Raw genomic sequence first — 57,065 nt, forward strand, 5'->3', positions numbered from 1 at the left:
GAGCCGGAGAGCCGCAGGGCCCACCGGGCCGGCCTCAAGGTGATCGTCGGCTACCGGGGTTCGGCGGCCCCGTCCGCGCGCGCCGAGGTGCGGTCCGCCGACGGCACCACCGTCCGCCGGACCCTGTCGGCCCTCGACGCCGATGCCGTCACCAGTGCCGCCACCGCCGACGGCACGGGCGCGCTGTGGAACGCCCTGACGCGTCAGCAGCGCGACGGTTCGGCCGCCACCTCCTCCGGCATCGCGCGGATCTGGCTGGACGGGGTGCGCAAGGCGTCGCTCGACCGCAGCACCGGCCGGATCGGCGCCCCGGCGGCCTGGGCCCGCTCGTTCGACGGCACCGGTGTGAAGATCGCCGTCGTGGACACGGGCATCGACGCCACCCATCCGGACCTGGCGGGCCGGGTGGCGGCCGAGCGCAACTTCAGCGGCTCCCCGGATGCCCGGGACCGTGACGGGCACGGCACCCATGTGGCCTCCACGGCGGCCGGTACGGGGGCCAAGGACGCCCGGTTCAAGGGCGTCGCCCCCGGGGCGCGGCTGATCAACGCCAAGGTGCTGGACGACCGGGGCGTCGGTGACGACTCCGGCATCATCGCCGGAGTCGACTGGGCGGTCGCCCAGGGCGCCGACGTCATCAACATGAGCCTGGGCAGCCTCGACGCCCCCGGGATCGACCCGTTGGAAGCCCAGGTCAACAAGGTCTCCGCGGAGACGGGCGTCCTGTTCGCGATCGCCGCGGGCAACAACGGGCCGGCACGGGGCACGGTCGCCTCACCGGGCAGCGCCGACGCGGCCCTGACCGTCGGCGCCGTCGACGACGACGACCTGATCGCCGACTTCTCCAGCGTCGGCCCCCGCACCGGCGACAAGGCCGTCAAGCCCGACCTCACCGCACCGGGCATGTCGATCACGGCGGCCGCGGCGGCGGGCGTGGAGGGGCAGGAACCGCCCGGCTACCACAGCCTGAGCGGCACGTCGATGGCGACCCCGCACGTCGCGGGCGCCGCGGCCATCCTCAAGCAGAAGAACCCCTCCTGGTCGGGCGCGCAGATCAAGGCCGCCCTGACGGGTTCGGCCGAGGACGGCTCCCACTCGGTCTTCCAGCAGGGCGCGGGGCGGCTCGCCGTCGACGAGGCGATCGACCAGACGATCGTCGCCGAGCCGGTCTCGGTCTCCCTCGGCGCCCAGCCGTGGCCCCACACCGACGACGTGCCGGTCACCGAGCAGGTGACCTACCGGAACAACGGCAGCGCCGACGTGACGCTGGACCTGTCGCTGACGGCGTCCACCGGCGGGGACGGGCAGCCCGCCCCGGCCGGGTTCTTCACCCTCGGGGCAGAGCGCGTCACGGTTCCGGCGGGCGGCACCGCCGCCGTGGACCTGACGGCCGACACCCGCCTCGGCGGTACGGTCGACGGCTCCTACTCGGCGACGGTCGTCGCGTCGGGGGGCGGCCGGAGCGTGCGCACCGCGACGGCGGTGGAGCGCGAGGCCGAGTCGTACGAGGTCACCTTCAACGCCACCGGCCGGGACGGTGCGCCGAGCACCGGCTGGCAGGCGGACCTGAAGGGCTACGAGGGCAACGGCTCGGGTCAGCGGTTCTTCCCGGACCTGTCGTCCGGTTCGGCCACGATCCGGCTGCCGCGCGGCACCTACAACCTGTCGGCCGACCTGTTGGCCGACCCCGCGGCCCCGGACAAGGGCGCCGACCTCATCAACAACCCCCAGTTCTCGGTGACCGGCCCGACCACCGTCCAGCTCGACGCCCGGACCACCCGTCCGGTGGCGTTCAAGGTGCCGGACGGCACGGCCACGCCGACGCGTGCGGGAATGATGTACGCCCTGAACACGCCCGAGACGGGCATCACCCTGTGGAGCGACTTCCAGAGTTTCGACAACGTCCGTACCGCGCACCAGGGCCCCCGGGCCGCCGAGGGCACCCTCTACCAGCAGTGGTCCGCCCACTGGAAGCGCGGCGGCACCGAGTACAACGCCCTCGCGGGCAGTCTGGTCCCGGAGCTGGCCACCGGCTACAGCAAGACCTACACGACCGGCGACATGGCGCTGGTGAACGTGCGGATCGGTTCGTCGGTTCCCGGTCTCGACGGCATCGCCAAGGCGTACGGCGAACTGGCCAACGGCGGTGTCGCCCCGCTCTACTCGGTGCACCCCCTGCCGGGGACCCGCAGGATATATCTGTCCACGGACGACGAAGCCGTCTGGAACATCGCGGCGGGCGTGCTGGGCGAGAAGGATGCGACGGGCGACCGGCAGGTCGAAGCGGCCTACTCCTTCGAGCGGGCACGGCGGTTCGAGCCGGGGACGACGCACACCGAGACCTTCCACGCCGGAGTGATGGGACCGCAGATCAAGGCGGGTGACGGGATCGTGCGCGACGGCGACGACATCTTCGGCTCGCTGGCGCTGGTCAGTGACGGTGCGGGCCATCCCGGATTCGCCCGCTACTCCGGCGCCCGCACGACCATCCACCGTGACGGCGTGCTGTACGCGAAGGAGGACGCGGCCATCGACGAGGGGGCCTTCGCGCTGCCTCCGGAGTCCGCCACGTACAAGGTGGCGACGACGATCCACCGGAATCCGGCGGTCACCCGTGCGGGGACCCGGATCGACGCCTCGTGGACCTTCACCTCGGCCCGCACCGAGACCCCTGAGATCCTGCCGGTCTCCACGGTCCGTTTCCTGCCGCGGCTCGCGCTGGACTCCACCGTGCCGGCGGGCGGCGTGCAGACGATCCCCGTCGAGGTGCAGGGTGCGGCGGCCGGATCCGGTCTGAAGGCGCTGCGGGTGCTGGTGTCCTACGGCAAGGGGACGTGGCTGCCCGCCAAGGTCGTCGCGGGCGGGATCACCGTACGCGCCCCGCGGGAGGGCAAGGCGATATCGCTGAAGGCCGTCGTCACCGACAAGAAGGGCAACAAGTCGACGGTCACGATCCACAACGCCTTCTTCGGCAGGTGAGGCGCCACTCGGCCGGACCCGTGCGCGGTGCGCGACCGGGCGGGACACGGTCCGGGTGAGATGAGCGGGACGGCCCGCCGGAACGGAGGTTCCGGCGGGCCGTTTGGCTGTGCCGTACGGGCCGGGCGCGCACGGCGGCCCGGCGGCCGGACGCCGCGACCCGGCCCGGCTTCGTACGCCGCCTCCCGGCCGTAGGTACGCCCCTGCCTCCTCAGCGGGCCGGAGCCGGGGCCGGGCGGAGGGAGCAGTCGGCCGGGGCCAGGCGCCCGTCCTGCCCGACCAGGCTGACGGGCAGGGCCCCCTGAGCGTGTGCCGCGTACGCGGCCGTGCAGACGAGCTGGTCGCGGGCGGGGGCGGTCAGGCTCCTCACCCGCAGGTTCAGCCCGACCTCGACGGTGGAGCCACCGGCCGAGACCCGGTCCACGGCGGACGTCGCACGCGGCAGCGAAGGGGCGTTGCGGAGCCCGGCCCGCTGTTCGGCCTTGTTCGGTCCGGTGAGCAGTGCGTTGACGGCCATGAGGGGCGAGAGGGGCCCGCTCGCCTCGGCGCCCGGGGAGGGCGAGCCGCCGGGGCGGTCCTCGCCGGTCGCCCCGTCCGGGCGTGCGGGAGAGCCGTCCGGCCCGACGACGCCCGGGTCGCCGGTGTGCCACGGGGCGTCGACGGTCCTGGGCACGGGCAGCAGTTCGTCGTCGGCGGTGAGGAGGAACAACAGCACCCGTGCCTCACGCGGGGGCAGCAGGTCGCCGACGGCGGGGCGCCCCGCCTGGACCACGCCCGTCTCCTGGATGCCGCAGGCGGTGAGCGACGCCCCGGCGAGCACCAGCGGCACGGCGAGGCGGGCCGCACGCGACGCCCGGTTCACGCGGTGGCCTCCGTCCGGTCGAGGCCGTCTCCCGGCGCTCCGCCGTGCGCGGCCGCCGGACCGTCCGGTGCGCCCGCGGACGCGGGCCCGTCGAAGGGCAGTTCCACGGTGAACAGCGCGCCGCCGCCGGGCGCGTTCCGTGCGCGGACCGTGCCGCCGTGGAGCCCCACGTTCTCCTGGGTGATCGCGAGGCCGAGGCCGCTGCCCGATGAGCGGGAACGTGCGGCGTCCGCCTTGTAGAAGCGGTCGAAGATGTGCGGCAGCGCCGCCGCGGTGATCCCGGGGCCGCGGTCGCGCACCTCGATGATCAGCGCATCCGCGCGGGACGACAGCCGTACGGTGACCGGTTCGGCACCGTGGCGCAGGGCGTTGCCGACGAGGTTGGCCACGATGACGTCGAAGCGGCGCGGGTCCAGGCGGATGCGGATGCCCTCGGGCAGCTCCGCGTCGACCCGGTCGTGCCACTGTCTGCTGGACAGGGTTCTGCGCACCGCTTCCGCCGCGTCCACCTCGTCGGTGGTGAGTTCGGCCACGCGGGCGTCGAAGCGGGACATCTCCATCAGGTCCTCCACCAGCGTGGCCAGCTTGCCGGTTTCCGCGCTGATCAGGCGCACGGCCCGGGCGGTGTCCGGGTCGAGCGTCCCGGCGTCCTCGTCCAGCACGTCCGTGACGGCGAGCATCCCCGCGAGCGGGGTCCGCAATTCGTGCGAGACGTCCGAGGCGAAGCGCCGGGCCCGGGCTCCGGCGTCGCGCAGTTCCCGTACGGAGTGTTCGAGGCGGGCCGCCGAGTCGTTGAACGTCCGGGCGAGGCCGGCCATCTCGTCCCTGCCGCGTACGGGGATACGGGTGTCGAGCTGTCCGCCGCCCATGGACTGCGCGGCGCGCCGCAGTTCGCGGACCGGACGCAGCACGCTGCGCGCCGCGAACAGGGCGGGCACCAGGGCCACGGCCAGCCCCGGCAGCGCACCGTCGCGGGCGGCGGTCACGAGTGCGTCGATGTCCGCCTCCTCGTTCGTCATGGGCATCACGGCGTAGAGCACCAGGCCGCTGGGCACCGCGCCGCCGCCCGCGACGACCCGCGTCATCGCGGGCATCCCGATCGTCAGGTACGCCCTCCCGTCCTTGACGACCCGCTGGAAGCTGCCGTGCGGCGAGGTGTGCGCCGAGCGGCGCAGCTCCGCGGTCAGTACACCGGAGACCGGCCGGTCGCCGGAGGAGACGCGCACCGAGCCGTACTCGGCGAAGACGATCCACGGGTGGGGCTGGGAGCGCGCCGCGATGTCGTAGAGGTTCCAGCGGAGGGATTCCGGGTCCAGGGGCAGGCTGGGGACGAACCGTTCGGCCTCCTCGCGGAAGGAGGCGACGGCCGTGTCCTGCGCGCGTTCGAGGACCGCGTTGCGCGCCTCCCGGTAGGTCAACGCGGCGGTCGTGACCGCGCTGACCGCGGCCACCAGCAGGAAGGCGAGCACCAAGCGGGGGCGCACCCCGAAGGCGGCGGCCGCTCCGGGCATCCTCACAGCGGGCCGAAGCGGTAGCCGAATCCCCGGAGGGTCTGAATGTAACGAGGGCTGTCGGAGCCGTCCTCGATCTTGAGGCGCAGCCGGCGCACGCAGGCGTCCACCAGGCGTACATCGCTGTGGTAGCCGTGGTCCCAGACCTCTTCCAGGAGCCGCTGCCGGCTGAAGACCCGGCCCGGAGCCGCGGACAGGAACAGCAACAGCTTCAGCTCGGACGGCGCGAGGGGGACCGGTTCGCCTGATTTGAGGACGGTGTGACCGGCACGGTCGACATCGAGTTCGCCGTGGTACTCGACGGCGGGCCGCGCACCCGCCGGGGCTTCGATACGGCGCAGCACCGCGCGTACCCGGGCTTCGATGACCTCGGTACGGGCCGGCTTGACGACGTAGTCGTCCGCACCCGCCTCCAGGCCGACGACGATGTCCACGTCGTCGCCGCGCGCGGTGAGCATGATGATCGGCAACTGGCTCGTCCGGCGTACCCGGCGGCACACTTCGACGCCGTCCATCACGGGCAGCATCAGATCGAGCAGCAGGAGGTCGGGGCGGAACGCGTCCAGTGCCTCCAGGCCGGCCTCGCCGGTCGCGGTGGCGAGGACGTCGTGCCCGCGGCGCCGCAGCCCCATCTCGACGCCTTCGCGTACCGACGGGTCGTCTTCGACGAGGACGAGGCGTGGCATACCGGTTTCTCCAGGTGCTGGGGGCGGAAGGATGCGGTCCCCTGCGGCACGTGCGGCCCCGGTGGCTCCGGTGGGGGCAGGTTCCGGCCGAGCGGGTCCCGGGGCAGGTCCGCTCCCGTCACGGTCGCGGCAGCACCGGACGGCCCGGCGGGGTCCGGGTCCTCGCCGGGCAGCACGCCCGGTTCACGTGGCGGGACGGGTGTGCACACTGACGGCGTAGCCGCCGCCGTCGACGAAGGGGTCGCCGTTCCAGGTCGCGCAGCGCTGCCGCAGGACCAGTCCGGCCCGGGTGCACCAGTGGTCGAACTCGCTGAGAGTCACCGGCGCTTCCGTCAGTGGGAGGTGTGCCGCGTCCAGTCCCATGCCCGTGATGAGCAGACCGCCGGGGCGCAGCACGGCGGCCAGTTGAGCGACGACGGTCGCTCCGGTGCCGGGGGCCAGCAGGGGGATGACGTTTCCGGCGGCGAGCACCAGGTCGAAGTCCGTATCCAGGCCGAGGGCGTCCAGCCGGGCCAGGTCGCCGAGGAGCCAGTCCTGGGCGGGCGCCTCGCGGCGTGCGACGGCGAGCATGGAGGAGTCGACGTCCACACCGGTGCAGTGGTGGCCCAGTTCGGCAAGCCGGATCGCGATCCGGCCGGTGCCGCAGCCCGCGTCGAGCACCCGGGCGGCAGGCTCCAGCAAGGCGGCGCAGAAGGCGGCCTCGCCGTGGATGTCGTGGCCCGATTCGGCGAGCCGTGCGAATCGCCGGGCGTACTCCTCCCCGGCCTGGCCGCCGGTCAGCTCTGCCCAACGGTCGCGTTGCCCAGTCATGTTCTGCATGCCCTCCGGTCGGCCTCCCCCCCCCAGCGGGAGCATAAACGAATCCGGCGCGCGCATCGCGGTTCGGGTGCCCCGAGGGCTGAGGCAGGCCGGGAAAAGCGCTCGCTGAGGATCGTCTCCACTCCCGGCGGGACAACCCTCAGGCCGGGCGGGTCAACGCGGCCGCTCCGAAGGAGACGTCGAACCGGTCACACCAGATGGCCAGACTCGTGAAGCGGGCAGGATCGACATGCGGGGGCAGGCGATAGTTCTGGTCCCCCTTGTTGCCCTTGAGCTTGCCGAGGCTCTCATGCACGCCGTCGTCGAAGACATGCCAGCCGGCTCGCCCCTCCTTCACCGGGGCGTCGGTCAGCCACACCCGCAGGTCGGGACCGTTGCTGGTGTCCAGGCCCTCCAGCCGTACGACGTGTGAGCCGTCGGCGAGCCGGAGCAGCCTCACCGTGCCGGACGTGGCGTGCTCATGGCTGATCAACTTCCCCGAGGCCACGGTCACCTGCTCGGGGGCCGCAGGGGTCCGCGACGGCGTCGGCCGACTGTCCGAGCCGCCCGCGGGCAGGGCGGTCGGCCCCGGCAACGCCTCCTGGACGGTCTCGTCCTGCCACAGCGTCCACGGCTGGAACCAGTAGAGCCCCCCACCTGTCAGCACCACGGCCGCCAGCAGCAGTCCCGCGGCAACCGGTCGGGTCGATTTCCTGCGTACGCGTCCCATCGCGCATCCCCCTCGTCCTCGGGTGAGCCTGCTCGACCGGACTCGGCCGGCTCGGGAAGATCCATTCAAGCCGCCGGCCGCGCCGGTGACCATCGTTCCCGGGTGACGGAAGTCTTACGGCGGTCACGTCGTCGGCCGGGCCGCTGGCCGCTGGCCGCCGCTGGCCGCTGGACAAGATCTTGGTCCTCGCATCTGAGCCGGGAGGGTCTGTCCACGGCCCGGCGGACGTCCCGGTCGAAAGCAGGGCGCGCAACAGGCGGGCCGTACGGTGAAGTGAGCTTCAGATCCGCTTCGGCCGGGGCTGTTAGAGTGCAGCCCTGCGGCGACAATCCGCCGAGCGGCTTTGGCACTTCGTTCTTCGGCCGAGACAACCGGGACAGGGAGCGTAGGAATGCGCTGCAAGGAGATGCTGGTCTTCTACACCGGTATCGCCGTGCTCCTGATCGCTTCCGCGTTCGCCCTCGGCACCCCCGCTCAGACTCTGCAGACCCTCGACACGGCTGCGCCTTCGCACGCCGCCTCCGTATTCGACGGGTCGGGGCTGGATACGCCGCTGGAGGGCGTGGACGGTGACGTCACCCTCCAGCAGCGTCACAAGGCGGGAAGCATGACGGCCCTGCCTCCCGTTCAGGCGGGCATTCCGTCGTCATCGCCGGATCTTCACGACTGTGCGGCGGACGTCGCCCGGCAGCATGCGTCGCACGCGGGCTCGCGAAGCCCGGCCCGGTTCCTGATCCTTCGCTGCTGAGCGAACCTCCGGTCTTCCCGCGGCAGTCCGACGGGGGCCGGGCCGGCCGACGTCGTTCGGCGACACGCCCTTCGGCCGGGCGCGCTGCGCACCGAACGGTGAACGGCCCCTGATGCCCAGGCGCTGACCGTCCGCTCGTGCGTACGGGTGCCGTCATTTCCGTGTTCCCGCAGGAATCCGCCACGATTCGACCGAAACGCGACTCGGCCTCTCTGGATTTCCGAGCGCATTCCGTGGCATTTCCGTCAAGCATCTCTGTCCTTGAAAAACAACGCCGAGTTCGTCCACACCCCGGCTCGGCCCCGACGCAGTCCTGGAGCAGACGCACATGCAACATTTCCCCCTCGCCTCGGAGCCGGCGGGCGGCATCGCCGGATGGGCGACCGGCCTCGTCGAAACCATGGGCGGCCCCGGGGCCGGGCTGGCGATCGCCTTGGAGAACCTCTTCCCCCCGTTGCCGAGCGAAGTCATTCTTCCGCTGACGGGCTTCGCTGCGGGGCAGGGTGTGATCAGCCTGTTCTCCGCCCTGTTCTGGACGACGCTGGGGTCGGTGGTGGGAGCTGTGGCCCTCTACCGGATCGGCGCTCTCTTCGGCCGGGACCGCATGTACGCCCTGTGGGAGCGGCTTCCCCTGGTGAAGGTGTCCGACCTGAGGAAAACCGAACAGTGGTTCCTCAAGCACGGCATGAAGGCCGTCTTCTTCGGGCGGATGATCCCGATCTTTCGCAGCCTGGTCAGCGTCCCGGCAGGCGTCGAGCGGATGCCCATGCCGACCTTCGTCCTCCTCACCGCTCTGGGCAGCTGCATCTGGAACTCGATCCTCGTCATGGCCGGATACCTCTTGGGGGATCAGTGGCATCTGGTGGAGCGTTACGTCGGTGTGCTCTCCAAGGCCGTGCTGGTTCTGGTGGTCGCGGCTCTGGTCGTGACGATCGCCCGCAGGGTGCGTGCGCGCCGGGGCGAGCGGCAGAAGGACCCCGTGTGACCTGTTCGGTGAGCCTCCTGGAGCCCTCGGCCGCGGGCGGCTCACCGGTCACCGGGCGACAGCCGCCCATGGAGTGCGCACGAGGAAGGTTGTAATCGGCCCGCGCTTCGCGCGGACCATCGATCCGATCGACAAGGTGGCACGGATGGCTATGTGGGACCGCATCAAGGACCAGGCCAAGGGGCTGCAGCAGCAGTCTCAGGGAGCGAGGGGCCCCGGCGGTCAGCGGCAGGCGGGGCAAGGAGCCGCGGGGGGCTCGAAGGAGAAGCTGGTCGGACTGCTCAAGTCGCAGCTCGGCTCGCTCAAGACGGAGCTCAAGAGCGGAGCCTACCGGGACGCCAGTATGGCGATGTGCGCTCTGGTCGCGGCCGCCGACGGCACGGTCGATCCCGCTGAGCGCCAGCACGTGGAGACGCTGATCCTGCAGAACGACGTCCTGCAGAACTTCCCGCCCGAGCAGCTGCGGCAGAGGTTCAACAAGCATGTCGACCAGTTGATCTTCAATGTGCAGCAGGGCAGGGCCGAGGCCATGCAGGAGATCGCCAAGGCCGCGAAGAAGCCCGTGGAGGCCAAGGCGGTCGTCCAGACCGGCTTCGTGATCGCGGGCGCGGACGGGTACATCGCCCCGGCGGAGGCGCAGGTGCTGCGGGAGGCGTGCGTCGCGCTCGGGGTGTCCCCGCAGGAGTTCGGCCTCTGAGCGGGCCGTCCGCCGGCCTGGGCTCCGCTAGCGGTTCTAGGCCGCGACGTCATCCGCCGGCCCTCGAAGGCTGACGGCGGAGGGGCAGCCGCGGGAGCGGGCCGGCCGGCTCGGCGAGCAGCCGCGGAGCCGGCCGGGCCGACTCGCGCTCGGGGCGGGCCCGCGCTCGGGGCCGGCCCGCGCCGCTGGCGTCAGAACCGGCGGGGCACGGCCCCTGCCGCCCCGCCGGGCAACGCCAAGCCTTGCCCGTCAGCCGTCGACGGTCAGCGGTCAGCGGTCAGCGGTCAGCGGTCAGCCAAGGACACCGCCCCCACCGGGCAGGCGCGTACGGCTTCCCGCACCAAGGAGTGGTCCCCGGCCTCGGTCGGACGGCCGGGGAGCAGCTCGCTGAACCCGTCGTCGTCCTGCGTGAACACGTCCGGCGCGGTCAGCGCGCACATACCGGCCCCCACACAGCGTTCCTTGTCGACCCGGATGTCCATGCCCCTCACCAGGCCACGGGGAGTTCGATCAGCCCCTGGATCGTGTCACCCGGTTTGTGCTCGATCTCGTGCTCGGGCACGGCGAGCCTGAGGGTGGGCAGCCGTCCGAAGAGCGCGCGCAGGGCGATGTCCAGCTCCGCGCGGGCCAGGTTCTGGCCCAGGCACTGGTGGACGCCGAAACCGAAGGCCAGGTGGTGGCGGGCCGACCGGTCCCAGTCGAGTGTCTCCGGATGCTCGAACACCTCGGTGTCACGATTGATGAGCGAGGTCGAGAAGACCACGCCCTCGCCCGCGCGGATCGTCGTGCCGGCCACGTCGATGTCCTCGGTCGCCAGCCGCTGCAGACCGTCGGCGATGGACAGGAATCGCAGCAGCTCCTCGACCACCGCGGTCGTCGTCGTCCCTCCGCTCCGCAGTGCCGCCAGTTGCCCGGGGTGCCTCAGCAGCGTGAACGTACCGAGCGAGATCATGTTCGCCGTCGTCTCGTGCCCCGCGATGAGCAGGATCACGGCGAACGCGATGAGCTCCTCGCGGTCGACGGGCCCCTCGGGGTGGTCCCGGTGGATCAGCTCGTCCAGCAGCCCCTCCCCCGGCTCCGCGCGCTTGCGGTCGATCAACGCGCCGAGGTAGTCCTCCAGTTCGGTCCGGGCCCCGTCCACGTCGGCGGCGGCCGGGCCACGCAGGAGCCGCCGCGAGCAGCCCTCGAAGAACTCGTGGTCGGCGTACGGCACGCCGAGGAGCGCGCAGATCACCATCGAGGGCACCGGAAGCGCGAAGTCGGCGACCAGCTCGGATGGCGGCCCCTGCCGCTCCATCACGTCCAGCAGGCGGTCCACCGTCTCCTGGATGCGGGGGCGCATCGCGGCGATCCGCTTCACGGAGAAGCTCGGGATGAGCAGCCTGCGCTGGGCGTTGTGCTCGGGATCGTCGACGCCGAGCAGCGCCACGCGCTTTTGCCGCACGTTCGCGAACCGCTCGGCCGGGACGGGAAAGCCGGGGCGGGTGCGGTCGGTGGACAGCCGCGGGTCTGCCAGCAGCCGACGGGCCAGGGCGTGCCCGGTGACGGCCCAGACCGGACGTCCGTCGAAAAGGGTGACCCGGCTCAGCGGCCGGTCCGCGAGCAGCGGAGCGTACCCGGTGGGCGGGTGGTAGGGGCATTCCCGGTCCTGCGGGAAGGGTGTCGACGAGGTCGGTCCGGCGGCGGGGCCGGTGGGGGCGGGGTTCTGGCGGGCCGGTTCCGTCGTGGATTCCGTCATGGGAGCGGTCGCCTCGCAGTGCTCGGTGATGAGGTGCGGAGCGGGTCGCTCCGCACCTCACCCAATTGGATGCCCTAGGCACCTATTGGGTCGACGCCCGGACCGGCCACTTCGCGGGAACGGCAAATCTGGCCGGTGTCATTCGCACACGGCCGAACGGTTCCCCGTCCACTCAGGTCCAGCGCGTGCGCCGGACCTGCCCCGGGCCGAGTTCCGGCCGGTTCCGCGGCCGGAACCCCTCACCGCGACGTCCGGAACCATGCCTGCCGGGAGACCCAGGCCGAGCTGAAGGCCAGTCCTGAAAGTCCACGCAATATGCCTAATGCCATTAGGCTTATCTATAGTCGATTAGGCAATCAAGGAGAAGTGTTCGGAGAGTGACATGACACGAGCAGGACTCACCGCGGAGCGGGTGGTGCGGGCGGGGGCCGAGCTGGCGGACGAGGTCGGCTTCGAGCATGCGACCCCTTCGGAGCTCGCCCGGAAGCTGGACATCAAAACCGCGAGCCTGTACTCGCACATCAAGAACGCCCACGACCTGAAGTCGAAGATCGCCCTGCTGGCCCTGGAGGAGCTGGCCGACCAGGCGTCGGCAGCTCTCGCGGGGCGAGCGGGCCGGGACGCGCTCGTCGCCTTCGCCGACGCCTACCGCGACTACGCCCTCCGGCACCCGGGCCGCTTCACCGCGGCCCGGTTCCCGCTCGACGCGGACGCGGCCGCCGCGAGCGCGGGCGTCCGGCACTCCCGGATGATGCGGGCCATCCTGCGCGGCTACGACCTGACCGAGCTCCAGCAGACGCACGCGGTACGGCTGCTGGGCAGCTTCTTCAGCGGTTACGTGGAGCTGGAGTCGGCCGGCGGCTTCCGTCACAGCTCCCCCGGCTCCCAGGAGAGCTGGACGGAGATCCTCGACGCACTCGATTCCCTGCTGCGCAACTGGCCGACCGCTCCCTGACCCGGCCACCCCTCCCTCGACACGACGAACGAAGAGACCGAGAAGATGACTACCCGGCACGACTGGACGACGACCCCCATCAGCGCCGACATCCTGCGGGGCGCGCTCGACCTGGAGCAGACCGAGCGGGGCGTGCTGCCGCACCGGTTGCCCGCGCGGGCGCGACAGCAGATCCCCGACGACCAGCTGGCCATGGCCGAGTCGCAGCCTTCCGGTGTCCGGCTCGCGTTCCGCAGCCGGGCCACCGCCGTCGAGCTGGACGTGGTGGCGACCAAGCGGGTCTACCCCGGAGCCCCGCCGCGGCCCGACGGCGTGTACGAACTTCTCGTGGACGGCCGCCCGACAGCCCGGGCCAGCGCCCCCGACGGTGACACGCTCATCGTCGATCTGGCCTCCATGACCACAGAGACCCGGCCCGGCCCCGTGGAAACGCTCCGGTTCACCGGCCTGCCGACGGGCGAGAAGGACGTCGAGATCTGGCTGCCCCACGACGAAACGACTCGACTGGTCGCCCTGCGCACCGACGCACCCCTCCAGAGCCCCCGGCCGAGTGGCCGGCCGGTCTGGCTGCACCACGGCAGTTCCATCAGTCACGGCTCCAACGCCACCACCCCGGCCGGCACCTGGCCCGCGGTGGCCGCGGCACTCGGCGGGGCCGAACTGATCAACCTGGGGTTCGGCGGCGGCGCCCTGCTGGACCCCTTCACCGCCCGCGCGATGCGCGACACCCCCGCCGATCTGATCAGCGTCAAGATCGGCATCAACCTGGTCAACACCGACCTGATGCGGCTGCGCGCGTTCGGCCCGGCCGTCCACGGCTTCCTCGACACCATCCGCGAGGGCCATCCCACCGCACCGCTGCTGGTGCTCTCACCGATCCATTGCCCCATCCACGAGACCACGCCGGGTCCCAGCGCTCCGGACTACCGCGAGATGAGTGAGGGGCGGCTGCGGTTCATGGCCATGGGCGACCCCGCGGAGAGCGCCGCGGGGAAGCTGACCCTCACCGTCATCCGCGACGAGCTGGCCCGGCTCGTCGCACAACGCGCCGCCGCCGACCCTCACCTGCACTACCTCGACGGCCTCGACCTCTACAACGAGAGCGACCACGCCGAACTCCCCCTGCCGGACGATCTGCACCCGGACCCCGCCACCCACCGGCGCATCGCCGAACGCTTCGCCGGTCTCGCCTTCGGCCACGGGGGGCCGTTCACGCCGAAGAACCGCTGAAGCCGGCGGGGACCCGGCGCGCGCACGGCGCCGGTGAAGCGGTGAGCCCCGTACGCTCCCCCGTCCGCCAGCCGGCCCCACTCCCGGCTACGGCAGCCGGGAGCGGGGGCGCTGAGCGTCGGCTCAGGGAAAGAGCCGGCGCCTCCGTGCCGCCGTAGGACCGGCTACGGGGCGTCCACCAGGACGCGCCCGTCGGCCGGGACGCGCGGGGCGAGACCGCCGGCGTAGGCGGCCTCGACACGGAACCGCTCGGCCGCGTTCGGAACCGCGTTGCCACAGCTGGTACCGGCGCTGGACCCCGACATCAGCTGGGAGCAGGGGCCTGGCTTGGTGTCCGGCAGGCCGAGACTGTGGCCGAGCTCGTGAGCGGCGATACGGGTCTTGTCGTGGCCCTGGGCGACCGCCTGGCTGCCCAGCTCCACGCGGACCTGGCCGCCGGGCCGGACCGGACCGAGTGTGGCCTGAGGCCAGCCGCTGGTGGCCACGATCCGTATCTCGGCACGCGTACCGGGCGCCGCCTCGACCAGCTTGACGTTGTCCACGTTCGCGTTCCACGAGGCGACCCCTGCGGTGATCGCCGCCTCCCAGCCGCCTGCCCTGCTGTCGTCGTACCGGAGCGTCACGGCCGCCGTCACGCCCTCCGCCGCCGGGTCGGGCGCGGGTGCGGCCTGCGCCGCCGTGGTCGCGGCCAGGGTGATCGCCGCGGCGGCACCGGCCGCCTTGAACCATCGGGAATTCAGCATGGCTGTCCCTTTCACTCATGGGGGGGACCGGCTCCGCGTGGAGCCGGGGAGGCGAGGACGAACGTTGCGAACCCCTGGGACGCGAACCTGGGTTGCCAGTCCTCCGGGGCCGCAGAACCTATGCCGCGATGAACCCTTGGTCATGCCCCTGCCATGAAAGTAGGCCGGAAAAGCACCCCGCCCGCTCCGGACGGCAGCCCCTCCCCGTGCGGCACGCGCGGCCCCCCGGCCGCCCGGCGCCATCCGCACCGAAGCTCTCTTCCGTACGCTGGGGACATGCGCATGCGACCCACCCTGAGCTGGATCTCCACCGAGGAAGCGTTGCCGGGCACCACCGATCCGGCACCGGTCGCCGACGCGCTGAGCCGTGGTGGCGTGCTGGTCCTCAGCGGGGCGGGCATCTCCACGGAGTCGGGCATCCCCGACTACCGGGGCGAAGGCGGAAGCCTGAGCCGCCACACCCCGATGACCTACCAGGACTTCACGGCCGACGCGGGAGCCCGTCGCCGGTACTGGGCGCGCAGCCATCTCGGCTGGCGGACGTTCGGACACGCCCGCCCCAACGCCGGGCACCGGGCGGTGGCCGCGTTCGGGCGGCGGGGCCTCCTCTCGGGGCTGATCACCCAGAACGTCGACGGTCTGCACCAGGCCGCCGGCAGCGAAGGCGTCGTGGACCTCCATGGACGCCTGGACCGGGTCGTCTGCCTCTCCTGCGGTGACGTCAGCCCGCGCCGCGAGCTCGCCCGCCGGCTGGAGGAGGCCAACGAGGGTTTCGCGCCGGTGGCCGCCTCGATGAACCCGGACGGTGACGCCGACCTCACGGACGAGCAGGTCGGAGACTTCCACGTGGCGCCCTGCGCCGTCTGCGGGGGCGTCCTCAAACCGGACGTGGTGTTCTTCGGTGAGGCCGTGCCCCCGCAGCGGGTCGAGCACTGCCGCGAACTGGTCCGAGAGGCGACCACCCTGCTGGTCCTGGGCTCCTCGCTGACGGTGATGTCCGGCCTCCGGCTCGTCCGGCAGGCCGCTCGGGCCGGAACGCCGGTGCTGATCGTCAACCGGGACCCGACCCGGGGCGACCGGCACGCCCTCACCCGCATCGCCCTCCCGCTGGGACCGGCCCTGGCCACCGTGGCCGGCCGGCTGGGCGTTCCGCTCGACGACGCGACACGAGGCCCGGACGAGGTGAGGTGACGGAGGGCGGCGCGCTCCGCGCACGACGGTGCGTGCGCTCGTCTCCCGCTCCGCCCCGCGACCCTGGAGCGGCACGGTCCGGACGCCGTACGGCAGGATGGACCCATGAGCGTAGTCAAGATCAATGTGCTGACCGTCCCCCAGGAGCAACGCGAGACGCTGGAGAAGCGCTTCGCTTCCCGGGCCCATGCCGTGGAGGGCTCCGACGGATTCGAGTGGTTCGAGCTGCTCCGGCCCGTGGAGGGCACGGACGACTACCTCGTCTACACGCGCTGGCGTGACGAGGCGTCCTTCCAGGCATGGATGGAGGGGCCGATGAAGGCGGCCCATCAGGGCGGTGACACGGCGAGCGGCGAGCGTCCCAAGCCGGCCGCCGGCGGGTCGACCGTGTGGTCCTTCGAGGTCGTGCAGCAGGCAGCGCCGACCGGCTCGTAAGCGAGCACGCACAGAGGCGGACACCGCCCGGGCCCGGTCCTGTGTCCGGCCTCGCCACCACCCGGCCGGGCAGGCAGACCGGACGGATCGGCCGGGCGGGACGCTTCCTCGTGGGCCGTGCCGGGCACGTCAGCGGTCGACCGGCGGCAGCCCGGCCAGGCCGGTATCGCGCATGACGCGGTCCAGAATCGCCTCCAGCGCGCTGTCGGCGCCGATCACCGCCTCGACGCCGGCGGGCAGCAGGTCGCGGTGCCGGTACCAGTCGCGCAGCTGGTTCTCGTCGACCTCGTCGGCGATCGGCTTGGTGGCATGCCGGGCCACGGTCTCGGCGAACGGGACGTCGAGGTAGTAGCCGTGGGTCGGGCCCCGGTGGTCGGCGCGCAGCCGGGCGAGCATGTCGCCGTAGTGCTGGGCGCAGAGGATGCCTTCGACGACCACGTGGTAGCCGGCGTCCAGCGCGTAGCGGGCCGTCAGGTCGATCAGGCCGATGTTCGCCGCGCCCGGCCGGTCGCGTTCGCGCAGTACGGTGCGGCGGAGATTGTCCTGACCGACCACCGCCAGGCCGCGGCCGAATCTGTCGCAAAGTCCGGCCGCGACGCTCGACTTCCCCGACGCGCTGTTGCCGCGCAGGACGATCAGCCGGGTTTCTTCCGTGCCCACCATCACGGCGGCCACACTATCGGCCGACGGAGCCGGTCCCGGACTGAACGCCGTCCATCGGCCCCGCCCCGTCCGATCACGTCACTCTCTGGGGGCATGCGGTCTCCTCCCGGCGGCTGATTCCCCGCCGCCCACGCGTTTTTAAGATCATCTTCGAAGAGAAGAACGGACCGACGGACCGGTGGAGCACGACATGACCTTGCTGGATGTTCTGCTGGACGCGGTCCGTGAGGCTCCCGGGCAGGTCGTCGTCCATGTGCGCGGCGACGGGAGCGAACTCACCGTCACGCTGCGGGAACTCCTCGACGACGCCCTGCGGGTGGCCGGCGGATTCCGGGAAGCGGGCGTCGCGCCCGGGACCTGTGTGCCGTTGCTCGCCGACCGCGGCGAGGACTTCCAGCCGATGTTCTGGGGAGCGGTGGCGGCCGGCCTCGTCCCGGTTCCACTGGCTCCGGACGCACGCCGGGTGCGGCCGGTCTGGGAGCACCTGGGACGTCCGCCCGTCGTCGTGGACGCCTCCACCGCGCCGACGGCGGGCGAACTTCCGGACGGTGTGCGCGTGCTGTCCCTCGACGTCCTGCGGCAGGGACCGGTCCTGCGGGAGCCGGCCGTCGCCGGACGGAACGACGTCGCGTTCGTGCAGTTCTCCTCGGGCAGCACCGGCGCACCCAAGGGGGTGGAGGTGACCCATGCCGCGGTGCTGGCCAACCTGGAGCAGATACGGACCGCCTCCGCGCTGGGCGCCGACGACGTGGTGGTCAGCTGGATGCCGTACTTCCACGACATGGGACTCATCGGCACCCATCTCGCTCCGCTGGCCGCCCGGGCCAGGCAGGTCAAGATCGGGCCGCTGTCGTTCGCCAAGCGGCCCCGCATGTGGTTCGAGGTGGCGGCCCGGCACCGCGCCACCGTGCTGTCCGGGGCCAACTTCGCCCTGGCGCTGGCCGTGCGCCGTGTTCCCGACGGCGTCCTGGCCGCACTGGACCTCTCGGCCGTACGGCTGGTCCTGGTCGGGGCTGAGCCGATCGCGCCCGCCGTATGGCGTGCGTTCGCCCGCAAGACGGCGCCGGCGGGACTGGACCCGGCGGCCGCCCAGCCGGTCTACGGTCTGGCGGAAGCGACGCTGGCGGTGACCTTCCCGCCACTGGGGGAAGTGGCCCGGCCGCTGGTCCTGGACCGGGCGTCGTTGAGCGACGGCGTGGCGGTGGACGCCGAACCGGGCGAGAGCGCCGTCGAGTTGATGGACGTCGGGCGACCGGTGGCCGGCTGCGCCGTGCGCATCGTCGACGACGAGGGCACGGCCCTCGGGGACCGGCGGGTCGGACACATCATGGTGAGCGGCCCCCAACTGGCCCGTGGCTACCACGGCCTTCCCGACGTGAGCGCACAGGTGTTCTCCGAGGGCTGGCTCCGCACCGGTGATCTCGGGTTCCTGCGGGACGGCCGGCTGTGCGTCACGGGCCGGCACAAGGACGTCCTGTTCCTCAACGGCCGCACCTTCCACGCCACGGACATGGAGGAGGTCGCGGCGGCGACACCCGGGCTGCCGTCCGGCGCTCCGGCGGTGGTCGGTTCGACCGACCCGGTGACCGGTGCCGAGCGTGTCGTGGTGTTCGTCCCCTGGGCGCGGCCTCCGCGCGACGCGGCGGAGGTGCTCGGGCGCGTCGCGGCCCGGGTCCGCGAGGCCCTGCTCCATGACGATGTGCGGGTGCTGGCTCTGCCGCCCGGGGCGTTCCCCCGTACGACGAGTGGCAAGCTGCAGCGTCGGCTGCTGCGGGAGCGCTTCGAGTCGGGCGCGTCCCGGACGAGTGTCTTCCAGGCCGGTGCGTTCACGGCGGGCGAGCGGCGGACGGACGAGTTCGCCGAGGGCGGCGCCGATCGTCCCTCCTCTCCGGCTCCCGCCCGGGCGGGAGCACCGTGGCTTGCGGCGAAGTCCCGTGCTGGGGCGCCGCCCCGGGCTCGCGCCGAGACCGTCGAGGCCGTTCGGGAGGTGTGGGCTCGGGCGCTGGACCGGCCCGCCGAGTCGATCGGGGCGCACGAGCCGTTCGGGAGCCTCGGAGGGACGTCGCTCAAGGCCATGGAGGTGCTGGTGGCACTGGAGGACGCCTTCGGGGTGACGCTGCCGCCGGCGGTCATCCGTGACCACGACACCCTTGCCGCACTCGCCGGGCACCTCCTGACGATCGCGCCCGTTCCGCGGGCGTCCGTCCCCGTGGCCGGGGAAAGCGCCGCGCCGGCGGCAGGAGACGCGGCCGGGGAGGGAGCGGCCGGCCCCGCCGCTGACTCCGACTTTGTGTCCGACCCCGGCTCCCGTTCCGGCTCCGGCTCTGGTCCTGGCCCCGGCTCCGGCTCCGGCTGTGGTTCTGACGCCGGCTCCGGCTCCCGCTCCGGATCTCCCGCCGGCGCCGCCGCCGGCGGTGCCACCACTGCGGCCGCCGTCATCGCGATGGCGTGCCGGTTCCCAGGCGCCGACACTCCCGAAGCCTTCTGGGACCTGCTCATCGACGGGCACGACGCCGTCACGCCCGTACCGCACGGGCGGTGGGACGAGGACCACGAGCGTGCGGGGCTTCGGCCGACGGCTCCCCGGAGACGCTGGGCGGCACTGCTGGAGGACCCGGCCGCCTTCGACGCCGACTACTTCGGCATCGGCGCGGACGAGGCACGCGCGCTCGACCCGCAGGCACGGATCTTCCTCGAACTGGCGCACGAGGCACTGGAGCGTGCCGGATACGCGGGGCCCCGCCGGCACGGGCGGCGTATCGGGGTGTTCGCGGCGGTCGGGGACAGCGGCTACCGGGAGGTCCTGGACCGGGCCTCGGCCGACGGCTCGTCGCCGCCCACCGCGCTCACCGGCAACCTCCCCGCCCTCATCGCCGCCCGGGTCTCCCAGTGCCTCGACCTCGACGGACCCGCACTCGGCGTGGACACGGCCTGCTCGTCGGGCCTGGTCGCTCTGCACCTCGCCCGGCGCAGCCTCCTGGACGGCGAGTGCGACCTCGCCGTCGTCGGCGGGGTCAACCTCCACCTGACCTCGGCCCCGCACCGGCTGCTGGAAGAAGCGGGGGCCCTGTCCCCCACCGGTCGTGGCCGCGCCTTCAGCACCGAGGCCGACGGCTTCGTGCCCGGTGAGGGAGGGGCGGCCATCGTCCTCACGCGCCTCGACGCGGCCGGGCGCGCGGACGACCCGGTGCTCGCGGTGGTCCGGGGCACGGCCGTCAACAACGACGGCCGGTCGATGAGCCTCATGGCGCCCAATCCGTTGCGGCAGCGCCAGGTCATCACCCGGGCGTACGAGGGGACGGGCGTCGATCCCGCCTCGGTGTCGTACGTGGAGGCCCACGGGACGGGCACGGCCGTGGGGGACCCGATCGAGCTGCGGTCGCTGGCCCACGCGTTTCCCGTACGGTCCGACGGCGAGCCTCGGCTGCTCGGTTCGGTCAAGACGAACATCGGGCATCTGCTGAACGCGGCCGCGCTGCCGGCGCTGGTGAAGGTCGTGCTGGCCCTCGGCCACCGCAGGCTGCCGCCGTCGCTGCACCACACCCCCGCCTCGCCCGGCCTCGCCCCCGCCGGTTTCTCCGTGGTGGCCGAGACCCGGGACTGGACGTCCGCCGGGCCCCTCGTCGCGGGGATCAACGCGTTCGGTTTCGGCGGCACCAACGCCCATGCCGTTCTCGAACAGGCTCCGCTCCCGGAGGCCGGGCCGCGCCGGGAGCCCCCGGAGGTCACGCATTCCCCGGGCTCTCCGGGTCCGGGCTCCCTTGACTCCCCTGGTTCCCCGGGTTCCCTTGATTCGCCGGGTCCCCTTGATTCGCCCGAGTCGTCGCCGCCCTCGTCGGCCTTGTCGTCGTCACGGTCCTCGGCTTTCCCGACCGCCCCGGGCGCCCAGGGCTCGCCCTCGTGGGGCTGCGCGCGCCGAGCTGCGGACGACGGGCCTCATCTGCTCACCCTGTCCGCGCGCGGAGCGGACGCGTTGCGGGACGCGGTGGCCCGGCTCGCCGCGGAGCTGGAGAGCCGTCCGCGACTGAGCGAGGGGGACGTCTGCCGGACCGCGAGCACGGCCCGGGACGAGGGGCCCCACCGGCTCGCCGTCATCGCGGACGGTGACCTGCGGGAACGGCTCGCCGCGATCGCCGCCGGGACGGGCGGAGCGGGCGGGCGCATCGGGAGCGTCGTCCGGTCCCGACCGCGTGTGGTCTTCCTGTTCCCCGGGCAGGGGGCGCAATTCCCGGGCCGGGACCGGGCGCTGTACGGGACGGCGCCGGTGTTCCGGGACACCTTCGACGAAGCGTCGGCGCTCCTCGGCCCGGTGTGCGGGCGGCCGCTGCTGGACTGGGCTCTGGATCCGGAGGCGGACCCGGCCGCGCAGGCCGCGACGGAGGTGGCGCAGCCGCTCCTCGTCGCCTCCGGGGTGGCGCTCGCCCGCCAGTTGCGTACCTGGGGCGTGGCGCCCGACGCGGTGGCCGGGCACAGCGTCGGTGAGATCACCGCCGCCTGTGCGAGCGGCGTGCTGACCCTCCGGGAAGCGGTGCGGTTCGCGGCCGAACGAGGCCGTCTCATGGCCGCGTACACCGAGCCCGGCGCCATGATCGCCGTCCACGGAGGCGAGGAGGCCGTCGCCTCGGCGGTGGCGGAGTCCGGCGGAGCGCTCGCCGTGGCCGCGTACAACGGTCCCGGGCTCCAGGTCCTCTCCGGGGGCGTCGCCGCCGTGGAGCGCGCCGCCCTCCGCCTCGACGCCCAGGGCGTTCCCGTCCGCCGGCTGCGGGTCTCCCGGGCGTTCCACTCCCCGCTGATGCGGCCGGTCGCCGGCCGGCTCGCCGAAGCGGCCCGTGCGCTCACCCCGCAGTCGCCGTCCATTCCCCTCATGAGCACCGTGACGGCCGAGTGGCAGCCGGTCCTCGGCCCGGCGTACCTGCGCGACCACGCCGAGCGCCCGGTGCTGTTCGGGGCGGCCTTGGAGCGCCTGGCCCGGGAGGGGTACGACACCTTCGTGGAGGTCGGCCACGGCGCGACCCTGTCGGGTGCGGTCCGCGCCGCGACGGGGGCCTACGCTGCCGGTGCGCCGGTGGCGCGCGGCGACGGGGCCCGTACGTCCGCCGGCCCGGGCCGGGCGGCACCGCCCGGGCACGGAGCGTCCCCGGTCCCCGGCGGCTCCGACCTCACCGGCTTGTCCGCTCCGCCCGCAACATCCGACGTGGCCGGAGTGTCCGAGCCCTCCAGCGGCGGAACGACCGTGGTGTGCGCGCTGCCGGGACGTTCCGGCGGCCCGGCGGACACGGAACGGCTGCCCGATGACGGGCGCGGGGCCCTTTTGGAGACCATCGGCCGTCTGTGGACGCTCGGCGTGCCGCTGGACCGGACCGCGCTCGACGCGGGACACCGCATGATCACTCTGCCCACCTATCCCTTCCAGCGCGTCCGCCACTGGGCGGACCGGCGCACGAGCCCTCTTCTGCACCGGGTCCGGTGGCAGGATTCCGCCCTGCCCGGAACGGCGGCGGGGTCCGTGCGTTCGGTGCTGCTGACCGGACCCGACTCCGCGTGCGTCGACCGGCTCGCCTCGCGGCTCTCCGCCGAGGGCGTCCGCGTGCACGCGGCGGGCGACGGGCCGCCGGACGCCGTGGTCCTGGTGGCCGGCCCCGCTCCCGGCCAGGACACCGGTGACGCCCTCGGCCGGGCCCAGGACAGCGCGATGGCCGCCTTCGGCGACGCCCTCGCGCGGTTCGACGAGACGCGCGCCGCACGGCTGCTGGTGCTGACCGAGGACGTGCACGCCACGGGGGCGGGGCGGGAAAGGCCACGGCCGGCCCACGCCGTCCTCGGCGGGCTCGTGCTGGCTCTGCCGCAGGAGACCCCGGGCACGTCGGCCACCGCCGTCGATCTCTGCTCGCTGGACAGCCCGTCCCAGCGGCTGGCGGCCGTACTGGCCGAGCTGCGTGCGGGCGCCGCCCCGGGCGGGCCAGCCTGTGTCGCCTGGCGTGCGGGGCGGCGGCTCACCCGCGGCTTCGCACCGCTGACGAGCGACGCCCCGGCACCGGCCGGGGCGACGGGGTCAGCGCTGCCGCCCGACGGCACCTTCCTCATCACCGGGGGCGGCGGCGGGATCGGCGCCGCGCTCGCCCGGGACCTCGCCGGCCGGGGCCGTCCGACCCTCGTGCTCACCGGGCGCTCCCCCCGGCCCCCGCACGGGCTGGCCGATGAACTCCGTGCGCTGGGCGCCACCGTCCACTACCGCGCGGCCGACGTCTCGGTCGAACGGGACGTCGAAGCGCTCCTGGCCGGGCTGCCCCGCCTCGACGCCCTCTTCCACGCCGCGGGGGTGGTGCGGCCCGGCACCCTGCGGAACAGGCGCGCAGAGGAGACGGCGGACGTCCTGGCCGCGAAGACCCGGGGCAGTCTGCTGCTCTCGCTGGGCCTGCGCCGGCACGGTCTCGACCCGGCGGTCCGCGTGGCGTTCTCCTCCGTCAGCGCCGTACTGCCCGGCCTGGCGGGCGCGCTGGGCGACTACGCCGGCGCCAACGCCTTCCTCGACGCGTTCGCCGCGTCGGAGCGACACGCGGGAAGGCCCTGGCTGTCGGTGAACCTCGCCGCGGTGGCGGGGACGGGCATGGCAGCGTCCCCGCGCACCGAGGGGAGGCCGAACGTCGCGACCCCGTCGGCCGCGGGAGGCCGGCCCGTGGCCACCGCTCCCGCGCTGGCGGCTCTCCGTGCGGCGTGCGGCGCGGCCCCGGCGCAGTTGCTGCTGGCCGATCTGACGCCGTCCCCGCCACCCGCCGCCGTGGCGCACCCGAACGCGACGCCGACCCTCCCGGAGGTGGAGCCGGGTACGGAACCGCCGCCCTCGGGCCCAGCGCCCGGCGCCGGAAGTCGCGGCTGTGACTGCGGCCGTGCGGAGGGCAGCGGCGGCTGTGGCACGAGCGCCGACCCCGGTGCGCGCCCGGGGGCCCGGTGCGAGGCCGGCACCGCCGCGTTGCTCCGCCGGCTGCTGGCCTCCGCGCTGGGTCTGCCTGCCGCCGGAATTCCCGACGACGAGCCGTTCCTGGCGCTCGGCCTCGACTCACTCGCCGCCGTCGACCTCGTCAGGCGGCTCGAACGGGAGCTGGACAGGGCCCTGCCCGCCACGCTCTTCTTCGAGTACCGGACCGTCGGCGAACTGGCGGCGCACCTGGACGCCACGCTCCCCCTCTCGCAGCCGCCCGCCTCCTCCCCCGCGCTGTCTCCCGCCCCCTCGCCCGTGCCGGAGGGGGTGCCCTTCCCGCTCACGCCCGTCCAACTGGCCCTCTACGCCAGCAGCCGGCTCCACCCGGACCTCCCGGCGCACGGCTACGTCCGCCAGACCGTCCGAGGCCCCCTGGACGCACGGCTCCTGGGCCGCGCCCTCGCCGCGCTCGCCGACCGGCACGCCATGCTGCGGATCCGTGTCGAGAGCCCCGCCGCGGACAGCGGCACGGCGACGCCGAGGCAGTACGTCGCGGCTCCGGCCGCACTGTCCGCCTGGTACGAGGTCCACGACATTCCCGAGGCGGCCGAGGCGTCCCGGGCCACTGCGCCCCCTGAGGTGCCCGGCCGGGTCCGGGAGCTCGAAACAGCCCTGTGCAACCGGCCGTTCGACCTCTCCGCCGAGCCTCCCGTGCGCGCGCTCCTCGCTCGGGAGAGTCCGGAACTGTCCCATCTGGTGCTGGTGATCCACCATGGGGCGGGGGACGGATACAGCCTCAACGTCCTCGCCGGGGAACTCTGGGCCCTCTACACGGCCCTCGCCCACGGGCACGCCCCGGCGCTGCCTGCGCTCGGCACTGACTTCGCGCGGTACGCGGCCGCCGCCGACGAGCGGTCCGCCCCGCGGAGTGCGCCGGTCCTCGCCGACGACCGGCGGTACTGGGAGCGGCGATTGGCCTCCCGTGACGGCTTTCTGCGCCTGCCGTACGACGGTGATCCCTCCGCCCTTCCGACAGGGCCGATGATCACACACCAGAGCGCCCTGGATCCCGTGCTGACCGCCGCGTTGGAGGAACGGGCCGCGGTGCACGGGGTGAGCCTGTTCCATCTGCTGCTCGCCGTGCACGTGCGCTGTCTGGCCCGCTGGAGCGGCCGGCGGGAGATCGCGGTGAACGTCGCCCGCGCCCGGCGCGACGATCGCCTGCCCGGACTGGACCGGCTGGTGGGGCCGCTGGCCGACTCCCTCCCTCTGCTGTGCGGGACGGACCCGGACGAGCCGGTCGGGGCCCTGGCCGAGCGGCTGGCGGAGATCTGGCTGGAGAGCGAACAGCACGCGAGCTTGACGGGCCTGGAGCTGGCGCGGCTGATCCCGACGGACCGGCCCGGGGCCGGACCCCGGACCGTGAGCCCGGCCGGCTTCAGCTTCTCGCGCTTCCCCGCCGCCCTCGACGAGCGGTGTCCGGTGAGCGTGCGGCCCACCGCTGCCGGCACCGCGACGGCCGCGACGCGCCTGAGCCTGCTGTGCTGGCAGGACGGGACGGTCCTGCGCTTCTCGTGGAACTTCCCCGCCCGCCTCTTCGACCGGGCCACGGTGGCCCGTCTGGACCGCGAATTCCACGACGAGCTGACCGCTCCGGTCCGGCCCCGCCCCGACGCTCCGGGGCTCCCCTCCGCCCGGCCCGGCCCCGGCGCCCCGGATCGGCACGGGGCCGCTGCCGGAGGGGAGGCCGGGGCCGGCCGGAGAGAGCCCGCTTCCGCCGTGCCGGCCGTCACAAAGGCCCCGCCACGCCAGGACGCCGATTCCGCCACGGTCGCCACTCGACTGGCCGACCGGTTCCGGGCCACGCCGGACGCGGTCGCCGTCGACACCGGCACCGCCACCCTGACGTACGCCCAACTCGACCGTGCCTCCCACGCCCTCGCGGTCTCGCTCCAGGCCCGTGGCGTCACCCCGGGAAGTCTCGTCGGGCTTCTCACCGGACCGGGCGCCGACACCGTCGTCTCGGTCGTCGCGGTCCTGCGTGCGGGGGCGGGCTGGGTTCCGCTGGACGCCGGCCACCCGACCGCACGGCTGGTGGACCAGCTCACGCGCTCGGGGGCCCGTACGGTGCTCTGTCACGCCGCCACCCGGGCGGTGGCGGAAACGCTCGGAGACGTCACCCTGGTGTCGGTGGACGCGGCGGTGTCCCCGGACACTTCGACACCACTCCCCCAGGGCGCCGGGCAGGACCTCGCCACGGGCCCGGACCGTGCCGCCGGCCCCGCCCGGACCCGGGACGGAGTCCCCCTACCCGACCGTCCGGCCGACGTCGGCGAGATCGCCTACGTGATCTTCACTTCCGGCTCCACCGGCCGGCCCAAGGCCGTGCCCATCACCCACCGGTCGATGGAGAACTACCTCGACTGGGCGATCGGCGCCTTCGGGTACGACTCCCACGACCGGCTCGCCCAGACCGCGTCGCCCTGTTTCGACGCCTCCGTCCGCCAGCTCCTCGCCCCGCTGCTCGTCGGCGCGACCGTGGTCACGGTGGACTGGGATCTGCTGCGCGACCCGGAACGGCTCCTGACCCACGTCGAACGCTGCCGGATCACCGTCTGGAGCTCCGTTCCCACCCTCTGGGAGCAACTGCTCAGCGCTTCGGAGGAGCGGGTACGGCGCGGCGCACCGCTGCCGGACCTCTCCGCACTCCGGTGGATCCATGTCGGCGGCGAGGCCCTGTCGCCCGCCCATGTGCGCCGTTGGTTCGACCTCTTCGGCGACGGCCAGCAGATCGCCAACCTGTACGGCCCGACCGAGGCGACCATCAACACGAGCTGCCACATCATCCGCGCCCGGCCGGGCGACGAGGTGCGGCGACTGCCCATCGGCCGCCCCGTCACCGGCACGGAGGTGGAGGTCGTCGGCCCGGACGGGGAGCCCCGGCGGCCCGGCGAGGCCGGGGAACTCCTCATCTCCGGAACCGGCCTGACCCCGGGGTACCTCGGCGAGCCGGCCCTCACCGAAGCGGCGTTCACGGTGCGGCGCGGGCGGCGCTGGTACCGCAGCGGCGACCGGGTGCGGTGTTCCGAGGACGGCGTCCTGGAATTCCTCGGGCGGCTGGACGACCAGGTGAAGATCCGCGGCAACCGGGTCGAGCCGGGCGAGATCGAGGCGGTGCTCCAGGCCCATCCGGACGTCGTCCACGCCGTCGTCCTGGCCCAGGACGGGCGCCTCAACGCGTTCGTGACGCCCGGGCCCGGATCGTCCGGCGTCGATCCCGTGGCGCTCCGGCTCCATCTCGCCGGGTCGCTGCCTCCGTACATGCTTCCGTCCCGGATCACGCGCGTCGACAGGATGCCGCTCACGAGCACCGGCAAGATCGACCGCCGCGGGCTGCCCGCCCGCCGGGAAGCCACCGCCGGGCCCGGGACGGACGACTCCGTCGGTGTCCGCGCGGGCGGCGTCCGTACGCCGCCCCGCACTCCGACGGAGGTCCGGCTGGCCGCCATCTGGTGTGCCCTGCTCCAGGCCGACGACGTGTGCCGTGAGGACGACTTCTTCGTCCTCGGCGGCGACTCCCTGCTCGTCCTGGAAGTGTTCGCCCGGCTGGAGAAGGAGGGCCGGCCGCTCCCCCGGCCCACGGTGATCTACCGTCACCGCACGCTCGCCGCCCTCGCCCGCACCGTGGACGCCGCCGTGGACGCGGTCCTGGACCCCGCTGTGGAAGCGGCTGTCGAGAACGCCGCGGACCCGGTTGCCGTTCCGGCTGCCGAAACGGTTCGCGGGGCCGGCTCCGAGGCGGCTGCCGGCACGGCCGCAGCGGACGCGTCGGGGCGGGAAACCGGCGCAGCGGCGGCCCTCCCCCCGATCACCGGCCCGGCCACCGGCCCCGCCCCCTTCCCCCTCACGCCCACACAGCGCGGCTTCCTGCTGGCCGACGCCATCGCACCGGGTGCGACATCGTCCTGGCTCACGCGCCTGCGCATGGTCGGCCGCCTCGACACCCTCCGCTTCCAGAGGGCGGTGGACGCACTCGTCGTGCGCCATCCGATGCTGCGCACCGTCTTCCCCGCCGGGGCGCGCCCGAGCGTCCAACAGGAGCTTCCGCCCTCGCTGCGCCTGCCGGTCGACTTCGAGACCCTCACCGGCCCCGCGCAGGTGGAGGAGCGGGTCGCCGCCGAACGGGCACGGCGCTTCGAACCCTGGGCCTGGCCCCTGTTGCGCCTGCGGGTGCTCACCGTCGCACCCGACGAACACGTCCTGGTGGCACACGCCCACCACATCATCGGCGACGGCTACAGCGCCGCACTCCTGGTACGGGAGCTGACGGCCGGGTACGACGCCCTGACCCACAGGGAGGAACCCGAGTACGCCCCGCTGCGCAGCACCTTCCGCGATCACTCCGTCCACCTGGCGCGGCGCACGGACGCCGCCGCCTCGAACGCCTCCGGTGCCAATTCCACCGCGTCGCCGCGGTCGGCCGACCCGACCCTCCGCGACCGGTGGGCACGGCTGCGCGCGCCCTACCGGCCACCCGTGCTCTCCGCCGGCACCAGCACCAGCGGGTCCGCGGGAACCGGCGCGAAGCCGCTCTTCCACACCCATGGGTTCACGGTCGACCCCGACCGGGTGGCGGCGCTGCGCAGGCTCGCCGCGCGCACCGGATCCACCCTCTACGCCCCGGTGCTCACCGCCTACTACCGGGCGCTCGTAGCGGTCACCGGCCGGGCGGATCTGGTGCTCGGCCTCGCGGTGAGCGGCCGGGACGACTCCGTGCCCGACGCCCACCGGGTGTTCGGTCCCTTCGCCACGGCCGTACCCCTGCGGCCGGCGGGCCCGGCGTCCGGGCGGCCCGACGACACGGGTTTCGAGGACGACCTGCGGCGGCTCGCCACCGAGGCCGCCGAGGCGCGGACGCACGAGGGAGCCGTGCCGCCGCCGACCGACGGGCTGCCGCTGACCGCACAGTTCTTCTTCACCTATCTGGACTTCTCGTCCCTGGGGCCGGAGAGCGGCCGGACGTTGACGGTCTCCCGGGAGGACGCCGACAGCGCTTTCACGCCGCCTCCGGCCGGTACGGATGTGTTCCTGGCGGCCGGTCCGGACGACGGGCGGCTGCGGATCACCGTCCGTGCGGCCGCCACGGCGTTCACCCCGGAGGCGCTGGCCGCCTTCGCGGACTCGCTACGCGACGGTCTGACGCACGCGGCGGCCTCCGCGGTGCCCGGCCCCGGCCTCCTCCCCGGCCCGGGCGGCCCGGGTCGGGACCTGCGGATGGACGCCGCGCTCGTCGGCTATCTGCCGTCCCCCGCCCACCTCGCGCGGCTCGCGGGCCTGCCGGAGGCGGCACTGCCGCGCGAGGAGTTGCGGACGCTGCTCTTCCCGGACGGGCGGCCACGGCTCCTGGAGACGCTGAGCACCCCGCTGGGTCGTTCCGGGTTCGTGTGCGTCCCGCAGTTCGCGGACGAACTCGCCCCCGGCGACGTCCTGCTGGGGCACACCGGGCGCGCGGTCGAGCTCGCCTCGTCCCTCGGCGCCCGGGCCGTGTCCCTCGCGGGCATGATCCCCTCGCTCACCGGCTACGGCTTCGAGGTCCTGCGGACCGTCGGCACGACCGGCGCCGGCCCGGCGGTCACCACCGGTCACGCGGCGACCGTCGTCTCCGTCGTCAGGACCGTGCACGCCGCTCTCGACGCGACCGGGCAGCACCTGGGCGCTCTCACTGTCGCTTTCGTGGGGCTGGGCTCGATCGGCTGCTCCTCGCTGGAGTTGCTGCTCTCCCGGAGTGCGCAGCAGCCCGCCCGCCTGCTGCTCTGTGACGTGCCGGGCAGTGGGCGGCGCCTGGAGGAACTGGCCGAAAGTCTCCGGGAACGCGGACTCGCCGAGGGCGTGGAGGTGGTCGAGTCGGGCCACGGGCTGCCGGACGCCGTGTACGGGGCGCACCTGATCGTCGCGGCGGTCAGCGGGGGCGGCACGCTCCTGGACGTCGACCGTCTCGCCCCGGGCACGACGGTGGTCGACGACTCGTTCCCGCACTGCTTCGACACATCCCGCGCCCTCGGCCGGATGGACCGGTCGAAGGACGTCCTGATCGTCGGCGGCGGGCTGCTGGGGGCCGGCCCGACTCTGCGCGAGGTGGCCGAGGGGCTGCCGGCCGCCGCGGTGGCCGGTTACCTCGCGCAGCCGATGGTGCCGGACACCATCGCGTCCTGTCGGCTGGAGTCCCTGCTCCACTCCTCGGGGACCGATGTGCCGCTCGTCCGCGGCCCGGTCGACGCGGCCACCGCCCTGGCCTACTGGGAGGCGGCGGAGGCGACCGGCATCCGGGCCGCCCCCCTCCACCTCCTCACCCGCACCATCGACCCGGACATGATCGCGCGGCGCCTTTAGTGGGTGGGGAGCAAGGGGCCGCCGGAACCCCCGTGCCGCCGTCGATGTCAGTGGTCGGGATTAAGTTCGTTCATGTCCCGCCGCGATGGCGTGGACATCCCCTTTCGCATGCATGGGAGTTGGCGCTTTGTCGGTCTGGGAGAAGTCGAGTACCGCGCGGGTGACGGCGCCCGCGCGCCCGCGGAAGCTGGCCAAGGTGCCGTTCGTCGAACTGGCCGACGGGCGGTTGCAGGGAGTCGTCTCCAGTGGATCGGACATCGGGCGCGTGTACGTGTCGTCCGTGGCGTCGCGGACGTACGCGTTCGCGTGCAGCACCAACAACAACCGACCCTGCGGCGGTGCGCGCGGCACGTTCTGCAAGCACATCCAGGCGCTCGTCGGTGAGGCGGTGCTGCAGTACGGCGCGGGGCGCGTCGCCCGCTACCTCGCGGTGGAGGCCCCGGACGGAGAGCCGGACGCCGGCGCCCTCACCGCCGCCATGACGGCCACGCGGCCGGAACAGGGCGACTCCTCGGCGGCCGCACAGGTGTTCAGCCGCTTCCTGAGGCATCTGGCCTATCTCGAACTGGAGCCGGTCACCTCACCGTTGCCCGAGATGCAGTGGTTCCCGCCGACGCGGGCGGTGGCCTGATGCGCGCCGACCTGCTGTCCGATCCGGTCGAAGGGCTCGACGAGGCCCTCGCCGCCGTGGACGCCTTCGACGGGGCGCTGGTGGCCGGACTGCTGCGGCCGGGCCCCGACCAGGCCGCAGCGCTGACCGGGCTCGCCGACGCCGTCGCCGGTACCCCGCTGGCCGCGCGGGTCGCCGAAGCGGTCGGCAGGGCGATGTCCGGGGCCGCCGGCGAGGACCACTTCGTGGCGCTCGCCGCCGCCCGCGGCGCGCTGCTCGGCGCCGCGCACGACGCCCTGTCCCACCGGATAGAGGAGACCGTCGGCCGTCCCCACGCCGAGGACGAGCGGGGCTCCGCCCCGGTGCCCGCCGTGCCGGACCACGGAGCGAACCTCCTGGCGGCGGCCCGCAGCTGGCTGTGCGACCTCGCGCGCCGCGGCTGGCGGGGCATCGACCACGAGCTGGTCGCCGGGGCCGCGCCGGTGGTCTCCGCGATGCTGCCCGATCCGGGCTCCCGTCGTCCGGCGACGCTGCTCGACGGGTTCGCCGCCGAACTCGCCGCGTCCTGCCCGGGGGCGACGCTGGAGCGGGTGCCGGCGCGCCGCTGGGCCGATCTGTGGTCGCGCGCACTGCTGCTGACGGTCCCCGGCTCCGCGGGGGAACCGCCCGTGGTCCCGGTGACCGGTCGTCTGCTGCCGCTCGGCGTCGATGTGCAGGAGCATACGACGGCCGTGCAGGCACAGGTCCACGCCGTGTTCGAGCCCGCGGACGGCGGGGCGCCCCGCCTGGTGCGCGCCGGGGTTTCCGCGCCCAAGCCGGACACCGTCGTCGGGGCGGGCCTGTGGCAGCTGCTGCGTCCCCGCATGTCCTTGCTCGGCGCCGTGAGCGAGGGCTGTTCGATGGTGCTCGACGCCATGCCGGTGACGGACGAGGGGGATCTGGTCTGGGACGACGAGCGGGCGCGTACGGGCGAGCCCGCCGATGCCTTCACCACAGCCCGTGTGATGCTGTCCGCCGCGACGGCCGCCCGCGTCGCGCCGCTGGACCGGCATCCGGTCCGGATCGCCGTTCCGGTGCTGCTGGAGGGGTACACCGTCCGGAGCGAGGAGGGCCGGCTCGCGTTCGACGTGGCCGGGCGGCTTCTGGCCGTCGACACCGACCGGGCGCCCGCCGCCGGTCCGCTGACGCCCGAGGCGGTCGCCGCGTCCCACTCCTGCGTGGGGCTGCTGCGCTGGGATGCCGGTGCGTTCCTGGTCCAGCCGCTCGCGGTCGAGTCGACCGTACGGAAGAAGGCCGTCGCCGTGCACGCGGGGGCGTGGGCGGGCGGCACCACCGACAAGGCCGGTGTCCGGGCGGAGAAGGCCGCCACCGACGCCGTCGCCGTGCTGCGCGAGCGCGCGGGAAGGCTGTTGCGGAAATGACCGACGAACTCACCGGGCAGCCTCCCGGCCCCGGCGGCCCGGCCCCGGCCGGGCCCGACCCGCACGACAACCGCCGTCAGGTGCTGTACTGGCGGCTCCTGGCCCGTCTCTTCGACGGTGAGGAGCAGCCCGCGCTCGAATCGGCGAGCCTGGGAGTGGTCGAGGACATCGGACTGCCGTCCGCGCTGCTGGATCCCGGGACGTCGCTCGATTCGGTCGTGCAGCGCCATCCGGAGCTGGCCGCCGAGTTCGACGGGCTGATGACGCCCGCCGCCGATGCGGTCGGCACGGGCTCCGGGGCGGCGCCGGACTCCGGCGCGACCGAGGATTCCGGTGCGGTGCGGAGGGATGTCGATACGGCGGCCGAGGCCGGCGAATCCCGAGACCGGGCGGCGGAGGTACGCCGGGCGGCGCTGGTGTCGAAAGTGCTCCTCAATGTCTTCGCGACGGGCGGGAGCACGGTGACGGCCGAGCGGCTGGCGCGCTGGCAGTCCGACGCGGGCTGGCTGGAGCGTGCGCTGGGCAGTCCGCCCGGCGGGCTCCGCGGCGGGCGAGCGGCGGGCGCGGGCCTGGACGGCGGCGGCCTCGGTCCCGAGCTGGCGGCGATCGAGGCGGATCTCGTGGGACGCATGCGGCTGCGGGAGGTGCTGGCCGACCCGGCGCTGGCCGCGCGGCTGACCCCGAGCATGTCACTGATCGAGCAGTTGCTGAGGGACAAGGGCAATCTGTCCGGTGTGGCTCTCGCCAACGCCAAGTCGCTCATCCGCCGTTACGTCGACGAGGTGGCCGAGGTGCTGCGTACGCAGGTGGAGAAGGCGACCGTCGGCGAGCTGGACCGTTCGGTGCCGCCCAAGCGAGTCTTCCGCAATCTCGACCTGGACCGCACGATCTGGAAGAACCTCACCAACTGGAGTCCGGAGGAGGAGCGGCTCTATGTCGACCGCCTCTACTACCGGCACACCGTCCGCAGGACGACGCCGCAGCGGCTGATCGTCGTGGTGGACCAGTCCGGTTCCATGGTCGACTCGATGGTGAACTGCACCATTCTCGCGTCCGTCTTCGCCGGCCTTCCGAAGGTGGACGTCCATCTCATCGCCTACGACACCCGCTCGATCGATCTCACGCCCTGGGTGCACGACCCGTTCGACGTACTGCTGCGCACGAACCTCGGCGGGGGCAATGACGGGCCCGTCGCGATGGCGATGGCCCGCCCGAAGATAGCCGAGCCGAAGAACACCGTCATGGTGTGGATCTCCGACTTCTACGAGTTCGACCGCTCCCAGCCGCTGTTCGAAGGCATTGAGGCCGTCCACCGCTCCGGGGTGAAGTTCATCCCCGTCGGCTCGGTGACCAGCTCCGGACGGCAGGAGGTCAATCCCTGGTTCCGTGAGCGGTTCAAGGCCCTGGGCACACCCGTGGTCTCCGGGCACATCGACAAGCTCGTGCACGAACTCAAGACCTTCCTCACCTGAGGTCCCGGGGCGCTGCCGGCCCTGAGGGCCCCCGAGGACATGCGGGCGGGGCCCGCCCACCACGAGCCCGCCCTCCCTGCGCCCTTGTCCCTTCGCCTGCTCCCCCTCGCTCGTTCTCCTCGGTCTCCTCCTTCTCCACCTCCCTCTCCCTCTCCCCTCTTCCTCTTCCTCACTTTCCCGCCTGTGCAGAAAGGCCAGCTGATGTCCGACGTGTTGCGCGCCCCCGCCGAGACCAAGTACGCGGAGGAGCTCGACTGGCTGGAGTCGATCGACGACAGCCCCAAACCGTTCTCCTGGCGGCTGTCGCCGAAAATGGTCCGCCTGTTCATCCTGGGGTCCGAACGCGCCGACGGCCTGGACCGGGAGATCTCGCAGAAGTGGTTCGGCGACCGGAGTTTCGTCGAGCGCTCGATCGTCACCCTCGCCTCCGACCGCGGCCTGCTGCTGATAGGAGACCCCGGCACGGGCAAGAGCTGGCTGGCGGAGCTGCTGTCCGCCGCGATCTCCCGCAACTCCACCCTGGTGGTGCAGGGCACGGCCGGCACGACCGAGGACCACATCAAGTACGCGTGGAACGTGTCCATGGTCATCGCCAAGGGACAGTCGCGGGAGTCGATGATCCCGTCGCCGATCATGACCGCGATGGAGACGGGGGCCATCGGCCGCTTCGAGGAACTGACGCGTTCCACCAGTGACGTCCAGGACGCGTTGATCTCGATCCTCTCGGAGAAGTACATCTCGGTCCCCGAGTTGCAGAGCGACGGCACGGACGCGGGCGACAACATCGTCTTCGCCAAACCCGGGTTCTCGATCATCGCGACCGCCAACAGCCGCGACCGTGGCGTCAACGACCTGTCGTCGGCGCTGAAGCGGCGCTTCAACTTCGTGCGCATCCCGGTCGTGACGAACAGGAAGAGCGAGGCGGAGATCGTCCGTTTCCGCACCGAGGAACTGCTGCGCCGCCACGCGATCGACCTGGACGTGCCGCCTACCCTGCTCGACATCCTTCTCCAGAGCTTCGCCGATCTGCGGGCCTCCGCCGCGGCGGCGGGCAGCGACGACGAGAAGCTGGAGTCCGCGTTGTCGACGGCGGAGCAGATCGGCGTGCTGGAGGACGCCGTCCTGCACGGCAACTTCTTCGGTGAGAGCACGCTGACCGCCCGGGCCCTCGCCTCCTCTCTCGTCGGTTCCCTCGCCCGGAGGGACCCCGAGGATCTCGCCATCTTCAACAAGTATCTGCACGGTGTCATCGAGCCGCGCAGCAAGCAGGAGGGCGGCCCGTGGCCGGAGTTCCTGGACGGCGGCCGCGACACGATCGCCAGGCTGTCATGAGCGGGTCCCCCACGAAGGGCTCCGGGGAGACGCCGTTCACCGCTCTGCGCGGGCAGCTGCACAAGGCCGCCACCGCCTTCGCCGGCGGCCCGGACGCACTGGAGGGCATCCTTCTCGGCATGGTCGACGACGTCGAACGGGCGGTGCGCGAGCCGCTGGAGATCTTCCCCGTCTGCCACCACTCGCCCGCATCCGCCCTCGCCATGGCCCGCCGGCTGCGCGAGAAGCAGCCCAAGGTCGTGTATCTGGAGCTGTGCGAGGACATGGCACCGCTCCTCGGCGAGCTGCGCAACTGCCGCCTGCCGGTGGCGGTCCAGGCGTTCGCGAGCGACGTCGACGGGTTTCCCGCGGAGTGGGCCCCGCTGTCGGTCGTCGCCCCGGTCACCGAGGCGTCCGCCGAGTATCAGGTCATCGCGTACGCCCTCGACACGCCGGGCGTCGAGCTGGTCCTCGTCGACCGGTCGTCGGACCACGTCTTCCAGTGGGACAGCCGCCCCGGAGAGCACCCCTCGGAGAGCGCCTCCGGTCCCGCGGCGGAGCCATCGGAGCCCGAAGCCGGGATGCACGGTGAGGCGGTCGGCGTGGAGATCGGCGACCTGCGGCCCCGCTTCGCCGAGCTGGAGGAGCATCTGCTGCGCCACGGCAAGGTGCGGCACTGGTCGGAGTGGTGGCACCAGTACGTCGAGGTGCCGCTCGGCGACAGCGACCACGACACCTACCGCCAGGTCATGTTCCTCATCGGCAGCCTGTTCCGGAGGCTCGCTCCCGGCGACGGGGACCGTGTCCGGGTGGACGAGGACCGCGAGCGGTTCATGTGGACCCGGATGCGCGAACACCTGGCGTCGAGCGGGGCGGATCCGGAGGACTGCCTGTATGTGTGCGGCGCCTTCCACGCGGCCAGCCGGGTGGAGGAGTTCGGGGTGGCGGGCAGCGGGTCGTTCGCGATCACCCCGCGCTCCGCCACGACCTGGCGACACGGGCTCATCCCGTCCAGTCACGCGGCGATCGAGGCTCAGTTCGGGCTGGCTTCCGGATCGGTGTCGATCGCCGCGTCGCAGTGGGCGAAGAATCTTGAGCGGACCCGGGTGCGGCCGTACCGGCTGGCGGGGCAGGACGGTGCGAAGAAGTCCCGGGCCGCGAAGAAGGCGGCGCCGAGGAAGACCGCGGCGGCCGTCCCCCCGGCCTCGGAGCACGCCGCGGACCGGCTCTCCGGTTTCCTGCGCCGGCCGCCGGTCCTCGACGCGCTCGACGAGGCCGAGCTGCTGGGCTGGTCGGTGGACGTCGTGCGCGCGGCCCGGCGCGCCGGCTTCCAGGCGTCCACCGCCGACGCCATCGCGGTGTTCGAGACGTCGATCCTGCTCGCCGGAGTACGGGACCGGGCCAAGCCCACGCCGTACGACTTCCAGGACGCGGCGATCACCTGCATCGAGAAGGACACGGTGCCGGGCCGGCGGGATGTGCGCCGTCTCGTCGAGATCATGATGGGCGGCGACCGGGTCGGCCGGGTCGGCTACGACGCGCTGCCGCCACTGGCGCGCGATGTGCACGACCGGCTCGCGCCGCTGGAGTTGAAGTTGCAGCAGCGTGGCGTGCAGCGTGCCCTGCTGGACGTGCACGCACGTCCGGAGCTGGGGGCGTGCTCCGACGTGCTGTGGATCCTTCGCCGTCTGCTGCCGCACGGCGCGGCCCGGCCGATCATGGGTGAGCGGAAGCTCGGCGAGCGTTCGATCCAGGAGTCGTGGGACCTGGCGCTGGGCACTCACCAGCGGGCGCTCATCGAGCTCGGGTACGAGGGCGTGAGCATCGAGCAGGTCCTGGAACAACGGCTGCGCCGCGAAGCGTACGGGGCGCGGGCGACGACGGCGGTCGTCCTCGCCGCTGTCGAGGACGCGACGCTGTACCTCGGCAGCAGGCGTCTCGCCGATGAGCTGGGGGCCCGCGCCCTGGAAGTCCTCGCCGCCGAACGCACCGTGGACGGGGCGCCGGAGGTGCTGCGCCGGGTGCGGGGGCTGCTGGCCTACTACCGGACCGGTGAGCCCGCGCTGCCGTGGTGGGTGGAGTCGTTCGTCAAGGCCGGTTACGCGCACTACTGCACCTTGCTGCCGACGGCGTTCACGGACGAGGACGCGACGGTGGGGCAGGTGGCGGCGATGCTGGGCTTCCTGTTCAGCATGGAGAGTCTGGCGCTGTCCCTGGGCTGCGACCGCACCCAGTTGGAGCTGGCCGTCGCGCAGTCGCGCCCCACGGATCCGGAGAGGACGGCGCTTTTGTGGGCGGCCCGGGTGCAGCTCGGCGTCCTGTCCCGGGCCGAGTTGCGGGAGCGCTGCGGTGAACTGCTGGCGAATCCGATGCTGGTGCCCGCCTATCCGCGCTATCTCAGCGGCTTCGTGCACGCGTTGGTGCCGGTGCCGGGGTTGGCGGACGTGGTGGTGGAGGCCGTGTCGAACGCCTTCGGGCGGCTGCCGGATCCGGTTCTGCTGCCGTGGCTGCCGACCTTGATCACGACGCTGCGCGCCGGAGCGGCGGACCTGGCCCCGCTGCTGATCCGTGAGGCGGGCCGGATCTTCCCGGCCCGCCTCGCGGCGCTGGACGCGTGGGTGCCGCCGTGGCGTGCTGCGACGGCGGAGGGCGCACCGGACGCCGGCCGCGCGCGGGCGGCCGGCGGAAGCCGCGGCACCGCCCTTCTCCTCACCCACCCGGAGGCGCTCGACGCGTACGCGGAACTGCTCGGCTGCGACGGCGAGTGGTCCGCCCCCGAAGCGGGCCCGGCGGGCGCTGCCCTGATGGCACAGCACCCGGACACCGCGGCGGCGTGGGAGTCGCTGCTCGCGAGAGGCGGGTGACGGGCGAGCAGACCAGCCGGCGAGGCGGCGTCCGGCGGGAGGAAGGCGGGTGCGGGACGGCAGGCGGGTGCGGGAGGGGGAGCCGTGCACGGCGTGCGAACATCGCACCCGCCTGCTTGATATTGCTTGAAATGCTTGCCTAATATGCAGCTTCGAGCATTGATCGCCTCGGGGACAGGGAGCACAGATGACGCACGTGGCTCAGGAGCTGGCCAGCCAGCCCCACTGCTGGCAGGTGGCCGCCGGTATGGCCGACGGGCTCGCCCACCGGCTGCCGGCGACCGGCGAGCGCATCGCGGTGGTCGGCTGCGGCACGTCGTACTTCATGGCCCAGGCGTACGCGGCGCTCCGGGAGGGCAGCGGGCAAGGAGAAACCGACGCCTTCGCCGCTTCGGAGTTCCCGGCCGGCCGCTCCTACGACCGGATCGTGGCGCTGAGCCGCTCCGGCACCACGACGGAGGTGCTCGGGCTCCTCGGGCAGGTCGGGGACACGACCCGCCGCACGGTGGTCATCGGCGACCCCGGCTCCCCGATGGCGACGATGGCCGACGACACGATCGTCCTCGAGTTCGCCGACGAGAAGTCGGTCGTGCAGACCCGCTTCGCGACCTCGGCGCTGACCCTGCTCCGCGCCCACCTGGGCCTGCACACCGACGCGGTCGTCGAGGACGCGCAGGTGGCGCTCACCGAACCGCTGCCCGCCGGACTGGTGGAGTGCGACCAGTTCACCTTCCTCGGTCAGGGGTGGAGCGTAGGGCTCGCCAACGAGGCGGCGTTGAAGATGCGCGAGGCCGCGCTCGCCTGGACGGAGGCGTACCCGGCGATGGAGTACCGGCACGGCCCGATCAGCATCTCCACCCGCTCCACCGCGACCTGGATGCTCGGCGACGCTCCGTCCGGGCTGATGGACGAGGTCCACGCGACCGGCGCCCGGTGGGTGGCCGGCGGTCTCGACCCGCTGGCGGAGCTGGTCCGGGTCCAGCGTCTGGCGCTGGCCGTCGCGGACACCCGCGGTCTCGACCCCGACCGGCCGCGCCACCTCACCCGTTCGGTCATCCTCAGCAGCACGGGCTGAGGCTCCGGGTCCGGCCTGTGCCGCCCGGTCCGGCTCGGTCCGGGCGGGCTGAGCGCGGTCCTGCGCAGCTCAGCCCGGACCTGCCGGGCCGGTTCCGCCCGGCCCGGCCCGGCGCGGCTCCGGAAGAGCAGCGCACAGGCCGGGCAGCGGCACGCATCCGTCCCGTGCCACGACCGCACGGCCCCGGCCGTCGCCCTCTACCGCCCGCCGGTCCCTCACCCCGGAGTCGCCATGCCCATCGCCGCCACCGGCGATCTGATCGCCGAGGCCGCCGCACAGCACCGTGCGGTCGCCGCGTTCAACGTCATCACCCTGGAACACGCGGAGGCCGTCGCCGAGGGCGCGGAGGCGGCGGGGTCGCCGGTGATCCTGCAGATCAGCGAGAACGCCGTCGCCTACCACCGGGGCCGCCCGCGGCCCCTCGCGCGCGCCGCGGCGGAGGTGGCGGACCAGGCCGCCGTCCCCGTCTCCCTGCATCTCGACCATGTGCAGTCGACCGAGCTGCTGCACCGGGCGGCGGACTGCGGTTTCAGTTCGGCGATGTTCGACGCCGCCCGACTGCCGTACACGGAGAACCTGGCCACCACCCGCGCCGCCGTCGTATGGGCGCACGAGCGGGGCCTGTGGCTGGAGGCCGAGCTGGGGCAGGTCGGCGGGAAGAACGGAGAGCCGCCGCTCAACGCCCACGCGCCGGGGGCCCGGACGGACCCCGGCGAGGCACGGTCGTTCGTCGCGGCCACCGGGGTCGACGCGCTGGCCGTCGCGGTCGGCACCTCCCACGCCATGACCTCGCGGGACGCCGTCATCGACCACGGTCTGCTGGGCAGACTGCGGGAGGCCGTACCGGTTCCGCTGGTGCTGCACGGTTCGTCCGGCGCCTCCGACGAGGAGCTGGCCCGCGCCGTGGCGGGCGGGATCCGCAAGGTCAACATCGGCACCGCGCTCAACATCGCGATGACCGGCGCGATACGGGAGCGGCTGGCCGGGGACGACCGGGGCGTGGACCCGCGCCGCTATCTGGGGGACGGCCGGGACGCGATGGCCCGTACGGTGGCCCGGATGATCGCGGTGCTGCCCGCGGGCCGTCCCGACGCCGCGTGAGGGTGAGCCGGGGCGTCCCGGCGCACCGGACGGGACGGGTCCACGGGCTCGGAGTCAGGCGTGCTGGTGCAGGGTTCGGGCGTCCACGGGGTGGGCGAAGGGCAGTCCCCGCGCGTAGCGTTCCAGCTCGTCCACGGCGGCGTCCGCGAGCCGGTGGAGCTCTCCGCCCTGCGACCCGGCGATGTGCGGGGTGAGGAGTACGTTCGGCAGGTCGTAGAGGGGCGAGTCGGGTGGCAGGACCTCCGGTTCCGTGTGGTCGAGCACGGCGTTCAGGCGTCCGGTGACCAGTTCCTTCACGAGCGCGTCGGTGTCCACCAGAGAGCCCCGCGCGGTGTTGACGAGGGTCGCCCCGTCCCGCATGAGCGCGAGGGCTGGGCCGTCGAGGAGGTGCCGGGTCTCCGGCAGCGCGGGAGCGTGGACGCTCACGACGTCGCTCTCCGCCACCAGGGCGTCGAGATCGGAGCGCTCCACGCCCAGGGCCCGGGCGTCCGCCTCGTCCAGATACGGGTCGTGGACCAGGAGGCGCAGATCGTGGGGACGCAGCAGTTCGACGACGCGGCGTCCGATGCGGGAGGCGCCGACGATGCCCACGGTGCGACGGTAGTTGCCCGCGTCGGGGAATCGGTCGAAGAGGTTCACGCGGGAGCGTTTTTCGCGGTAGACGCGGGCGCTCTCCAGGACGCGCTTGTTGGCGAAGAGGATCGCCGCGACCGTGTACTCGGCGACCGGGAAGGCGTTGGCCGTCGCTGCGGTGCTGACGACGATGCCGCGGTCCCAGACACCCTGGGTGATGTGGTGCTTGACGGATCCGGCAGCGTGGACCACCGCGCGCAGCCGGGGCATCGCGCTCAGGGCCGCCGGGTCGAGGAGCGGGCAGCCCCAGCCGGTGAACAGGACCTCGGCCTCGCGGAGGCCGGCGCGCTGGGCGGGGTCGTCGGCGCCGAAGTCGGTGACGAGAAGGCCGGGAACGAGGTCGGCGACGCCGCCGAGCCGGTCCAGGGCTTCGGGGGTGAGGACGGCCGCGCGGGTCTCGCCGCTCATCGCCAGGACGGTGCGGGGGCGGGGCCGGGCGGTCGGGACGGAGTGGCTCACTTGCGGCTCCTTCGGTGAGGCCCGAGCGCCAGAAGCGCTGGAGGCGGTGGAAAGCGGCGATCAGGGGGATGACGGCCACGAGGCGGCCGATGACGGTCAGCGGGGGAACCGCGGCTGCTGACGGTCATTCCGGCTCACCATCCAAGAGGCCCGGCCGGGGAGCCCGCCTCCCCGGCCGGACTCGGACACGGGCCGGTCATACTGTCGGCCGGCACACGGACAGGGGAACATCATCATGGCGAACGACGACAGGATCGGGCCACCTCTGCTGGGGAGCGAGCGCGAGACCCTGCGGGCCTTTCTGGACTACCAGCGGGAGACCCTGGCCATGAAGTGCGCGGGGCTGAGCGACGAGGAGTTGCGCGAGCGGTCGATGCCGCCGTCCACCTTGTCGCTGCTTGCTCTGGTACGGCACCTGGCGGAGGTGGAACGCGCCTGGTTCCGCAGGGTGTTCGAGGACCCAGCGGTGCCGATGGTGTGGGCGAAGCGGCACTTCGACTTCCAGGCGGCGTACGACGCGAGCGCCTCCACCCGCGCCGAGTCCTTCCCCGCCTGGGAGGCGGAGGTGGAGACCTCGCGCCGGATCGAGCGGGAGGCGGCTTCCCTGGAGGTGACGGGGCGCCAGCCGCGGTGGGAGAAGGACGTCTCGCTGCGGATGGTCATGGTGCACGTCCTGCTGGAGTACGGCCGCCACAACGGTCACGCGGACCTGCTGCGGGAAGGTGTGGACGGAACGGTGGGGGCCTGAGGGCGCGGGCCGGGGTCGGCCGGGGACGGCAGGGGCCGAGGCCACGACGGAACCGGTCCTGTACGCCCGTCGGTCGCGGCGGAACCGCCGCTCGTAGACTCGGCGCCATGACTCAACGGCCGACGTCTTCCGCCCTTGCCCGGGTGTTCGCGCCCTCCGGGACCCTGCGTGCCTCGATCAACCTGGGCAATCCGGTCCTGGCCCATCGGGATCCGGCGTCCGGCGCGCCGGCCGGGGTCTCCGTCGACCTCGCCCGGGAGTTCGGGCAGCGGCTCGGGGTGCCCGTCGAACCGGTGGCCTTCGAGAGGGCCGCGTTGTCGGTGGAGGCGGTGCGGACCGAGCGGGCGGACATCGGCTTCTTCGCGGTCGATCCCGCCCGGGGCGAGGGGCTGCGGTTCACCGCCCCCTATGTCCTCATCGAGGGCGGCTACCTCGTGCCGGAACGGTCCCCGATCTCCGAGAACGGCCAGGTCGACCAGGAGGGCACCCGGATCTCGGTCGGCGCCGGCTCGGCGTACGACCTCTTCCTCACCCGCGAGATCCGCCGCGCCGGGATCGTACGGCTGGAGGGCGCCCCCCGCGCGCTCGCGGCCCTGCGGGCGGGCGAGGTGGAGGTGGCCGCCGGAATCCGGCGGTTGCTGGAGGAGGAGGCCGCGAAGGCCGAGGGCGTACGGGTGCTGCCGGGGCGGTTCATGGTGATCCGGCAGGCCATGGGGATACCGGCCGGGCGAGGAGCTCAGGCGCAGGAGGTGCTGGCGTCGTTCGTGGAGGAGATGAGGGCGGGCGGTTTCGTCGCCGACGCCCTGGAGCGCCACGGCGTCGAGGGGGCGATCGTGGCGCCCGCCGGCTGAGGACTCTCCGGGCGGCCGACCGTTCCGGGCGGCGACGGTGGGGGGCCGGCGCCCGGGTCGGCCGATGGGGCGCCGGGAGGCCCCGTTCGCCAGGCTCCTCGCTGTGCCCGATACCGACGTGCGGCCCTCGATGCCGGCCGCCCGTGCTCGCGGGCAGGCCGGGCGCCTGCGCTGCTGTGAGGTCGGGCGCCGCCGACGGGGGAACGTTCGGTCTCCGCGAGGGATCAGGACGCGTCGGGCCGCCCGGTGTGAGGTGCATCCGCCGGGTGGAGGCCGGTTACTGCGCCCCGGCGGAGCGTCAGCACGCGGGTCGTGCTTCCGTCGTCCTCCTCGATGTCCCTCACCTGCTCGAAGCCGATTCTGCGCAGCAGGGTCAGCGAGGCGGTGTTCTCGGCGGCGACGGTGGCATGCACCTCCGTCAGACCGAGGGTGCCGAAGCCGTGGGCGATGACGGCACGTGCCAGCTCGGTCCCCAGACCGGCCCCCCACGCCGCGGGCGCCAAGGCGTAGATGATCTCATGGCCGTTGACGGTGTCGGTCCGCTTGATCTCGGCGTGCCCGACCAGGAGTCCGTCGCGGCGGACGGCCCAGACGGCGAACAGGTCCTGGGCGTAGACCTTGCTGAAGACCCGCCCGAAGAGAGCGCGGTCCTCCGCTTCGGAGGAAGGGCCGTCGCCCATCCACCGGGACACGTCGGTGTCCTGGAACAGGGCGACAAAGTCCTCTTCGTCGTCGGGGACGTACGGCTCCAGCAGGAGCCTCTCGGTGCGCAGGATCGGGGTCACGGCGCGCGACGCTACCCGGGCGGCGGCCCTGCGGGCAATCGCTGCGGCCGCCCACCGGCGAGATTCCCTACGAGGGGCGGGAATCGGCCGCCGGTTCCTCGCGCAGCAGTCGCAGGGCCTTCTCCCGCAGCCGCCGGCGGTGCTCGGGGTCTGTTGCGCGGTCGGCGGCGCGCCCCAGTTCCTCGGCGCGCTCGCGGGTGCGGCGGGCTCGCTCCACCGGGCTGTCGTACAGGTTCATGGGGTGCCCTCCGTCGTCGGCCGCCCGTCGGCAACCGACGTTGCGTGCGGGACCGGAGCCCCAGCGTCACCGGAGTCGGTCCCGCCCGCATCTCGGATGGTCACGTTCGGTGACAGGCGGCGGGCGCGGAGAGCGGGGGGCGGAGGGCGCCCGTCAGTCGGCGGTGTGGTCGGGATGCCCCTCGGTGCGCCGGGCCGCCTTCATCTCGGCCTCGTAGAGGTGGTCCCGGCCCTCGGCGAGCTCCTGTCTGATCCGCCGTTCGATCGTCCGGAACACGTCGTAGTAGGTGGCGTTGTACTCCTCGACGATCTGGAACGTCCAGTGTCCGGGAATGACGTTGCGGCCGAGGACCTCCTGTTCGACCTCGTCGGCCTCCGGGCCGTGCCCCGCGGCGCGGAGAAGGCGCACGGCGTCGTCGAGGGCGAGGTCGGCGCTCCCGGTGAGCTGGTGGAAGTCGTAGAGGGCGCCGCGGGCACGCTCGGCGGTCTCCAGTGCCTTCGAAAGCGCCCCGAGAGCCTCGACCGTCGTGCCGGTGACGCCTTCGGGCCGCTGATGCCGCGGGTCGGGCGGCCGGGATCCGGGGTTCATAAGACTCCTTGTCCGGGTGTGCGCCGTTCGTTGTCCACTTGTCCGGGGGCGCGCCGTTCCTTGTCCACCTTGCTCCCCGACGCCGCGTCGCACCCGCCGAGCAGGTCCGAAACGGGCGGTCGGCTACCGCGGAACTCCCTTGGCTACCCTCTTTTTCCATTCATGGGCAACACGAGAGTCGTTTGGAGTAAGTTACGGAGTCATGGGGAATGACGAGCGGGAACTCTACTCGGTCGGCGAGGTGGCCGAGCTGCTGGGCCTGCACGTGCGGACCGTCAGGAACTACGTCCGCGACGGCCGGCTCAGGGCTGTCCGGATCGGCAGGCAGTACCGCGTCAGCAAGGAAGACCTCGCGGCTCTCACCCACCGGCCCGCCGACGGGACGGCCCCGGCTGCCGCGCCCGCGCCGGGACGCGTCGAGGTGTCCGGCATCGTGCAGATCGACGCGCTCGGTCCGGACGCCGCACACCGGCTGATGACGTTCGCCACGGCGGGCGCGCAGTCCGCGCGGGACACGCCGGACCCGCTGCGCGTCCAGACGTTCTACGACGAGGAGCGAAGCCGAATGAAGATCGTCGTTCTCGGCGGTGCCGCCGCCACCGCGGACCTGCTGCATATGATCGAGGACCTGCTGGACCCGGACAGCGGCCTGTTCGCCTCCGCGCGCTCCTCGTCCACGGGCGGGCAGGCGGCGGACCGTGCCTGACATCGTCGAGCACCGCGGTGTCCCGGTCCTGGTGTGCGAGAACGACGGCGCGGCCATCGCCGGCGTCCAGGACGCGATGGACCATCTGATCGGTGCCGCGTTCTCCGGCGCGGAGGTGGTCGCGGTGCCGTCCACCCGCCTGGACGACCGCTTCTTCGACCTGAGCACCGGCCTCGCCGGAGCCATCCTGCAGAAGTTCGCCAACTACCGGCTGCGGCTGGTCGTCGTCGGGGACATCGGCCGTCATCTGGCGGCCAGTTCGGCCCTGCCCGACCTCGTCCGCGAGGCGAACCGGGGCCGGGACGTCTGGTTCGTCCCGGATATGGACGCGCTCGTCGCCCGGCTGGGTCCGGACGGGACGGGACGGGCGGCCGGCTGAGCCCGGCACGGGCCGGAGCGCTTCGGCCGCCGGCCCGGTCCGCCACGGCCGACGGCCCGGTCCGGCGCACTCCGCCCGTCGCGCCGAGCCGAGGACGTCAGCCCTCGTCGCCGCCCTCCGCGTCCTCGTCGCCCGCCTCGTCCTCGAAGGCGTCGCCGATCTCGTCGACGACTTCGGCGGCGATCATGCCGCCGCCCACGCCGACGGCCACGCCCGCCGCGGCCCCGGCGGCCACCGCACCCGCGCCCGGGCCCGAGCGGTGCGGTTCCCCCCGGTGTCCGCCGTGGTGGTCTCCGTACGGGGACGGAGAGCCGTGCCCCCCGTGGCTGGCGATGACCTCCTTCAGCCACGCGTCGACCTGGGCGTCCCAGTCGGTCTGCGGGGCCGCGTGGTGGGAGGCGGTGAAGCGGTGGACCGTGTCGTGGCCCTCGGAGAGGAGCCCGGCGCGCTTGTCCGCCTCGATCACGACCTCCAGACCGCCCGGCGCGGCGATGAAGGTCACTTCGATCTCGTTCACGGCGTGCGCGTGGCCGGCCGGCGGGAGGATCTCGATCTCCTGGTAGCAGGGCAGCTGCTGGCCGGTCCCCCGGATGTGCCCCAGCTCCAGGTCCGCGGACCTGAAGACGTAGCCGAGCCGGCCGAGTGCCTCCAGGATCGCCTCCTGCGCGGGCAGCGGGCCCACCCGGAGTCCGTCGAGGTCGCCCTTGTCCCGGGCGCCCGCGATCTCCAGCTCCGTCCGGATGCCCAGCACCGGGCCCAGCGGCTGGCCCCGGAGTTCGGTGACCGGCGTCTCCCACGGCAGGGCGACGGAGAACGGCACGGTGTGTTCGGCGCCCTCCGCCAGCGGGAATCCGCCGCCGACGGTGAAGCGTTCCAGGACGACCGTGCCCTCGTCCTCCTCCGCCCGGTCCTCCCGCTCGACCCGGGCGACGAGGAGAAGCGAGATCCGGTCGACCGACACGTCGGCCCCGCCGCCCCGCAGGCGGACCTCACCGGTGAGTGGGCCGCCGGGCAGGGCGGGGCCGGACTCCAGAACGGTGTCGACCGAGGGGCCGCCGACCCCGAGTGCTCCGAGCAACTTCTTGAACACCATGTGCGGCGTCCGCTCCTTTCGTGGATGGGCGACCGAGGAGGTGGCCGCCTCGCCGGGCGGGACCTCCCCGGACTCCCGGGAAGGAGAGCGTTTCCCACCCGCGCGCCTCCTACGCACAGTTCCGGCCATCCCGCGCACGGTCGAGTTCCCGGGACGCGCACCCGTCACCGCCGCCGGCGCCATCGCATCCGGCACTCCGGAGCCGCTCCGGGCGGGCGACTCCGGAACATCCCGCGGGGCGGCCCGGCGGGCGCCACCGCGTGTGACACTCGCCACTCCCTTTTGCTTTGCGTTCCCTTTACTATCTATGAGGCGGGTTCAACCCGTCTTCCACCGTCGACACCGACGACCCGAACAGAGAAGGAGCTGCGGCACCGCAATGGGTGAGCCTCCCAGTACGAACCGTGTCATCCCCGACCCCGCACACCAGGGAACGGAGGTGACACGGTGAGCGAAGTGGCCCTGCTCCTCCTCGCCCTCGCGCTGACACTGGCCTGCGCGGTGTTCGTCGCGGCCGAGTTCTCGCTGACGACCATCGAGCGCGGCGAGCTGGAACGTGCCGCGCAGGCCGGAGAGCGCGGCGCCGAGAGCGCGCTCAAGGCCGCCAAGCGGCTCACGTTCCAGCTCTCCGGCGCACAGCTGGGCATCACCGTGACCTCCCTGGTCATCGGCATGCTGGCCGAGCCGTCCCTCGCGGTGCTGCTGCGCGGCCCCCTGACGAGCGCCGGGCTTCCGGCCGGGGCCGTGTCCACGGTCGCCACCCTCCTCGGCGTGGCCGCCTCCACCGTGGTCCTCATGGTCATCGGCGAGCTGGTCCCGAAGAACTGGGCGATCTCCAGCCCGCTCGCGGTCGCCAAGGTCGTCTCGACCCCGCAGCGAGCGTTCACGGCCGCCTTCGCGCCGCTGATCCGGCACCTCAACAACACCGCCAACCGTGCCGTGCGGCGGCTGGGCCTGGAGCCGGCCGAGGAGCTGGCCTCCGCCCGCACGCCGCAGGAACTGATCGCACTGGCCCAGCACTCCGCCCGTCAGGGCGCCATCGAACAGGACTCGGCCGAGCTGTTCGTCCGCACCCTGCACCTGGCGGAGCTGTCAGCGGAGAACGTGATGACGCCGCGCGTCGACGTCCGGGCCCTGGAATCGCACGCCAGTGCCGCCGACGCCGCCAATCTCACGCTGGCCACCGGTCTGTCCCGCTTCCCGGTCTACCGCCACAGCCTGGACGAGGTCATCGGCACGGTCCACATCCGCGACGTCCTCGCCCTGGACGAGTCCGAGCGGGCCCGCACCCCGGTCACGGCGCTGGCCACCGAGCCGCTCCTCGTCCCCGACTCGCTGCCCGTGGACCGGCTGCTTGCGCAGCTGCGCAAGCACCGGACGATGGCGGTGGTGATCGACGAGTACGGCGGTACGGCGGGGGTCGCCACCGTCGAGGACATCGTCGAGGAGGTCGTCGGCGAGGTCCGCGACGAGCACGACCCGCACGAGCGCCCCGACCTGGCGCCGGCCGAGCCGCTCGGCGACGGGCGCCCGGTCTGGGAGGCCGAGGGCAGCATCCGGCTGGACCAGCTCGACCGGATCGGCTTCCGCGCGCCGGAAGGCCCCTACGAGACGCTCGCCGGCCTGCTCGCCAACCAACTGGCCCGCATTCCGGTCCGTACCGACCGGGTGGAGGTCGGCGGCTGGCAGTTCGACGTGCTCGACATCGAGCACCACCGGGCCGACCGGGTCCGCATCAGCGCACCCGCACCGGTGCCGGCCCTCGTGGAGGAGGACGCCCGATGACCGCCATCCAGCTCGCCATCGGCGCGCTCACACTGCTCACCAACGCGTTCTTCGTGGGCGCGGAATTCGCCCTCATCTCGGTCCGGCGCAGTCAGATCGAACCGCAGGCCATGCAGGGCAGCCGACGTGCCAAGAGCGCCCTGTGGGGCCTCGAACACCTGTCGGCGGCCATGGCCACCGCGCAGCTCGGCATCACCATCTCCTCCCTGGTGCTGGGCGCCGTCGCGGAGCCGGCCATCGCCCACCTGCTGGAGCCGCCGTTCGACGCGGTCGGCGTACCCGAGGCGCTGGTCCACCCGATCGCCTTCGTGATCGCCCTGACGCTGGCGACCTATCTGCACATGCTCATCGGCGAGATGATTCCGAAGAACATCGCGCTGGCGGCCCCCGTCGCCACCGCGCTGGCGCTGGGCCCGTCCCTGGTGGGCCTGACGCGGGCGCTGCGGCCGGTCATCTTCGGCATCAACGCCTTCGCCAACATGCTGCTGCGGCTGCTCAAGGTCGACCCCAAGGACGAGGTCGCCTCGGTGTTCACCGACGACGAGCTCGTACGGCTGGTGAAGGACTCCAGCGAAGCCGGGCTCCTCGCCCCGGCCGACGGCGAGCGTCTGCGGGACGCGCTGGAGCTGGGGACCCGGCCGGTCGGCGAGGTGATGGTCCCGCTGAACCGGACCGTCACCATCGAGCTGGGCATCACCCCGCAGGGTCTGGAGCGGGCCGCGGTCGACTCGGGATTCTCCCGGCTGCCGGTCACCGGACCCGACGACGGACTGCTGGGCTACTTCCACATCAAGGACGCCCTCGGCGTGGCGGAGCGCACCAAGGCGCTGCCCACGAGCGCCCTCCACCCCGTCATCCGGGTCGAGATCGACACCCCGCTCGACGACACCCTCACCGCGATGCGCGCCGCCGGTACGCATCTCGCGGCGGTCGCCGGGGACAAGGGCACCGTCATCGGCTTCGTGACCATGGAGGACGTACTGGATGAGCTGGTGGGGGCCGCCGCGGTCTGACCGGCCCCTGCGGTGCGCCACCGCGCCGAGCGGAAGGAGAGGCGGCCCGTCGCCCGACGGGCCGCCTCTCGCGCTCCCGATGCGGCGGCCCGCCCGGTCGGCGCCGCCCCGCCGGTCCCGCCCGAGCGCGTAAGCTCGGCGGATGGCCAAGTACTTCGACGTGCACCCCGCGAATCCCCAGCCCCGCACCATCGGCACGGTGGTCGACAGCATCCGGTCCGGTGCGCTCGTCGCGTACCCGACCGACTCGTGCTACGCCCTGGGCTGCCAGTTGGGCAACCGTGACGCCCTCGGCCGGATCCGGTCGATCCGCGACCTCGACGACAAGCACCACTTCACGCTGGTGTGCCACGACTTCGCGCAGCTGGCGCAGTTCGTCCGCGTGGACAACGACGTGTTCCGGGCGGTCAAGGCGGCGACGCCGGGCAGCTACACCTTCATCCTCCCGGCGACGAAGGAGGTGCCCCGCCAGTTGCTGCACCCGAAGAAGAAGACGGTCGGCGTGCGCATCCCCGACCACGTCGTGACGCAGGCGCTGGTCGCCGAACTCGGCGAGCCGCTCCTCTCCAGCACCCTCCTGCTGCCGGACGAGGAGGAGCCGCTGACGCAGGGCTGGGAGATCAAGGAACGGCTCGATCACCAGGTGGACGCCGTCATCGACTCGGGCGACTGCGGCACCGAGCCGACCACCGTCATCGACTTCTCCGGCGACGAGCCGGAGATCGTGCGCCGCGGGGCCGGGGACGCCTCCCGCTTCGAATAGCCCGTACGGCACCGGCTCGTCGGCGCTCCCCCGCCGCCCGCGGCGGGGGAGACTGGCGGGCGTGACGGATGAGCGACTGCGTTTCGACGGCTGGATCGCCGGTGTGGGGACCTCCTCGGGCACCCGGCTGGTGGTCGGACACTGGCCGCGTTCGCCTTTCGGAGCTTTCAGCGACGTCATGGTCGAGCGGCCCGACGGCGAACGCGTCCTGCTGGCTCCGTCCCGGCAGGTCGCGGACTTCGTCGCCGCCACCTACCGCTTCGACCGGACCGAGGTGGCCCCCGTGACCGTCACCGTCGCCGGCGACACCTGGCTCGTCGAGGCGGGGCCGCTGCGCCTGCGCCTGCGTACGGGACGCCGGTCCGCCTTCGGGCTGCTGCTGTCCGCCGTTCCGGCCTCCTTCGCCCGCAGCCCGCTCTGGGCCGCGCTGTGCGACGTTCCGGCCCGGCTGCTGATGCCCGGCGTACGCACGCTGGGCCGTGCGGGTCCGGGGCGGCGGGAGTGGTACGGGGCGCGGGGGCTGTGGCCGGTCGTGGACGCCGAAGCCGTGCTGGACGGGGTGAGCCTGGGAACACTCGCCCGGCTCTCCCCGCCCGTCGCGTTCGGTTTCGGCTCCGCCCCGCGCAGCCCGTCCCTGGTGCGCGTCACCACAACGGTGGAACTCGGACCCGGCACGCGATGAGGATCTGCGCCGCGTCCGGACGGGGGCGGGGGCCTTTCCCGGACCGGACGCGGCTCACTCGCGGAGGGAACCGGCCGGGGATGCGAGCGGGCGGCGCGCGTCGCAGGGTGGACCCATGGCAAATCCCCCGATCGTCATCCACCGTCCGACGCCCTCGGGCGGCCGCCGGGTGACCGTGCACTACGAAGGCCGGGACGAAATACTCGGGCTGGCCCACAGTGACCACGATGTGATCGTGTTCCTGAGCGAGGCCGGCCTCGAAGAAGCGGACCGGATTCTGGACAACCCGGTCTGGGTGGAGTGGCGGGGCGGGCGGGCCCACCACTACGAGGCGGCCTGAGAGACCGCGCCTCCCCGCCTCCCCCGACCCCGCCGGCGCGCCCGCGTTCACCCCGGCCCGGCGGTCCCCGCATCTCCGGCTCAGCCGCGCAGGCCGTCGAGGATGGCCGAAACCGTCTCCTCGGGCGTCTGGCCGGATGTGTCCAGCCACCGGCCGATACGCGGCGTGCCGCTCCGCAGGTGCGCGTCGAACGCTTCCACCGTCCACTCCCCGTACCCCGGCTTTCCCCGCGCTTCCTCCCTCTCGCGCACGGTCCGGGGCGAGGGGGCGAGCACGACGACGTGCAGCGGGCGGGTGCGGACTCTGCGGACGTAGCGGGGCAGGTCGTCGCCGAGGACGATGTCCTGGACGACGGCCGTCCATCCGTCTTCCGCGTAGGCGTCGGCCACCTGTGCCGAGATGCGCTGGCGCAGGTCGAGCTGGCTCCGCGCCTCCTCGGCCGCGTCGGGCGTCATCTCCGCGCGGCCGGAGACGATCATGCGGCGGAAGACGTCGCCGCGCACGTGGACCGCGCGCGGCAGGCTCTCCGCCAGGAGCTGGGCGACGGTCGACTTCCCCGCTGCCATCACTCCGGTGATCAGTACGACACAGGGGCCGGGGTCAACGCCCATACGGATCTCCTCCTCCTTCTCATCGGCCTTCCGCGTCATGCTGTGCCCGCCGGGGTGGGGTCCGGGCTGCCGAACAGTTCGCGGACCTCTTCGACGTCGGTCTCGCGCAAGGTGTCGTCCACAAGGATCCAGCGGGTGACGCCCACGGACTCCAGGAACGGCAGGTCGTGGCCGGCGATGACGAGGGCGCCCTCGTAGGACTCCAAGGCGCTCGTCAGCTGCCGCACACTGGCCGCGTCGAGATTGTTCGTCGGTTCGTCCAGCAGGAGCAGTTGCGGGGCGGGGGCGGCGAGCATCGTCGCCGCGAGCGCGGCCCGGAAGCGTTCGCCGCCCGAGAGGGTGCCCGCCGGCTGCTCCGCGCGGGCCCCCTTGAAGAGGAACCGGGCGAGCTGGGAACGGATCTGGTTGTCGGTGGTGCCGGGAGCGGTGCGGGCGACGTTGTCGGCGACGCTCAGCGCGTCGTCGAGGACGTCCAGCCGCTGCGGAAGGAACTTCAGCGGCACCGCGGTTGTGGCCTCTCCCGCACTCGGCGCGAGTTCCCCGGTGAGCGTGCGCAGGAGGGTCGTCTTGCCGGCCCCGTTGCGGCCGACCAGGGCGAGGCGTTCGGGCCCCTTCACCTGGAGGCTGCCCTCGCGCAGCGATCCGTGGGGGAGGCTCAGGTCCCGTACGGTCAGGACGGTGCGGCCGGCGGGTACCGCGGTGTGGGGGAGACTCACCTTGATCTCGGCGTCCTGGCGGATGGCTCCGGCGGCCTGCTCCCTGCGTTCGCGGGCCTCGTCGAGGCGGTCCTCGTGCAGCCCGCGCAGCCGGTCCCCGGACTCCTGGGCGGAGCGCTTGCGTTCCCCGGCGACGATGCGCGGGGCGCGCCGCTGCGCGTCCAGCTTCTTGTCGTGGCGCCGTCGGCGGGCCACCTTGGTCCGGGTCTCCTCCAGTTCGCGCTGCTGGCGGCGTACATCGGCGTCGGCGGCGCGCAGCATCCGCCCGGCGGCCTCCTGCTGGGTGGCGAGGGCCTCCTGGTACGCGGACCAGCCGCCCCCGTACCAGCTGACGGAGCCCGACCGCAGTTCGGCAATGCGGTCGACCCGCTCCAGCAGGTCCCGGTCGTGGCTGACGACGATCAGGATCCCGGTGCGCCAGGAGTCGACGGCGTCGTAGAGCCTGCGGCGGGCGAACAGGTCCAGGTTGTTGGTCGGCTCGTCGAGCAGGAGGACGTCCGGGCGTTGCAGGAGCAGGGCGGCCAGGCGCAGCAGGACGGTTTCACCGCCGGACAACTGCCCTACGGTGCGGTCCAGTTCGACGGAACCGAGCCCGAGGGAGCCGAGGGTCGCCAGGGCGCGTTCCTCGACGTCCCAGTCGTCGCCGACCGTCTCGAAGTGCTCCTCCCGTACGTCTCCGGACTCGATGGCGCGCAGGGCGGCCCGGCGTTCGGCGATCCCGAGAGCCGCGTCGACGCGCAGGGCGGTGTCCAGGGTGATGTTCTGGGGCAGGTGGGCGACGTGCCCGCCGACGGTGACGGACCCCGCGGAGGGGCGCAGAAGCCCGGCGAACAGGTGCAACAGGGTCGACTTGCCGGCTCCGTTGTTCCCGGCCAGACCGGTACGGCCGGGCGGGAAGGTGAGGGAGAGCCCGTCGAAGAGACCGGTGCCGTCGGGCCACCGGAAGGTGAGGTCGGAGGCTGCCATGGAGGCGTTGGGCGCGGTGGGATGGCTCATGGTGTTCTCGCAGTCGGAAGCGTGAGGAACAGAGGGCTTCGTTTGCGAACAGCACGCGGCGACCCGGCCGGGCGGCCGGAAAGGGTGGAGAGAACTGCCCTGCGAAGGTGAGGGACGGCTCAGCACCGAGGTCGCATCCACGCGGAAGTCACGGGCGGCAGACATGCCGACAACGTCGTGACCGTGTACGGGCTGGGCCGTACCGCGCGATGATCGCAGACCTCAGATGCGCAACGTCCACCTCTATCGGAGACAACAGGACCCGCTCAGCCTAGCGGAGGATCTTGCCGAGCGTCGAGCGGTTTTGTTCAGGAAGTGCTCTGCGGGGCCCGGGCAGAGGGCGTGGTGGACGCGGTGGCGTCCTGGCTCTCCGTCGAGTCCGCGGGCCCCCGCTGGCCGGGCAGCCTCACGCCGGGCGGCACGACGGGGGTCCGCCGGAGCGCGAGGGTGCCGAGGACGGCGGCGAGGCCGGCCAGGGCGAATCCGTAGGGCGGGGTGGCGCCCATGGGGTGGGTCTCGTACACCAGCGCGACCGACAGCACGGTCAGGACCGCGGCGAGACGGCCGCACTGTTCGGTCGCGGCGACGACGGCCATGCCCCACAGCAGGTACCAGGGCTGGACCATGGGCGAGAGGGCGACCAGGACGAGCAGTGAGAGGCCCAGGCCGTGGGCGGGCGTCATGGTGCCCCGCGTCGCGCGGCGGGCCAGCACGAGGATCACGGCGATCGCGGCCGCCAGGCCCAGCGTCTGCACGGCCGACTTGACCGGTTCCGCGTCGACTCCCAGGAGCAGACGGGCCAGTTCTCCCAGTCCGAGGCCGACGTCGCTGGTGACGGAGAGCGCGGTGTGGATGTTCGCGGCGACGCCCTGGGTGCGCAGCCAGCCGAATCCGGTGCCACTGATCAGCGTGGCCCCTCCGGCCACCGCGCAGGCGATCAGACCGGGTGCGAGCAGGCCCTTGGCCCAGCGGCGCCACCGGGGGCCCGTCGCGGTCGCGTGCACGAGGACTCCGATGAACAGGAGCGCCACGGCCGCCGGTGACTTCACCATCATGGCGAGGCCGACCAGGGCGCTGCCCGCGATCCATCTGCCGCGCAGGGCGAGCACGAGGCCGACGAGCATCAGTCCGATCATCAGACCGTCGTTGTGCACGCCGCCGACCACGTGCATCAGCAGCAGCGGGTTGAGGGCTCCCAGCCACAGGGCACGGCTCTCGCTGCGGCCGTGCTCGCGGGCCAGGCGGCGCAGCGCCCAGACGATCAGGGCGAGGGAGACGAGCGCGATGACGCGCATCGCCAGTACGGCGGGGACGATCTCTCCGCCGGTGGTCCACGCCACGGCCGCGGAGAGCAGCAGGAAGAGCGGTCCGTAGGGAGCCGGGGTGTCCCGCCAGTGGTTGCCGACGCTCGCGGCGGCGTCGCCGCCGATTCCGCCGGGGTCCAGGGCGGAGGGGCCGGCGGTGTAGACGTCGTGCCCTTCGACGACCATCGAGCCCTGGGCGATGTAGCTGTACACGTCGGCGCTGTAGAGCGGGGGCGCGAGAAGGAACGGGGCCGTCCACCAGACGAGGGCGACGAGGGTGTCGCGGACGGTGGCGGCGGTCTTGCCGTACTGCCACCAGGCCACGACGAGCACGGTCAGTCCGACGTACGCGAGGACGGCCGCGGCCGCCTTCGCGGCGGACCCGTGGTCGGTCCACAGGCCCCAGGGGTCGTGGACCGGCAGCTTCCCGGCGAACCAGCCGCCGACGACGATCGCCAAGGATCCTGCCGCACCCAGCCGACGGTGCCCCACCGTGCTCATAGCCCACATGACCGGCCAACCTATCGAAGGGCCGGGACCGGCCGTTCGCCATCCCCCGGCTTGCGGCCCTCCCCGGGGGCGGCACCGCGCCGCACCGCTCCCAGCCGGCCGTACAGTCGCTCCGCACGACAAGCGGCAACGCCGAGCTCGCATAAATGGGTTGGCGCCCGGGCGGGCACATGCCAGGCTTCACCCGTGACCAAGGGGCGTAGCTCAGCGGCCAGAGCGGCGGTCTCCAAAATCGTATGTCGCAGGTTCGATTCCTGCCGCCCCTGCCGTCACCACCCGTCGTCCGTCATCGCACGTCACCACGCCAGTCCCACTGGTGGCTGTCCGGCGACCTCGGCCCGTACTCGGCACGTCCGCCCGGCCCGTAGGCGCCGATCTCCGTGACCAGCCCGACGCCGTCGCGCAGGTCCGCGTCGCCCCAGCCCGTGACGTCCAGCAGCAGCCCGTCGAGCGGGCCGCCGACCAGCTCGCGGTAGTCGTGCCCCGGCCTCGGCCCGGGGCGGGGGTCGTCGTGGTCGGTGCCGTACACCCGTCGCTGCCTCATCAGCTCGTCCATGCGGGCAGCATCCCACCGGGCACTGACAACGGCTCGGTACGAGGGTCCATCCGGCCGCCGGCCGCAGGAAACGGGCGCGCGCCGGCCCGCGGGTTGTGGCACGCTCCACCGATGACTCTCCCACCGCGCCTGATCCCGCTGCTCGCGCAGTTCGACTTCGCCTGCGAGCGGCTTCTCGGACGCCTCGCCGGTCCGGTCATGGACAGCGGCAACGGTGTCGACATCCGCGTACCCCCGCTGGGCGACGAGGAGTACCGCTGGGAACCGGTGCCCGGCTGCTGGTCCGTACGCCGCCGCGGCGACGGCCCCGGCGCGCGGGCGACCGTGCTGACAGGAGCCGGGGACTGGGGCCGGGACTCGGCGGACTCACCGCATCCGTTTCCCCCGCCGTTCACCACCGCCGCGTGGCGTCTGAGCCATCTCTCCGAGATGCTCGCGCTCCGTGCCGACCACACCTGTGGCGGCAGGTCACTCACGCGCGACGGCTACCGGACTCCGGGGGACGCCGCCGGCGCGGTGGCCGCCTTCGAGACGGCGTCCGCCGCGTGGCGCGACGCCCTGCTCACCGCCGACGACGTGGCCCTGGACACCGTGGGGTACAGCACGTACCCGAACGGCAGCGACGCCGAGGAGCGCTTCGTCGACATCGTCTGGTGGGTGAACCAGGAGGTGCTGCACCATGGCGCGGAGATCGCCCTGCTCCGCGACCTGTACCGCGCCCGGCCGTCCTGAGCGGCGCCACGGCGGCGGCCGTGGGTCCGGAGACGTCCCCGACGCCGCGGCCGTCGCCCCGGGCTCCTCAGGCTCGGAGGGCGCGGAGGGCGCGGAGGGCGCGGCAGGCTCGGCGGTCGCCGCCCGCACGGTGGTCGCCGCAGTCGCCGGTCGGAGCCGTCCGCCATATGATTCAGGGACTTAACGCACCGCGGAGCGGCCCATGAACCGGCGTCGGACTCCTCGCTCCACCAGCGCCGAAGACCTGCTCAACACCCTTCAGAGCCTCACAGCCCGTGCTCGGCGCGAAGTGGAGTTCCACCAGGCGAGGGTGGAACTCGCGCAGGCGCTTCAGCGCGACATGCTCCCGGCGGCCCTCCCCTCGCTTCCCGGTCTCCAGTCCGCGGCACGCTACGCACCCGCCCGCCACGGCCTCGACATCGGCGGCGACTGGTACGACGGCTTCGCGCTCGCGGACGGGGCC

At 73.2% G+C, this 57,065-nt stretch carries 44 protein-coding genes, 1 tRNA gene and 2 pseudogenes (2 of these 47 cut by a window edge); 28 read left to right on the top strand and 19 right to left on the bottom strand.

Translation table 11 applies throughout. The annotated features are described in order from the left end of the window. Positions 1–2,979 carry the 3' portion of a S8 family peptidase gene (locus ACIQMU_RS22635; RefSeq protein ID WP_402689551.1) on the top strand. It extends 363 nt beyond the left edge of the window, so the window shows 2,979 of its 3,342 coding nt (coding positions 364–3,342); the start codon falls outside the window, past its left edge; its stop codon occupies positions 2,977–2,979. 211 nt (positions 2,980–3,190) lie between these two features. Here ACIQMU_RS22635 and ACIQMU_RS22640 read toward each other — a convergent pair whose 3' ends face one another. The 5 genes from ACIQMU_RS22640 to ACIQMU_RS22660 form a co-directional block, all read right to left on the bottom strand. Continuing rightward, complete coding sequence (locus tag ACIQMU_RS22640) at positions 3,191–3,841, bottom strand: hypothetical protein (RefSeq protein WP_352242553.1); 651 nt, start codon at positions 3,839–3,841, stop codon at positions 3,191–3,193. Beyond that, positions 3,838–5,352: an ATP-binding protein gene (locus ACIQMU_RS22645; RefSeq protein ID WP_352242552.1), complete on the bottom strand. Its 1,515-nt coding sequence runs from the start codon at positions 5,350–5,352 to the stop codon at positions 3,838–3,840. The genes ACIQMU_RS22640 and ACIQMU_RS22645 overlap by 4 nt, the downstream gene beginning before the upstream one ends. A gap of 2 nt (positions 5,353–5,354) precedes the next feature. Continuing rightward, positions 5,355–6,038, bottom strand: coding sequence for a response regulator transcription factor (locus tag ACIQMU_RS22650; RefSeq protein ID WP_352242551.1), 684 nt, complete (start codon positions 6,036–6,038; stop codon positions 5,355–5,357). A 183-nt stretch (positions 6,039–6,221) separates the two neighbouring features. Beyond that, entirely contained in the window at positions 6,222–6,848 is a 627-nt protein-coding gene (locus ACIQMU_RS22655) for a class I SAM-dependent methyltransferase (protein WP_352242608.1), read from the bottom strand. Positions 6,849–6,996: 148 nt separating this feature from the next. Beyond that, a complete protein-coding gene (locus ACIQMU_RS22660; protein ID WP_402689552.1) occupies positions 6,997–7,566 on the bottom strand; it encodes a DM13 domain-containing protein in 570 nt (189 codons plus the stop codon). A gap of 406 nt (positions 7,567–7,972) precedes the next feature. On the opposite strand from ACIQMU_RS22660, the gene ACIQMU_RS22665 reads away from it, so the two are divergent. The 3 genes from ACIQMU_RS22665 to ACIQMU_RS22675 all read left to right on the top strand — a co-directional run bounded on the left by ACIQMU_RS22665 (position 7,973) and on the right by ACIQMU_RS22675 (position 9,996). Beyond that, positions 7,973–8,314: a hypothetical protein gene (locus ACIQMU_RS22665; protein WP_352242549.1), complete on the top strand. Its 342-nt coding sequence runs from the start codon at positions 7,973–7,975 to the stop codon at positions 8,312–8,314. Between the two features lie 328 nt (positions 8,315–8,642). Continuing rightward, positions 8,643–9,299 (top strand): DedA family protein, encoded by a 657-nt coding sequence (locus ACIQMU_RS22670; RefSeq protein ID WP_352242548.1) that lies wholly within the window; start codon positions 8,643–8,645, stop codon positions 9,297–9,299. Between the two features lie 145 nt (positions 9,300–9,444). Further along, entirely contained in the window at positions 9,445–9,996 is a 552-nt protein-coding gene (locus ACIQMU_RS22675; RefSeq protein ID WP_402689553.1) for a tellurite resistance TerB family protein, read from the top strand. A 284-nt stretch (positions 9,997–10,280) separates the two neighbouring features. Here the strand turns inward: ACIQMU_RS22675 and ACIQMU_RS22680 are convergent, their stop codons facing one another. Beyond that, entirely contained in the window at positions 10,281–10,478 is a 198-nt protein-coding gene (locus tag ACIQMU_RS22680; protein ID WP_352242546.1) for a ferredoxin, read from the bottom strand. Between the two features lie 5 nt (positions 10,479–10,483). Continuing rightward, positions 10,484–11,734 carry a cytochrome P450 gene (locus ACIQMU_RS22685; protein WP_402689554.1) on the bottom strand — a complete coding sequence of 417 codons (1,251 nt, stop codon included), beginning with the start codon at positions 11,732–11,734 and terminating at the stop codon, positions 10,484–10,486. A 382-nt stretch (positions 11,735–12,116) separates the two neighbouring features. Here ACIQMU_RS22685 and ACIQMU_RS22690 point away from each other — a divergent pair, with 382 nt between their 5' ends. Both ACIQMU_RS22690 and ACIQMU_RS22695 read left to right on the top strand, forming a co-directional pair. Next, on the top strand, positions 12,117–12,689 hold the full coding sequence (locus ACIQMU_RS22690; protein ID WP_352242544.1) for a WHG domain-containing protein: 573 nt from the start codon (positions 12,117–12,119) through the stop codon (positions 12,687–12,689). Positions 12,690–12,734: 45 nt separating this feature from the next. Continuing rightward, positions 12,735–13,919 carry a GDSL-type esterase/lipase family protein gene (locus ACIQMU_RS22695; protein ID WP_352242543.1) on the top strand — a complete coding sequence of 395 codons (1,185 nt, stop codon included), beginning with the start codon at positions 12,735–12,737 and terminating at the stop codon, positions 13,917–13,919. A 164-nt stretch (positions 13,920–14,083) separates the two neighbouring features. Here ACIQMU_RS22695 and ACIQMU_RS22700 read toward each other — a convergent pair whose 3' ends face one another. Continuing rightward, positions 14,084–14,662 carry a snapalysin family zinc-dependent metalloprotease gene (locus ACIQMU_RS22700; protein WP_402689555.1) on the bottom strand — a complete coding sequence of 193 codons (579 nt, stop codon included), beginning with the start codon at positions 14,660–14,662 and terminating at the stop codon, positions 14,084–14,086. A gap of 282 nt (positions 14,663–14,944) precedes the next feature. On the opposite strand from ACIQMU_RS22700, the gene ACIQMU_RS22705 reads away from it, so the two are divergent. Together ACIQMU_RS22705 and ACIQMU_RS22710 are read left to right on the top strand one after the other, a co-directional pair. After that, a complete protein-coding gene (locus tag ACIQMU_RS22705) occupies positions 14,945–15,853 on the top strand; it encodes an NAD-dependent protein deacetylase (RefSeq protein ID WP_402689589.1) in 909 nt (302 codons plus the stop codon). A gap of 105 nt (positions 15,854–15,958) precedes the next feature. Then, positions 15,959–16,288, top strand: coding sequence for an antibiotic biosynthesis monooxygenase (locus tag ACIQMU_RS22710; RefSeq protein WP_352242541.1), 330 nt, complete (start codon positions 15,959–15,961; stop codon positions 16,286–16,288). A 129-nt stretch (positions 16,289–16,417) separates the two neighbouring features. On the opposite strand, the gene ACIQMU_RS22715 is transcribed toward ACIQMU_RS22710, so the two are convergent. Then, the gene (locus tag ACIQMU_RS22715) at positions 16,418–16,951 is read right to left on the bottom strand and encodes an AAA family ATPase (protein WP_402689590.1); all 534 of its coding nucleotides are present in this window, start codon (positions 16,949–16,951) and stop codon (positions 16,418–16,420) included. Between the two features lie 178 nt (positions 16,952–17,129). On the opposite strand from ACIQMU_RS22715, the gene ACIQMU_RS22720 reads away from it, so the two are divergent. From ACIQMU_RS22720 to ACIQMU_RS22755, 8 genes are all read left to right on the top strand, one after another. Next, positions 17,130–30,260, top strand: coding sequence for an amino acid adenylation domain-containing protein (locus ACIQMU_RS22720; RefSeq protein WP_402689556.1), 13,131 nt, complete (start codon positions 17,130–17,132; stop codon positions 30,258–30,260). A gap of 112 nt (positions 30,261–30,372) precedes the next feature. Further along, a complete protein-coding gene (locus tag ACIQMU_RS22725) occupies positions 30,373–30,891 on the top strand; it encodes a hypothetical protein (protein WP_352242539.1) in 519 nt (172 codons plus the stop codon). Beyond that, positions 30,861–32,291, top strand: a complete 1,431-nt coding sequence (locus tag ACIQMU_RS22730; protein WP_402689557.1) for a hypothetical protein — start codon at positions 30,861–30,863, stop codon at positions 32,289–32,291. Before ACIQMU_RS22725 ends, ACIQMU_RS22730 begins: the two co-directional genes overlap by 31 nt. Further along, positions 32,288–33,763 (top strand): VWA domain-containing protein, encoded by a 1,476-nt coding sequence (locus tag ACIQMU_RS22735; protein WP_352242537.1) that lies wholly within the window; start codon positions 32,288–32,290, stop codon positions 33,761–33,763. Before ACIQMU_RS22730 ends, ACIQMU_RS22735 begins: the two co-directional genes overlap by 4 nt. Positions 33,764–33,964: 201 nt before the next feature. Continuing rightward, positions 33,965–35,095, top strand: a complete 1,131-nt coding sequence (locus tag ACIQMU_RS22740; RefSeq protein WP_352242536.1) for an AAA family ATPase — start codon at positions 33,965–33,967, stop codon at positions 35,093–35,095. Beyond that, positions 35,092–37,938, top strand: a complete 2,847-nt coding sequence (locus tag ACIQMU_RS22745; protein ID WP_402689558.1) for a hypothetical protein — start codon at positions 35,092–35,094, stop codon at positions 37,936–37,938. Before ACIQMU_RS22740 ends, ACIQMU_RS22745 begins: the two co-directional genes overlap by 4 nt. 187 nt (positions 37,939–38,125) lie before the next feature. Beyond that, a complete protein-coding gene (locus tag ACIQMU_RS22750) occupies positions 38,126–39,013 on the top strand; it encodes an SIS domain-containing protein (protein ID WP_356725891.1) in 888 nt (295 codons plus the stop codon). A 231-nt stretch (positions 39,014–39,244) separates the two neighbouring features. Continuing rightward, positions 39,245–40,114 carry a class II fructose-bisphosphate aldolase gene (locus ACIQMU_RS22755; RefSeq protein ID WP_352242533.1) on the top strand — a complete coding sequence of 290 codons (870 nt, stop codon included), beginning with the start codon at positions 39,245–39,247 and terminating at the stop codon, positions 40,112–40,114. Between the two features lie 54 nt (positions 40,115–40,168). Here ACIQMU_RS22755 and ACIQMU_RS22760 read toward each other — a convergent pair whose 3' ends face one another. Then, entirely contained in the window at positions 40,169–41,155 is a 987-nt protein-coding gene (locus tag ACIQMU_RS22760; protein ID WP_402689591.1) for a hydroxyacid dehydrogenase, read from the bottom strand. Between the two features lie 286 nt (positions 41,156–41,441). Between ACIQMU_RS22760 and ACIQMU_RS22765 the strand changes: the two genes are divergently transcribed. Both ACIQMU_RS22765 and ACIQMU_RS22770 read left to right on the top strand, forming a co-directional pair. Beyond that, entirely contained in the window at positions 41,442–41,954 is a 513-nt protein-coding gene (locus tag ACIQMU_RS22765) for a DinB family protein (RefSeq protein WP_402689559.1), read from the top strand. 107 nt (positions 41,955–42,061) lie between these two features. Beyond that, a complete protein-coding gene (locus tag ACIQMU_RS22770; RefSeq protein ID WP_352242530.1) occupies positions 42,062–42,805 on the top strand; it encodes a transporter substrate-binding domain-containing protein in 744 nt (247 codons plus the stop codon). Between the two features lie 224 nt (positions 42,806–43,029). On the opposite strand, the gene ACIQMU_RS22775 is transcribed toward ACIQMU_RS22770, so the two are convergent. From ACIQMU_RS22775 to ACIQMU_RS22785, 3 genes are all read right to left on the bottom strand, one after another. Next, positions 43,030–43,590, bottom strand: a complete 561-nt coding sequence (locus tag ACIQMU_RS22775; RefSeq protein ID WP_352242529.1) for a GNAT family N-acetyltransferase — start codon at positions 43,588–43,590, stop codon at positions 43,030–43,032. Between the two features lie 67 nt (positions 43,591–43,657). Further along, entirely contained in the window at positions 43,658–43,828 is a 171-nt protein-coding gene (locus ACIQMU_RS22780; protein WP_352242528.1) for a DUF6381 family protein, read from the bottom strand. Between the two features lie 153 nt (positions 43,829–43,981). After that, on the bottom strand, positions 43,982–44,416 hold the full coding sequence (locus ACIQMU_RS22785; protein WP_402689560.1) for a hypothetical protein: 435 nt from the start codon (positions 44,414–44,416) through the stop codon (positions 43,982–43,984). A gap of 202 nt (positions 44,417–44,618) precedes the next feature. Here ACIQMU_RS22785 and ACIQMU_RS22790 point away from each other — a divergent pair, with 202 nt between their 5' ends. Next, the gene (locus tag ACIQMU_RS22790; RefSeq protein ID WP_402689561.1) at positions 44,619–45,122 is read left to right on the top strand and encodes a helix-turn-helix domain-containing protein; all 504 of its coding nucleotides are present in this window, start codon (positions 44,619–44,621) and stop codon (positions 45,120–45,122) included. Beyond that, on the top strand, positions 45,115–45,501 hold the full coding sequence (locus ACIQMU_RS22795; RefSeq protein ID WP_402689562.1) for a DUF4180 domain-containing protein: 387 nt from the start codon (positions 45,115–45,117) through the stop codon (positions 45,499–45,501). The genes ACIQMU_RS22790 and ACIQMU_RS22795 overlap by 8 nt, the downstream gene beginning before the upstream one ends. Before the next feature lie 97 nt (positions 45,502–45,598). Here ACIQMU_RS22795 and ACIQMU_RS22800 read toward each other — a convergent pair whose 3' ends face one another. After that, on the bottom strand, positions 45,599–46,594 hold the full coding sequence (locus ACIQMU_RS22800; protein ID WP_402689563.1) for a sporulation protein: 996 nt from the start codon (positions 46,592–46,594) through the stop codon (positions 45,599–45,601). Between the two features lie 447 nt (positions 46,595–47,041). Between ACIQMU_RS22800 and ACIQMU_RS22805 the strand changes: the two genes are divergently transcribed. From ACIQMU_RS22805 to ACIQMU_RS22825, 5 genes are all read left to right on the top strand, one after another. After that, positions 47,042–48,379 carry a hemolysin family protein gene (locus ACIQMU_RS22805; protein WP_352242523.1) on the top strand — a complete coding sequence of 446 codons (1,338 nt, stop codon included), beginning with the start codon at positions 47,042–47,044 and terminating at the stop codon, positions 48,377–48,379. Then, positions 48,376–49,392, top strand: a complete 1,017-nt coding sequence (locus tag ACIQMU_RS22810; protein WP_352242522.1) for a hemolysin family protein — start codon at positions 48,376–48,378, stop codon at positions 49,390–49,392. The genes ACIQMU_RS22805 and ACIQMU_RS22810 overlap by 4 nt, the downstream gene beginning before the upstream one ends. A gap of 142 nt (positions 49,393–49,534) precedes the next feature. Continuing rightward, positions 49,535–50,155, top strand: a complete 621-nt coding sequence (locus tag ACIQMU_RS22815) for an L-threonylcarbamoyladenylate synthase (protein WP_352242521.1) — start codon at positions 49,535–49,537, stop codon at positions 50,153–50,155. 61 nt (positions 50,156–50,216) lie between these two features. After that, positions 50,217–50,837: a hypothetical protein gene (locus tag ACIQMU_RS22820; protein ID WP_402689564.1), complete on the top strand. Its 621-nt coding sequence runs from the start codon at positions 50,217–50,219 to the stop codon at positions 50,835–50,837. 115 nt (positions 50,838–50,952) lie between these two features. Next, positions 50,953–51,177, top strand: coding sequence for a hypothetical protein (locus ACIQMU_RS22825; RefSeq protein WP_161032718.1), 225 nt, complete (start codon positions 50,953–50,955; stop codon positions 51,175–51,177). Between the two features lie 80 nt (positions 51,178–51,257). On the opposite strand, the gene ACIQMU_RS22830 is transcribed toward ACIQMU_RS22825, so the two are convergent. The 4 genes and pseudogenes from ACIQMU_RS22830 to mptB all read right to left on the bottom strand — a co-directional run bounded on the left by ACIQMU_RS22830 (position 51,258) and on the right by mptB (position 55,314). Continuing rightward, positions 51,258–51,788, bottom strand: coding sequence for an AAA family ATPase (locus ACIQMU_RS22830; RefSeq protein ID WP_402689565.1), 531 nt, complete (start codon positions 51,786–51,788; stop codon positions 51,258–51,260). Between the two features lie 235 nt (positions 51,789–52,023). Beyond that, positions 52,024–52,765: pseudogene (locus ACIQMU_RS22835) on the bottom strand (ATP-binding cassette domain-containing protein); the annotation flags it as partial. Between the two features lie 135 nt (positions 52,766–52,900). Beyond that, positions 52,901–53,665 (bottom strand): annotated as a pseudogene (locus tag ACIQMU_RS22840) (ATP-binding cassette domain-containing protein); the annotation flags it as partial. Between the two features lie 143 nt (positions 53,666–53,808). Further along, entirely contained in the window at positions 53,809–55,314 is a 1,506-nt protein-coding gene (gene mptB, locus ACIQMU_RS22845) for a polyprenol phosphomannose-dependent alpha 1,6 mannosyltransferase MptB (RefSeq protein ID WP_402689566.1), read from the bottom strand. 193 nt (positions 55,315–55,507) lie between these two features. On the opposite strand from mptB, the gene ACIQMU_RS22850 reads away from it, so the two are divergent. Next, a tRNA-Trp gene (locus tag ACIQMU_RS22850) sits at positions 55,508–55,580 on the top strand. 20 nt (positions 55,581–55,600) lie between these two features. On the opposite strand, the gene ACIQMU_RS22855 is transcribed toward ACIQMU_RS22850, so the two are convergent. Then, a complete protein-coding gene (locus ACIQMU_RS22855; RefSeq protein ID WP_352242516.1) occupies positions 55,601–55,870 on the bottom strand; it encodes a hypothetical protein in 270 nt (89 codons plus the stop codon). A 111-nt stretch (positions 55,871–55,981) separates the two neighbouring features. Between ACIQMU_RS22855 and ACIQMU_RS22860 the strand changes: the two genes are divergently transcribed. Continuing rightward, entirely contained in the window at positions 55,982–56,602 is a 621-nt protein-coding gene (locus tag ACIQMU_RS22860) for a DinB family protein (protein WP_352242515.1), read from the top strand. Positions 56,603–56,804: 202 nt separating this feature from the next. Continuing rightward, on the top strand, positions 56,805–57,065 hold the 5' end (the start) of the coding sequence (locus ACIQMU_RS22865) for a PP2C family protein-serine/threonine phosphatase (protein WP_402689567.1). It continues 573 nt past the right edge of the window; the window shows 261 of its 834 coding nt (coding positions 1–261); it begins with the start codon at positions 56,805–56,807; its stop codon lies off the right edge, out of view.

It is taken from the genome of Streptomyces sp. NPDC091649 (assembly GCF_044756785.1).
Classification (GTDB): Bacteria; Actinomycetota; Actinomycetes; order Streptomycetales; family Streptomycetaceae; genus Streptomyces.

What these genes read in the sequence shown, in the direction of transcription:
- ACIQMU_RS22645 (WP_352242552.1), bottom strand. Translation starts at nt 5,352, where the DNA reads ATGCCCGGAGCGGCCGCCGCCTTCGGGGTGCGCCCCCGCTTGGTGCTC.
- ACIQMU_RS22650 (WP_352242551.1), bottom strand. Translation starts at nt 6,038, where the DNA reads ATGCCACGCCTCGTCCTCGTCGAAGACGACCCGTCGGTACGCGAAGGC.
- ACIQMU_RS22655 (WP_352242608.1), bottom strand. Translation starts at nt 6,848, where the DNA reads ATGACTGGGCAACGCGACCGTTGGGCAGAGCTGACCGGCGGCCAGGCC.
- ACIQMU_RS22660 (WP_402689552.1), bottom strand. Translation starts at nt 7,566, where the DNA reads ATGGGACGCGTACGCAGGAAATCGACCCGACCGGTTGCCGCGGGACTG.
- ACIQMU_RS22665 (WP_352242549.1), top strand. Translation starts at nt 7,973, where the DNA reads ATGCTGGTCTTCTACACCGGTATCGCCGTGCTCCTGATCGCTTCCGCG.
- ACIQMU_RS22670 (WP_352242548.1), top strand. Translation starts at nt 8,643, where the DNA reads ATGCAACATTTCCCCCTCGCCTCGGAGCCGGCGGGCGGCATCGCCGGA.
- ACIQMU_RS22675 (WP_402689553.1), top strand. Translation starts at nt 9,445, where the DNA reads ATGGCTATGTGGGACCGCATCAAGGACCAGGCCAAGGGGCTGCAGCAG.
- ACIQMU_RS22680 (WP_352242546.1), bottom strand. Translation starts at nt 10,478, where the DNA reads ATGGACATCCGGGTCGACAAGGAACGCTGTGTGGGGGCCGGTATGTGC.
- ACIQMU_RS22685 (WP_402689554.1), bottom strand. Translation starts at nt 11,734, where the DNA reads ATGACGGAATCCACGACGGAACCGGCCCGCCAGAACCCCGCCCCCACC.
- ACIQMU_RS22690 (WP_352242544.1), top strand. Translation starts at nt 12,117, where the DNA reads ATGACACGAGCAGGACTCACCGCGGAGCGGGTGGTGCGGGCGGGGGCC.
- ACIQMU_RS22695 (WP_352242543.1), top strand. Translation starts at nt 12,735, where the DNA reads ATGACTACCCGGCACGACTGGACGACGACCCCCATCAGCGCCGACATC.
- ACIQMU_RS22700 (WP_402689555.1), bottom strand. Translation starts at nt 14,662, where the DNA reads ATGCTGAATTCCCGATGGTTCAAGGCGGCCGGTGCCGCCGCGGCGATC.
- ACIQMU_RS22705 (WP_402689589.1), top strand. Translation starts at nt 14,945, where the DNA reads ATGCGACCCACCCTGAGCTGGATCTCCACCGAGGAAGCGTTGCCGGGC.
- ACIQMU_RS22710 (WP_352242541.1), top strand. Translation starts at nt 15,959, where the DNA reads ATGAGCGTAGTCAAGATCAATGTGCTGACCGTCCCCCAGGAGCAACGC.
- ACIQMU_RS22715 (WP_402689590.1), bottom strand. Translation starts at nt 16,951, where the DNA reads ATGGTGGGCACGGAAGAAACCCGGCTGATCGTCCTGCGCGGCAACAGC.
- ACIQMU_RS22725 (WP_352242539.1), top strand. Translation starts at nt 30,373, where the DNA reads ATGGGAGTTGGCGCTTTGTCGGTCTGGGAGAAGTCGAGTACCGCGCGG.
- ACIQMU_RS22735 (WP_352242537.1), top strand. Translation starts at nt 32,288, where the DNA reads ATGACCGACGAACTCACCGGGCAGCCTCCCGGCCCCGGCGGCCCGGCC.
- ACIQMU_RS22740 (WP_352242536.1), top strand. Translation starts at nt 33,965, where the DNA reads ATGTCCGACGTGTTGCGCGCCCCCGCCGAGACCAAGTACGCGGAGGAG.
- ACIQMU_RS22745 (WP_402689558.1), top strand. Translation starts at nt 35,092, where the DNA reads ATGAGCGGGTCCCCCACGAAGGGCTCCGGGGAGACGCCGTTCACCGCT.
- ACIQMU_RS22750 (WP_356725891.1), top strand. Translation starts at nt 38,126, where the DNA reads ATGACGCACGTGGCTCAGGAGCTGGCCAGCCAGCCCCACTGCTGGCAG.
- ACIQMU_RS22755 (WP_352242533.1), top strand. Translation starts at nt 39,245, where the DNA reads ATGCCCATCGCCGCCACCGGCGATCTGATCGCCGAGGCCGCCGCACAG.
- ACIQMU_RS22760 (WP_402689591.1), bottom strand. Translation starts at nt 41,155, where the DNA reads ATGAGCGGCGAGACCCGCGCGGCCGTCCTCACCCCCGAAGCCCTGGAC.
- ACIQMU_RS22765 (WP_402689559.1), top strand. Translation starts at nt 41,442, where the DNA reads ATGGCGAACGACGACAGGATCGGGCCACCTCTGCTGGGGAGCGAGCGC.
- ACIQMU_RS22770 (WP_352242530.1), top strand. Translation starts at nt 42,062, where the DNA reads ATGACTCAACGGCCGACGTCTTCCGCCCTTGCCCGGGTGTTCGCGCCC.
- ACIQMU_RS22780 (WP_352242528.1), bottom strand. Translation starts at nt 43,828, where the DNA reads ATGAACCTGTACGACAGCCCGGTGGAGCGAGCCCGCCGCACCCGCGAG.
- ACIQMU_RS22785 (WP_402689560.1), bottom strand. Translation starts at nt 44,416, where the DNA reads ATGAACCCCGGATCCCGGCCGCCCGACCCGCGGCATCAGCGGCCCGAA.
- ACIQMU_RS22790 (WP_402689561.1), top strand. Translation starts at nt 44,619, where the DNA reads ATGGGGAATGACGAGCGGGAACTCTACTCGGTCGGCGAGGTGGCCGAG.
- ACIQMU_RS22800 (WP_402689563.1), bottom strand. Translation starts at nt 46,594, where the DNA reads ATGGTGTTCAAGAAGTTGCTCGGAGCACTCGGGGTCGGCGGCCCCTCG.
- ACIQMU_RS22810 (WP_352242522.1), top strand. Translation starts at nt 48,376, where the DNA reads ATGACCGCCATCCAGCTCGCCATCGGCGCGCTCACACTGCTCACCAAC.
- ACIQMU_RS22815 (WP_352242521.1), top strand. Translation starts at nt 49,535, where the DNA reads ATGGCCAAGTACTTCGACGTGCACCCCGCGAATCCCCAGCCCCGCACC.
- ACIQMU_RS22825 (WP_161032718.1), top strand. Translation starts at nt 50,953, where the DNA reads ATGGCAAATCCCCCGATCGTCATCCACCGTCCGACGCCCTCGGGCGGC.
- ACIQMU_RS22830 (WP_402689565.1), bottom strand. Translation starts at nt 51,788, where the DNA reads ATGGGCGTTGACCCCGGCCCCTGTGTCGTACTGATCACCGGAGTGATG.
- mptB (WP_402689566.1), bottom strand. Translation starts at nt 55,314, where the DNA reads ATGTGGGCTATGAGCACGGTGGGGCACCGTCGGCTGGGTGCGGCAGGA.
- ACIQMU_RS22855 (WP_352242516.1), bottom strand. Translation starts at nt 55,870, where the DNA reads ATGGACGAGCTGATGAGGCAGCGACGGGTGTACGGCACCGACCACGAC.
- ACIQMU_RS22860 (WP_352242515.1), top strand. Translation starts at nt 55,982, where the DNA reads ATGACTCTCCCACCGCGCCTGATCCCGCTGCTCGCGCAGTTCGACTTC.